The organism is Paenibacillus sp. FSL E2-0178 (assembly GCF_038593005.1).
GTDB classification, from domain to species: Bacteria; Bacillota; Bacilli; order Paenibacillales; family Paenibacillaceae; genus Paenibacillus_AQ; species Paenibacillus_AQ phytohabitans.
In genome coordinates this window covers 6,393,161-6,450,831 of record NZ_CP151953.1, presented here as the reverse complement: position 1 = coordinate 6,450,831, position 57,671 = coordinate 6,393,161, and the positions used below count along the sequence as shown (strand labels likewise).

Here is a 57,671-nt window from a genome sequence, read left to right as displayed (position 1 = left end):
ATGAGATCAAAAAAATTGTAGATACCCGGCTTTCCTTTTTTTGGAGTGAGAGCTTTGGCCAGATCTATCCGGAACTGAAGCGGCTGGCTGCGGGGGGCCTGATCGCTGTGTGTGAGGAACCTGTTTCTGTGGAAGGCAAGAACAGCAAACAAAGCATCAAGTACCAGATAACCGCATCCGGAAGATACGAATTACAGGAATGGCTTAAGACACCGGTGGAAAAAGAAACCGTACGCTACGAGCTGCTGCTTAAGCTGTATTTTTCCAATTCCTCCTCATCCGCCACCATGCTGGAGTATGTCCGGGAGTTTGAAATCAACCACCGGCGGCAGCAGCAGCTGTTCGGCAAATTCGAGGAACAGCTGAAGCAGAATCTGGATGTCCACAGTAATCACAGCCGCATTCTGATGGTCCTGTCCTTTGGCCAGAAGCTGTGGGAGTCTTATGCGGACTGGTGCGGGCAGACCATAGCTTTGCTGGAGCAGGAAATCGCAGAACAGGAGAACCCGCCGAATGAATAAAACCGTGGATTTGTATTACTTTTCCGGTACGGGCAATACGAAAGCGATTGTAGACTTCGTGTGCAGAACCCTTAAGACCTATAACATCCGCATCTCCCTGAACCTGATCGGCAGCGGATATATGCCAAGCAGTCCGGTTAATGACCTGTGGCTTGCCTTCCCGGTCAATTCGCAGTCCGTATCCCCGTTCATCTGGAGATTCCTCCGGCGGCTCCCGAAGAGCCAGGGCACCAAAGTATATGTGATCGCTACGCTCAATAACTCAGCCCATATTCTGGAGCCGCTCTATACCCTGCTGAAGAATAAGGGCTACATCCCTGTCTCCGCCTGCGAGATCAGTATGCCTAATAATATGCTGAATGCTGAAGCAAGACCGGAGGAGGATCAGGCCCGGCTGAGCGCAGCCTATCAGAAAGCTGAGACTTTTATCCATCAGGCACTTGCCGGTGAATCCGCCTGGAAGTCAGAGTATCCCGGGTCGAAGGCCGTCTCCGTTCTCTCCAGAAGAACCGTGCTGCCCTGGATGTCGATGCGGCTGATGCTCAGATTGCGGACAGTCCCCTCCAAGTGCATCAGTTGTGAATTATGCGTTCTGCAATGTCCCACCGGTAATATAGTAGTGGTCGATGATCTGCCATACCATGGGTACAAATGTGATTTCTGTATGAAGTGTGCGGCAAACTGTCCGCGGAACGCAATCGTAGTATCAGGCAAAGACAAACTTCATTTCCGCAATGCCAGAATGCATAAATCTACTTTGGAACTATAGGATGGAGAGTTCACATGGGTCTGCACATTAAAGGATTCATCATACCCTTATTAGTATTGCTGCCGAATCTGATCTTCATTTTCTTCCCGCCCCGGAATGCTCCTGATTCTTTGGCCTCTACACCCCTGATCTTCACGATCTTGGAGCGGGCAGGCCAGATCACTTGCTTCATGATGCCTATTCTCCTGGGCCGTAAGCTTGCAGAGCAGTCCCTTGGCCTGTCTGCCGTGCTGATGGCTGTCTGCCTGCTGATTTATTATGTATGCTGGGCCCGCTTTTACTGGAATGCGAGAGAATTTGCCGTGTTATTCACGCCTTGGCTTGGAATTCCTATTCCTATGGCCGTCTTTCCGGCAATCTACTTCATGCTGCTTGGGTTCTGGCTTGAGTCCTGGCTGCTCCTGATCCCTGCATTCCTGTTTGCCGTGGGTCATTTGGTGAACAGCTGGAATGTTTATACTCAGGTCCGCTAGAAGCCCGCTGGTACCCGCCTCATAACATATCGATCCTGTCTTTCTTGAATTCTCCCCCACTTAGCTAACGCTTGAAGTGGCGGATTCTTGCGAACAGAAGAGTACCCTCTTCTTATGGAGCAAGCGATCCCTGCGTTCCCGCAGTTTTACATTTTTGACGCAAGTGAAATGTTGAATTCTATCGTTTGGTTAGGTGGCGGTTAAACCGCTACTTGTTCAATATTGTGAGCGGCGTTTTCGTCACGGTCATGGATCGTCCCGCAGGCCGTACATGTCCATTCCCGAACGGACAGGTTCTTCACCTCGGGGTGGATCGTGCCACACACATGGCAACGCTGACTGGTCGGCTCAACCGTGTCGGCGATCCGAAGATTTCGTCCATACCATTTCGCTTTATACGTCAGCTGTCGCACCCACTCGCCCCAAGACGCATCAGCAATGGATTTTGAAAGCTTGGGGTTCTGAATCATATTCGCCACACGCAGATGTTCGATACTAATCGTTTGGTTTTCACGAATCAGTCTCGTGGTCAGCTTGTGGAGGAAGTCATTTCGTTTATTGGCAATGCGTTCGTGAATACGAGCGATATGCTGCCTTGCTTTCTTCCAGTTGGAGCCGCCCGGAGTACGCCGAGCCATCCGCCGCTGCCAAAGCGCCAGCTTGTTCTCGTATTGACGGTAAAAGCGAGGATTGGCGATATGTTCCCCGTTTGAGCATACTGCATATTCTTTCAAGCCTAAGTCGATGCCAATAGGTGTATCCACTTGGGGCAGAGGGTTCTTTTGAACTTCGCAAACGAGCGAAACGAAAAATTTCCCGCTGGCGTTTTTACGAACGGTAGCGGACAATATCCGGCCTTCCAGCTTCCGGGAGTTTGCAAAACGTATCCAGCCGACTTTTGGGAGCTTCAAGCGACTGCCCTCCATGGCGATATTCCCGTTGGTGAATTTGGTCGTGTAACTTTGAATCGGATGCTTTCGGCTCTTGAAGCGTGGCGCTTGATTTTGCTTTTTGAAAAAACGATCAAAGCTATCCGCCACATGACGAGCAGCCGACTGCAAAGCGATGCTATCGACTTCTTTCAGCCAGTCGTATTGTGCTTTTAAACCGGGGAGTTGTGTTGCACAAGCGTGATAAGACAAGCCTTTTCCCGTTTCCACATACCTTTGATTCCAAGCTTCCAAGAAGTAATTGAACACAAAACGGCAGCAGCCAAACATTCGACGAATGAGTTGCTTTTGCTCTGTATTGGGGTAGATCCGATATTTATAGGCTTGATGAACCAGGGGTTTTGAAGAAACCTCCTGCGCAGACACGAGCATGTGCAACACCTCCTTTTAGTGATCTCATTCATATTATAGCACATATGTTCGTCTTGAAATCGAAAACTGCTGATTCATCCCCACCCTATCGAGGTGGAGTATTCTCAGCTTTTTTAGATAAAAAACCGCCATTCCCATCAGGCTGAAGTTTTTGCAAACTTGCCCGGAGGATGGCGGTTTCTTTGTAGATCTATTAAGCTTCTGATACAGAAGCTGCAAGCCAGTCCGTTAACCGTGTCGGCGCAATTCGCGGATGGTCTCCGGCCGGAACAAGCGAGTGATCCTGCAATGCTGTTCCGAAATAACGTGCCTCCGAATCGCCGACCACCTGACGCACATCCCCCTTAGCCTTCAGCGCTTGCCGGACGAATTCATCCAGAGGCAGCTTATCCGGTCCGGCCAGGTCGGCTATCCCGTTCACTGGGGCTTCAAGGGTATAATCAACCAGCGCAGCTGCTACATCCTCAGAGGCTATGGGCTGTACCCAGGCTGAAGGCAGGCGGACGACATCCCCTTCTGTAGCGGTATAGGCAATGCCCTCGGCGAAGTCGAAGAACTGAGTCGCACGCACGATGGTGTAGGGAACCGGGGAAGCCTGGATCAGCTCCTCCTGAGCCATTTTTCCGCGGAAATAACCGCTCTGCAGCAAGCCGTCAGTCCCCACTACAGATAATGCCACATGATGCTTCACTCCTGCTTCAGCTTCAGCAGCCAGCAGATTTCGGGTCGTTGTCGCAAAGAATTCCAGCACAGCATCGTCTGCGAACGAAGGTGAATTTGCTACATCAACAACGGCATCAGCCCCTTTAAGCGCTTCTGCCAGCCCCTCACCAGTCATAGCATTGATGCCCAGAGAAGGTGATGCAGCCACAGTCTCATGACCCAGCCCCTGAAGCCGGCTCACCAATTGCTTTCCAATAAGTCCGCTGCCGCCAACCACTACAATTTTCATGTCTATTTCCTCCTGGTTTATAGCCTATATCCATAGGCCGGTATTTAGTAAACGCTTTGCAACAGACACAAACCGCCCTGCCACGGGCGCTCTGCCTCCATCCTATTTTCTTTGCTGTACATCCTGTAGACAAACTAGACCGGAGTTCTGTGACAAACAACTCTCTCCCCGCGTAACAGGTTCCGGCACCGTTCCTACTAAACCGCAATTCACCTAAGAATTCGCGCAACAAACCAACATAGCAGCAGGCTTATAATAACCATAAGAACAATATAGCGATATTATGGAGGTTATTATGAACTGGAAAAATGCGATTGAGCACACGCTCTCTACCACCCGCCTTAACATCAAGCGCTTTGGTGACAAATCTCCAATTGTAAGCATGGGCGACGGCAAATATCATCTGACAGACCATACCAGCTGGACGGAAGGCTTCTGGTCCGGTATCCTGTGGCTGAGCTATGAATACAGCCAAGATCCGGAGATTCACGCCGCCGCCATCCGGACGGTTGAGTCCTTCAACAATCGCATGATTGCCGGAAAGGAGCTCGATCATCATGATATCGGCTTCCTATATTCACTGTCCGCCAAGGCACGCTGGATCACCGAGAAGGATGAGGCTTCGCGTCTGCTGGCCTTGCAGGCAGCTGATGTACTGATGAAGCGCTGGCGCTCTGCCCCGCAGCTCTTTCAGGCCTGGGGACCGGAGGGTGATGCAGACAACGGGGGCCGGATTATTATCGACTGCCTGATGAATCTTCCGCTGCTCTGCTGGGCCACTGAACAGACCGGAGATCCCAGCTATGCCGAGTATGCCCGGATTCACGCCGAGAAAAGCCGCCGCTTCCTGGTGAGGGGAGATGACTCCTCCTACCATACTTTTTATTTTGACCAGCAGACGGGGAATGCCCTGCGCGGAGGAACCGCACAAGGTTATCAGGACGGCTCCACCTGGACGCGGGGACAAGCCTGGGGGGTCTACGGCTTTGCTTTAGCTTACCGCTATTTTAAAGAGCCTCATTATCTGGAAACCTCCAGAAGAATGGCCCGCTATTTCCTGGAGCATCTTCCCGCCGACCATGTCGCGTATTGGGATTTCGATGCCCTGCAGGAGGAGTCCACTCCACGCGACAGTTCAGCTTCCGCCATCGTTGTATGCGGTCTCCTTGAGCTGCTGGAGCACCTGCCGGAGGAGGACCCGGAACGGGCATGGTATGAGGAAGCCGTCAACAAATCGATGGATTCTCTGCTGAACCGCTACTTTACCGCCGGCAGCCCATCGGAAGAAGGCTTTCTGCGTCATGGCTCCTATTCAGTCAGAGGGAACTCATCTCCGGATGATTTCATGATCTGGGGGGATTACTTCTTCCTGGAGGCGCTGCTGCGTCTGCAGCAGGGTGTTCCGGGGTATTGGTACGAACGAGGATAGCATGTACTGCATCTTCATTGACTAGAATCTGATCTGCTGGTGCGCAACATCAACTGTGGCATCCGGTTGATACCCTTTATACCGGCAGCCCCCCTTCCGTGAGGCCTGCCGGTTTTTGCTGCACGAAATACAACATTCCCCTCATCAAATCGTCCCAAATCCGGAATTGTTGCAGAAAATGCAGCAATTCTCCTCCTCCAAGCGGCTTAGCGGGATGATTCCTGTATTTCATACAACAATTCTCCCGAACGCCCTGGTATCCGGGAACCAAAGCTGTATTACTTACAACATTTTAGGAGTGGAGGATGGGATTTTCACAGTTACCCTGCCACAGAGCCATGGATTGGCTGGTTATTTGGTTGCTTGGTTCGTTCGTTGCTTGGTTGGCGATTGTAGTCTTATAAGAGTGGCCGAAATCGCAGTTTTATTTTTGCCAGCCGCCTATTTATACTGAAGTTAGCAGTAATGGAATTAATAGCAGTAAACTATGGTTGATAAGGGAGCGTCGCATAAGCATGGACAGGAATAGTAACAATCATCTGCCCGAGGGAATGGACCCCGGTTTGTTTATGTACAAATATAAATATATTGACGGCGAATCCCTCTATTTTCATGCGCATAGGGGAATTGAAATCCTGTACATTTACAGCGGCTGCGGTGAGATCATGGTGGAGAATCAGACCTACCCTATTGAGGATCATACACTGGTTTTGTTTCAGCCCTATCAGCTGCACCGTGTAATGGTTCCTCCGGCAGAAGGCCGTTCCTATATCCGGACCAATCTGACCTTTGATCCTGGTTTCATGGACCATTATCTTTCCGCGTTCCCTATCCTGGGGCAATTCTTCCGGAACCTGTGGAGGGGCAGCCTGCGGCAGCCGGTATTCTACGGAATGAATGACACCCGGATTCCCGAGGTGCTGAAAGAGCTGCACCAGTGCACCGAGCACGCTGCTGCCGGACAGGAAGAGAACACAGGAATTCTCATCCTCCAGCTTATCCGGCTGTTTCAGACCCGGCTGCCTGGTGTCCTGTCCGAAGACAATCTCCTTCATTCACGCGGCAGCTCACATGTCCAGCGGATTACCGAATGGCTGGATGAACATTACAAGGAGCCATTCAGCCTTGAGGCGCTGGCTGCCAGCCTGCATCTGTCTCCCTACCATATTTCGCATGTATTCAAACAATATGCCGGCATCACACCTTCCGAATATCTGATGCAGCGGCGTGTCAGAGAAGCCTGTATCCTGCTCGCCAACACCAGCCAATCCATCGGGGAAATCGCGGTAGAAGTAGGTAATCTGTCCCCGTCTTATTTCAGCCAGATGTTCAAGAAGAATAAAGGAATCTCCCCCGAGAAATACAGGAACAGCATCCATTGAATCTATAACGCGGTGAACCGCTTTTAAGGTTTTAAGTTAACAGGCAGGTTAATGAAACCACACAGTTCTTCGAATCGTATAACCATTATTCAAATTTTCCCAATACAGCTCATACGGAGGTGAACTTGACTGGAGCATTTTTATGACTTGGTTCAATTGGCATTCTCAATTGCGCTCATCTCTTCCTTAGTGTTAATTCCATTCACCCATTTTTCTTTACAAGAGATACACTGGGGTCATGAAACAATTGCTGCAGCCGGTTCAACCTGGTATGTGGCTGTCAGACTGTCTCAACCGGGCAGCATTCAGAAGTGGATAGTACGTACCGTCAGACGAAGAGAAGCACCTGATGATGAAGACCATAGTCCTTCCCCACATTGATATCCATACTTTCAATTAGGGAGGACAACGATGAAAAAGATTATGTTGCTACAAAAATGGGCCAAGCCCATTCTCGTCATCTTGATTGGAGTTATTCCGGTCATTATGCTCAGCGGGTGTTCGGCAGCATCCCAATCCAATCCGATTAATGCCGGTTCACCAGGGATATTTAACCATTTTTTCATTTATCCATTTTCGCTCTTAATCAAATTCTTTGCGGATACCTTTCACGGAGACTACGGATTAGCGATCGTGGTGATGACATTCATCATCAGACTTGCGATCCTGCCGCTCATGATGAATCAAACCAAGAAACAAATGGTTATGAAAGAAAAGATGGCCGTCCTCCAGCCGGAATTAACTGCACTTAAGGAGAAGTATAAGAACGATGTCAGTACGGATGCCAAAAAACAAGAGCAAACCGAGATGATGCAGCTCTACCAGAAGCATCAATTCAATCCCTTAAACATGGGGTGTTTACCGATGCTTCTCCAATGGCCGATCACTCTCGCATTTTATTATGCCATTCGCCGTACCCCGGAGATTGCCGCTCACGATTTTCTGTGGTTTAACTTGGGGACAACAGATATGATTTTGCCGCTGATTGCGGCTGCGGTGTATTACGTTCAGTTCCGTGTGTCTCAATCTCTTTCAGTACAGCCTCAGCAGAATCAAAATAGCCAAATGGCTTTTATCGGATTGTTATCACCGGTTATGATGGGTTTATCTTCTTTTGCTATGCCCGCCGCGTTGCCGTTATATTGGGCGGTAGGCGGTATATTCATTATCATGCAAACGGTGATACTCAATAAAATGTACACGAAGACAAATGCAGCGGGTAAAAATCTGCCTGCCAGTGTAGAAGATTTATAAGATTTTAACCAGTCGTAGAACAATATTAAATACAAGGCATCTGAGGCGCAGCCTCGGATGCTCTTTTTTTACCTTGGTGGCTCGTTAACGTGGGAACATAAATGCTCCTCTTAGATTCCCAGCCTGCTCAACTGTAAAAGCGCCCTTCCCGCAGGAAGAGCGCCCTCGAAGCTTAGATTGGATTTACGGCAATACCGAGAAGATAATATCGTCGAACAGCATATAGGCGAAGCCGCTGGTATAGAAGCCGACCTTGCCGGACGGGCGGTGCCCCGGATCGCTGCCGGAGAGCCTTGGCGAGCCGTCCACAGATACGGCAATATCTCCGTCCCGGGCCGTCACCTTCACCTCATACTCCGTATCCGGCAGCAGGTCATGTCCAGGCAGGACCGTCTCGGTCAGCTTCTGCCAGGCTGTGTCATACAGGATCCAGGCGGAGGTTCCGTCTGCCCGGGTACGGTAGCCGATCCGGGTGGATCCGGAGCTGTCCTGGCGGTCGAAGATGTACAGGATGCCGTTATCCGGCATCACTGGCGGCGTCTTCAGCTTGAACTCCAGCTGATAAGAAGTGAAGCTGCGGTCGAGCAGGCCGGTAGCACCGTTCAGCAGTTTATAGCGGCGGTTCCCGTCCGGATCAGCGGCGATGCTGCGGTTGGGATCTACCGGCCAGCCGTTGCCCCCGTTCTCGAAATCCGTCTCATGCATGATGCTCGAGACGGTTACTGTAATATCCGTCTTAATGAGCGGATTTACCGTTGACACAGCCGAGATAAGGGTTTCCCCTTCGTATACGGCGTGAACCACTCCCGTGCTATCCACCGTGGCAACCGCCGGATTGGCCGACTGCCAGGTTACGCTTGTGTCCGGCGTATCCGCAGGATCAAAGGCCAGCTGCAATTGCCGCTGTTCCCCTGCGGCAATACGCACCTTGCTCTCCGCCGGAATGATTCCGGCCAGCGTAGTCGTAAGTGCCTTGAACTGAATGTCATCGAAATGCATCTGGCTGACATTGCTGACATAGAAGCCGACTTTTCCTGCCGCGTTATGCCCCGGATCATTGCCCTTCAGGCGGAAGGCTCCATCCAGATAGACGCTGATGTCGCCCCCCTTCACCAGCATCTTAACCGCATACTCCGTATTCGGCTGCAGATCATGTCCCGGCAGCTTAACCTCCTTCAGCACCGTCCAGGCCGAATTGTACAGCAGCCAGGCGGAGCTTCCGTCCGCCCGCGTCTTGTACCCGATCCGGCTGGAGCCGCTGCCAACTTGACGGTCGAAGATATACAGGGTCGCATTATCCCCTATAACCTCAGGTGTCTTCAGCTTGAAGCTCAGTTCGTAATCGGAGAAGGACTTGGCACTGAGCGACGAGGCTCCGTTCAGAATCTTGTACCAGCGGTTCGTGCCAATCTTCTCAATGCTGCGGTTGGCATCCTGGAGCCAGCCGTTCGCACCGGATTCGAAATCCGTGAAGTCCATCACGCCGTCCCCTGCCTCCACGTTCACCGTAACCGTGGCCGTCAGCAGCGGATTCTCCGCCGAGGCTACCGTAATGACCGTGCTGCCGACCGCCTGGCCGGTTACAATACCTGCCGTATCCACAGCTGCGATACCGGGATCGGCCGAAGTGAAGGTCAGGATGGGATGATCCGCGTTCCAAGGAAGCACCGCCGTGCGCAGCTTCAGCGTTTTCCAGCGGTCCACGGTAACTTCGCTGTCATAGACGGCTACTCCCTGAACAGGATAACTGTCCGTGCCTGCTGTCGTGCCAGCTTTGCCAGTAACGCCGATGTCGTTAAACGGAATGTCTGGAAACCCGGGAATGACATCGAAGACATCTGCATCCGGCCGCAGCGACAGATCGCCTCCCGCCAGGTCGGTGAAGCCGGGATCTGCGGCAGTCACCCAGTTATTGGCGTACTGGACCAGCCCGAACTTGTCGTATGCCCCGTACACATTGGTCGTTACACTGCGCGGAACCGACGGGTTGTAGACGACATTCCCCTGGAACGTATTGGTGTCGGGATAATACCGGTTCTCCGTGAAGAAATCCGCCAGCTCGGGGTACTTCGTCAGATACGGGGTTCCGGTGAAATTATTGTTTGCCGCGAACAGCGCCTGCCACTTCGGCATGTAGTTCAGCGGTACCTGATCATCCGGCTCATCGCCCAGGAACATATCCGCATAATCATAAGGAATTTTGCTGTCGATAAAAATATTGTTGCGGGTCAGGATATGCGCGCCGCCGTTGTTTTTAATAGCCGAATTGCCCATCTTGTAAAAAATATTCTCGTCGATAGTCAATCCCATCGTGAAGTTGTCGGGATATACGCCCTCCACTCCGGCCTTGCTCTCGCCGATGTTATGAAAGTAATTGCGCCTGATGACCGTGCCCCGCTCATGGGGCTGCTCGCCGGCGTTCATGTAGATCGCGCCGAGATCCGAGAAGGTGGTGCATACATCATAGATCTCGTTATACTCCACGGTATGATCATTGCCGAAGATCAGCACACCCGGATGGGGCGCATCATGCAGCTCGTTGTGCGACATGCGGTTGCCGACGCCGGACAACAGCACCCCGGGATTGTAGGCTTTGTGATAGTAGGCAAAATCGTGAATATGCGAATTCTCCACCACATTATTCCCTGGCGCAAGCGTCGTTTTGTTGCCGCCCGCCAGCGTGACGGCGGTGCCGCCGATATGGTGAATATGGGTGCTGATGATGGCGTGGTCCGTTCCCGGTGCTCCTTCAAAGTTGTTGTAATAGAACCGGCTCTGTGTGTTAACCAGTACCCCGCTGTTGGTGAAATTGCGGATCTCGCTGTTCAGAATACGCATATGGCTTCCGCCCATGAACACTGCAGCAGAATCGCGGCCATTCTCAAGCACAAGCTCGGAGAAATCAATGTACGAAGCATTGAGCGCGTTAATCATCGGACTCTTCAGCATCGTCACTTCAATATCCGGGTTATCCGCTGCAAACTCGGCGTTCGGCAGGAAATACAGCTTGCCCGCCTGGCGGTCGATGTAATATTCGCCCGGCATATCAATTTCCTCCAGCAGATTTTGCGCGAAATGGAAGTCCGGATACCAGTTCTTGAAGATGCCGCTCATTTCCCCGTAACGGAGGGTGATGCTTCGGGCAGCCGTGTCAATGGAAGCAATCTTGTTATACGACCATTCCCAGCTGTAGCCAAAGATCCCGTCCAGCCAGATATCATCTGCCTGGGTCCAGTACTGGGGCCGGTCATACGTATAGGTGAAGGTGCCGCCACGCGTATGCACCTCCCCGTTCGGGTCCTTCCTTGTCGGGCCGGGATCAAGGATTTCATCCATCTGGACGGTGCTCTCATTGGGCCAGCGGGCCAGCGTCATGCCCTGCCCGGCCACATACAGCTCCATCGGCGGCACCTCGCTCAGATCATTGGCCAGATAATAGCCATGACGGCTGAGCTGACCGTAATCGGTGATCCCGAGCGCTGCAAGATCCACCTCCAGCACTTTGGTTCTAGCCTCTGTACTTATAATACGGCTGAGCACCGACGTGTCCGTAACCGGAACGAACGCTGACTTGGCCAGCTGCTCCGAACCTGACAAAGTCACGGACTCACCCGGATAAGCCGTGTAAGTCACCGGCTTGCCGGCTTCGCCTGAATCCTGCTGCCGCAGCTCAAAGCTGGACGTCCGTTCATACCTTCCTTCGCGTAAATACACAGTGACGCCGCCCTCCGGCAAGCCTTCCTCCGCTTTCAGCGTCCGGATGGTATCCCGGGCTTTCTCCAAAGTCAGAAACGGGGCATTCTGCGTCCCATTATTGGAATCGCTTCCATTTGTGGCGACATAAATGACCGCCCCTGGAGTCGTGCCCTCCGCTGATACAGTACCCGCAATCGGCGGGGCAGGATTGATCGTGAACAACATACTGGCGGCAAGGGCTGCAAGCAAACGTTTTCTAACCAAGGCTCCTCTTCCTTTCCGGTTGGAATGATAACGGCTCCGCCGGTATTCTATCTTGGCGAAGCCATCCATGAGCAGCAGGTTCCTGTGATCTCCTCCAAAGGTGCAGGTATATTCTCTATGAGGCTTATTTCTTCAGACCTTTATCCTTAAGGAATTGCTCGAATTGTTTGGTTACCTCTGCTACATATTTCTCTTCGCCCGCTTCCTTCAGCTTGCCGTATAATGCAGGCCAGGTCTCTTCGAAGTCGAGTGTTCCGGTAACCAGTCCCCGTTTATATTCACCCCAGACCGCATTCAGGTTGGCGATCTCCGTATTCACCGGTTCGGAATTGAACTTGAAGGCACCTACAGGATTGACCTCTGAAGTGGAATTGATCTTTTTGGTCTCTTCCCAGACATTCTCCGGCTGTCCTTCTTTCAGATAAGAGTTGAATACGCTACCAAAAACCCAGTCCACATTCGGCAGATATCGGGAATCAGCCTTTGCCTTGATGTAGTCCCCATTGGTTCTGTCATAGTGCTCACCAACAACACCATTGCAGAGCAGATTGTACAGCTCCTTATCGGTATTCACCAGATTCAGGAACATCATCGCACGCTCCGGATTAGGAGCCGTACGGCTGATCGACTGGTTGGTCGTAGCCGAATAGCCGTTGGAGAACCAGTCACTAAGCGGAACCGTGATAACCTCGTTGCCGCCGTTTTTGGCCTTCACCTCAGCTTCCACACCCGGCTTCAGAGTAACGTTGAAATCGACCGCAATTTGGCCTTTCACCAGATAATCATTCATTTTTTCTGTAGCTGCATCCTTGTAAATATAGCCTTCCTTATACCACTTGCTGGCCAGCCGGAAATTGTCCAGCTCTTCCTCAGGATAGCGCTGCAATGTATACGTAGGATCATCTGTTTTGATATAGAAATGGTCATCGAGCCCCGGAACTACCCAGTATTTGTCGTCATGGGACTGCGGATTAATGAAGGAAGTGCCGAATAGGCCAAACGGAATGATGTCCGGTTCATTTTGCTTGATTTGGGCCAGGAACGGTTCAATATCGGCAATTTTTTTAATGGAAGCGGTATCAAGATTGTACTTGTCAGCGAAACGTTTCTGGATAATAAATCCGTAGCGGGAGCCGTTGATCTGCTGGTTCGGGATACCGTAAATCTCCCCATCGACCGACAGACCGTCCCACATCACCTGCGGCACATCCGCCTTCAGCTCCGGCGCGTATTCATCAAGCAGGGCATCCATCGGCTGGATGGCTCCTTTGCGCACCAGCTCTTCGGGCTTCAGCATGTAGCCGGTCCAGAGAATATCGAACTTCTCGCCCGCCGCAAGCACCGTGTTCATCTTCTGCACATAGTCCCCGATGGCAACAGGCATCAGCTTCACTGTGGCATTAATCTTCGCCTTCACCAGCTTGTTGACTTCCTCCTGCACCTTCTCCTGATCAGCCTGCAGCTGCGACAGCGGATAATACCAGGTCAGTTCGACCGGCTTCAGCTCGCCTGCATTTCCTGATTCCGGGGCCGCACTTTGCGCGGTTTCCGCTCCGCCGCTTCCATCGGTACCTTTCCCGGCATTACTGTTACCGCCGTTATTATTGCCTCCGCAGCCGGATAGCACCGATGAGGCGAGCAATACGGATGCCAGAACTCCAAACAGCTTCCTTTTCATGTAAGTGACCTCCTGTACTTTGTACATGTAATTGTATGTTAACCCTTTAGGGAGCCAACCGTAAGCCCTTTGACGAAAAACCGCTGGAAAAACGGGAAGATCACCAGCATCGGTCCGCCGGCCAGTACGGCAATCGCCATCCGCGCCGAGCTGTTGGGGAAACTCGATAGATCGATGCCCAGCTGTCCGGTAAATTCAGAGTTCGTAGTGAGAAATTCGATGCTGTTGAGCGTCCGCACCAGCAGCAGCTGCAGCGGCACCTTGTTCGGATCGTCGATGTAGAGCATCGCGTTGAACCATTCGTTCCAATACGTGAAGGAAATCAGAAGACCCAGAGTAGCCAGCGCAGGCGTCGACAGCGGCAGGATAATTTTGAAGAAAATACGGAATTCCCGCGCCCCGTCGATTTTGGCCGATTCAATGATCTCCAGCGGAATTTTGGACATGAAACCTTTCATGACCATGATGTTGAACGGTGACAGCAGAATGGGCAGAATCAGCGCCAGCAGGCTGTCTTTCAGATGCAGATATTGCGTAATAAGAATGTAGGAAGGAACGAGTCCCCCGCTGAACAGCATGGTGAAAAATACATAGAAGGTCGTCGCCCGGTTATACCGGTAATCCTGCCGTGAGATCACGTATGCAGTCATCGCAGTCAGGAGCAGGCCGGCCAGCGCACCAATAATGGTCACCGTGAAGGTTACCCCGTAGGCCCGGAGCAGAATGTCAGGAGCGTCCAGCAGATAGCGGTAGGCATCCAGACTGAAGGTTGTAGGGATAAACTGATACCCGTTTTCGGTCAGCGACTTCTCATCCGTCAGCGATACGGCGATGACCAGCAGAAACGGCAGGACGACCACAATCGACAGCACCGTAAACAGCAGATTAATGAACAGCTTGGAAAATTCGAATTTTTTGCCCACGCTAAGGGCACCTCCTTACCACAGGGAATGTTCAGAATCAATTTTGCGCACGATTCCGTTTGCCGTCAGCACCAGCACCAGACCCACAACCGACTGGTAAAAGCCTGTAGCCGCAGACATGCTTACATTGCCGACTTCACGCAGCGCACGGTACACATAGGTATCGATGATATCCGTAGAGCCGTAGAGAAAACCTGAGTTGTTCGGGATAAAATAATGCAGGCCGAAGTCGCCGCGGAACATGTTGCCGATGGACAAGATCAGCATAATGATGATGATAGGGGCCATCAGGGGGATTGTGATTTTGAACGCCATCTGCCGTTTGGTCGCCCCGTCGATCCGCGCTGCCTCGTAATATTCGCTGTTAATGCCAATAATGCCGGCAAAATAAATCAGCGTGTTGAACCCCACCACTTTCCATAATTGAACCAGAATGAGAATCACCGGCCATGGCCCCGCATTCTGGTACCAGCTCACCGGATTCAGCCCGAAGGATTCCAAGGTGCGGTTGATGAAACCATCCGAATGGTTCAAGAAGGCATAGGCCACATAACCCACAAGTACCCAGGAAAGGAAGTGTGGCAGAAACAAGGCTGTCTGGTAGAACTTGCTCCACTTGGCCTTGATTTCGTTCATCAGAATCGCCAGCAGCAGTGCTGCCGAGGTACCTACCACAATGTAGGCGGTATTATATAGAACCGTATTACGGGTTATCCGCCACGCCGTATCCGTAGTGAATAAATAACGGAAATTATCCAGTCCCACCCACTTGCTGCCGAAGATGCCGAGATCATACCGGTAATTCTTGAAGGCGATAATCAGGCCGATCATTGGAATATACGCAAAAATCAATTTGTACAGGAGTCCCGGCAGTGAGAGCAGAAACAGCTCCCGGTTGTTCCGGAAATGGTGAAGCTCTCTTCCAATCCACGTTCTTCTGCGCGTTCCCGGCGGCGTACCTGAACTTGCTCTTTGTTCCGCTAGTGGAACCTTATTCAACATAACCAAAGCCCCTTCCTTTCCTTCCTTAGCTGCAGCTGGTTGCCTGTGTACCAGGCTTTGCATGACTAACAATAGCGTGAATTAAGCTTCGGCGTTACTGTACAATTGCAAGATTGCTGTAAAGAGGGGCTGTATTGTTGCCAGTTTCCTGTTCCGGCCGGGCGAAGCCATACGTGGCGCAGCAAAAAGCCCGCTACATGAACATCGCTCATTTAGCGGGCCTGGCTTAAGGCTGAAAAAAACTTGTTTATTTGCTTTTGTTTACTTGCTGCGGTCAATGGCAGACTTCAGGCGGTATTCCTTCGGTGTCGTTCCGTAGCGGCGTTTGAACAGGCGGTAGAAATAGCTTTCGTTGCCGAACCCGACCTTTTCCATAATTTCTGTAACGGTCAGGTCCTTCTGCTCCAGGTACTCTTTGGCATAGGCCAGGCGGGCTGCATTGATCTGATCCACCACGGTCGTGCCTTCCTGCGCTTTGAACACCTGACCCAGGTAGACGGAGTTCATCTTAAGCATATCAGCAATCCGCTGCACATTCAGATCCGGATCGGCGTAATGCTTATCAATAATTTCCTTCACCGTTTCGGCCAGCAGCCGGTTCTTATCCTCCCGCCCGCTGCGCCGCTGCTCAGCCACCTCGCGCACAACCTCCAGAAGTACGGCCTCAATCTCATGCAGCGTCTCTTTTTCCAGAATACGCCGGTTAACGGCCTGCAGGTTGACCGATACCGGGTTGACGTTGCGGTTATTCATCTCGCCAAGCGTATTGCTTAAGGTGACCGCAAGATGAAGAACCGCCGAGAACATATTCTCGTAGCTGAAGCTGCCGAGCAATTCTCTCCATTTGCGGATCGTCTGCTCTGTCTCCGCCAGATCCCCGCCCTTCAGTCCTTCTGTCAGCTGCCGTTCCAGCTCCTGCGGGATACGCAGCGATTCATTCCGCTCATTCTCCCGCAGCATTTCAGGCTCAATCACTGCTCCCTTGCCGAAGACCATCCGGTAGTTCGAGTGACGCATGGCCAAATTGTAATGCCGGGTGATGCAGCGGTAATCCGTGAACACTTCGCTCAGCGTAACCGTAAAGGTAATATGGTAGTAGTCAAAAATCGTCTGCTGAAGCTCCCGGAAGCGCTCCTCCAGCTTCGCAAGTGTCCCGGCTCCGCTGCCGGTGATGAAGACCAGATGGCCGCTTTTCATATCGGCCGCTTCACAAGTCCCTTCCAGCCGTAGCTGCTCCTGGCCGATATTGGCAATGGCAAAGTACAGCAGGGATTCCATCGGCAGCCCCGGCTCTGCCGCCAGCCCCTGCAGATTGTCAATCTGCACCAGCGCCAGCCGCAGCGGCGACGGATAGGCGATGTCTATTCCGTGCTGCTCCCTGATCTGGAGGAATGCCTGTTCATCGAGGCTATGGCTTGACCCGATCAGGCTGCGCAGCTGGTAGAGCTTCGCAATATTGGACTGCGAGGCCCGTTCCAGCTCCAGACCCTTCAGCTTGCTGATCATCTCGGTTACATTCGCCGCAATCAGCGACAACTCATCCTTCGCCTGCGGAGCACTGCGTACATCCTGCGGCACCAGCGTCAGCAGCTGGCCCACCGGCTTATACAGCCGCAAGGCAAAGAACACGGATAGCAGGATAGCGAGCAAAGCAACAGACAGTGTGACCGCGATCTCCGTCCATTTCATCTGCCGTACGCTGCCCAGCACAACATCGTAATCCTGCATACTGACGATCTGCCAGTTATTCAGCGCTTTGCTCAGATAAGTGACCTTGTACTTCCTGTCTCCATACGTTTCGTTAAAAGAATTAAGCGGCGCAGACGAAGAAGCAATCCGCGGCAGCAGGTCCGCCTTGATGTCAAGACCGACCGGAAGCAGCCCGTCGGTTGAAATAAGCACCTCGCCGTCACTGTCCGTAATGAAGAGGACATCATCTTCCCGCTCCGCCACATGATTAAGCGCTTTCATGTTATCCAACATCCAGCCCGGCTTCACCGTCAGAATCAGCACATTGTCATTAATGGAACCGAGAGTGTCCCCGTCATATATAAAGATCGCAAATACGTCTATCCCCTCATCCTTTCCGTCAAGGTCCAGCGGAATCAGCTGCAGCTTCGGCAGATCCGCCCGCGAGGCCATATAGTTCTTAAGGGAATCGTACAGGAGACTATTGTTAATTTCATGGTTAAGCGACGAGAAGAACCGGTGCTGGGCCCCATTGTAAAAGACGGCAGCATGCAAATACGGGGAAGCTGCCACAGTATGGTTGAGGCGTTCAATCTTGAGAATGCTCTGCCTGTAATCCGCGCCGGACTTCAGGGCGAGCAGTTCTTCGTCATTGTACAGCGAAACCGCCAAATCCTTCACGATACCATTCATATTCTCAATATTGTAATTGATTTGGGTCAGCAGCTTCCGGTCGGCTTCGTTCTGCAGGCTGAGCACCTTGCCGCGGGCATTCGAGTTCACAAATAGCGAAGCCACAGCCAGTGTGGCAACAACAAGCATAAAGCTGAGTATAATCCGCTGTAAATATTTCCGCGAGCGGATCGTCTGCAGTACATTCATAGGTGATCTCTCCCGGTTCATAGGGTGACCTTAATATAATCCCGCGCCATTTTGCTTGTCAATCCGCTTTTCCGCGGGCCGCCTCCCCCGATTCCTCCGCACCCGGCAGCGTATCCGGCTCTGCATCGAACAAATTCCGCAGAAGTGTCCGTGCGATTACCCCGTGTCCCGCTGCGTCCGGATGGATTCCGTCGCCATATCTATACGAGGCATTCAGTGACCGCTCCTGCCGGATATGCTCCAGCAGCGGTGTGCGCAAATCGATGATGCCATCCGCAGGACATTCACCGGACAGAAGCCAGCCCGCATAACGCTCCAGCACCTCATCGTAATTCTGGTAAGGAGCCAGATAGCTGAAATCAGCCGCATCCGCCGGCTGCAGCCGGCCGTTCATTGACGGGGCATCGAATGGCGGCGGTGTCATCAGCACGACAGCGGCCCCGGCTTCACGGATTTGTGTGCTCAGCTGCTGCATTCCCGCCTGATAGGCTGCGAAACGCTCTTCCGACAAGGGATGATAAATCCCGTCGTTCATTCCATAGCAAGCTACGGCCACACCCGGAGACGCTGCCGCAAGCTCTCTTGCCAGCCGTTCATGGATGCAGGGACGCGGAAACGGATGCGCCGCTTCGCTGAGGCCCGAGGCCGTCTCGCTGGGTACACCGCACGGGATGAGCTCCACCGCCAGATCCGGGCGGTGCTGCTTCAACCATTCCCGGATTAAGCGGATATACAGGCCATCCGCCGTAATGCTGTCCCCGAGGAACATAATCTTGAGATTCGCGGTTTTTTTTGTCACGCTATCAATAATCGTATTAATATTTAAAGGCAGCATATCTTCCCTCCTGATCATTGCGCCATTTCCCCGGCTTGGCCTATGCCAAGCGTTTCTCCTGCAATCTAATGGTAGCGCCACCTGCCCTTTTCCGCCTTAACGATCCCGACTTTCTTTAGCATGATATCGACATGACAGCGCTCTTGGCAGCACCCGCAGCGGCTCTTAGATTTCCTCCGTGCCGGTAGAGGCAGCTGTATCTTCCCTCTGACGCAGCCGCCGGCGGTACGCTCCGGGAGTCAGTCCAAATCTCGAACTGAACAGGCGCGTCATATAGTTGGGATCTTGAATGCCTACCCGTTCGGCAATTTCTGAAATACCCAGCACCGTACCGCCCAGCAGCTTTTTGGCTTCCTCCAGACGCAGATGGAGTACATATTGCAGCGGCGTGGTGCCGATATGCTGTTTCATGCACCTTGTAATATAATCCGCCTGGAAATGCAGCTCCTCTTCAAGTCCTGCAAGATTGAACGGCTGTCTCCAGTGGACATCCAGGTAGCCTGCCGCTGCCCGGGCCAGCCGGACCGCCGGCTCTGGCTGTGCAGTCCGTATGCATTCCGTCTGAAGCGCCTCCAGCAGCCCGGCCAGCAGCAGGTGGAGACGCAGCGCATTACCTGCACTCAGCCTGCTGTGGATCTCGTTCATCTCATGCAGAATCGGCTCCAGCGTCTCTACGTCGACTGTGGCGTATTTCGGCATGTACAGACGCTGCTGTGCAGAGGGCTCCTCATCCTCCACCGTTCCCTTGGCCAGCAGGGATGACCAGGGAATATCCTCCCGCCGAATATATGCCGGCTTAGATTCATGGATGAAGTGCACCCAGTATATTTCTGTATCCTCCTCACATGCCCGGTAACCTTCATGCGGCAGTCCCGCCTCCAGCACCAGCAGCTTTCCCGGACCCACCGCATACTGCTTGTCCTCTTCTCTCATATAGAGCGTTCCGCGCTTCACCAGCAGCAGATCATACACACCGAAGGTACGGGCGAAATGCCGGTCTCCCGGCGGCCAGACGGCATGTCCCACCGTGACGAATTGCGGCAGCGGCGGAATCGCTAATTCCAGACACAGCACTGGCTATCTCTCCTGTCCAAGTCGATTTTGTGCTATTCAAAGTCTATAATATCACTGGCTGCCCCGCCATAAAAGAGTTACATTGACTGGGAATCCGCTTTTCATCCAAATCGTATAAGGGGCTGTGTATCCATGCGTTTTCGTCAGGTTCACCTGGACTTCCATACTTCTGAATTCATTCCCGGCATCGGCAAAGATTTCACCAAATCCCAGTTTCAATCCATGCTGCGTGCCGGTCATGTTGACTCTGTTACGGTATTCTCCAAATGCCATCACGGCTGGGCCTATCACTTCAGTGAAGCCAATGAAATCCATCCGCATCTCTCCTTCGACCTTCTGGGGGATATGATCAGTGCGGCTCACGAAATCGGAGTCAAGACACCGGTATATCTGTCCGCTGGCCTTGATGAGAAGCTGGCCCGCCGCCATCCCGAGTGGCTGATCCGTGATGCAGAGGACCGCACACGCTGGGTGAAGGACTTCATGACGCCGGGTTATCATGAGTTTTGCATGAATACACCTTATCTGGACGTTTTGCTGGCGCAAATCCATGAAGTAGTTTCCCGTTATGATGCTGACGGTATCTTCCTCGATATCGTCGGCGGCCGTAAATGCCGCTGCCAGTACTGCGTCTCGGCACTGCAGGCAGCCGGCCAGGATCCCCGCGATGAAGCAGCCGTTACTGCCCTCGGTGAACAGACTTATCTGAATTATGCACGCCGTGTCCGGGAGACGATTGACGCGGTAAAGCCAGGCCTTCCGGTCTATCATAACAATGGTCATCAGCAGCGGGGCCGCCGTGATCTTGTCCAGGTTAACAGCCACCTCGAGCTGGAGTCGCTCCCAACCGGAGGCTGGGGCTACGATCACTTCCCGCTGTCAGCACGGTACGCCCAGACCCTGGGCATGGAATTTCTAGGCATGACCGGCAAATTCCATACCTCCTGGGGCGAATTCGGCGGCTACAAGCATCCGAACGCGCTGCGGTATGAGGCCGCGCTCAGCCTTGCCCACGGTGCAAAATGCTCCATCGGTGACCAGCTTCACCCTTCGGGGTTTATGGATGAAGCGACCTATGCCCTAATCGGCGCTGCCTATGCCGAGGTGGAGCCGAAGGAGCAATGGTGCAACGGAGTGGAGTCCGTTGCGGACATCGCTGTCCTGTCCCTGGAGGCGGCCCGTGAAGCCTGCCCAGACGGACAGGCGCTGAAGGGACAGCGGAATCTGGCTGATGCAGGAGCAGTGCGTATACTGAGTGAAGGACACTACCTGTATGATATCGTAGATACATTCAGCGATTTTGCCGCTTACAAAGTCCTGATCCTGCCGGATGAAGTGCCGGTATGGCCGGAACTGGCTTCCGCTATTGAAGCCTTTACAGCAGGGGGCGGCAAGGTGCTGGCCACCGGACGTTCGGGCCTGAATCCGGCAGGTGATACCTTTGCGCTGAATCTGGGTATCCGCTGGCAGGGAACAAACCCGTACCGTCCGGCGTATTTCCATCCGTATTTCACGCCCGGCGCCCTCCTGCCTGCCTCTTATGTTATGTACGGTGAAGGTCAGCTGGTAGAATTACGGGAAGGACAATCGCTGGGTCACCTGGAGAATCCGTATTTCAACCGCGATGTCTTTACTTTCTGTTCGCATCAGCATACACCAGGTACCAGAGAAGATAATGGACCAGCCATGGTTGAGACCAGCAGCGGTATCTACATCGCCTGGGATGTGTTCAGCGACTATGCGGAAGGCGGCCACCTTATCCTCAAAGAAATGGTGCTGCATGCCCTGTCCCGGCTGCTTCCGCGTCCCACCCTGCGCACTTGTCTGCCGGCCCGGGGAATAACGACCCTGCAGTACCAGCCTGCGGAGAAGCGCTATGTGCACCATCTGCTCTATGCCGCCCCTGCACTGAAGGGCCGTATCGAAGTCATCGAGGACATCGTGCCGCTGCGGGACATTTCTGTCAGCCTGAACCTTCCGTCTCCTGCCCAAGTCCAGCGGGTCTATCTGGCTCCTTCGATGACTGAACTGCCTTTCACAGCAGGCCGAAACGGTGAGCTCACATATATGGTTCCTTATCTCGAGAATCACCAGATGGCAGTGCTAGAGCTTGCCCCTTAAAAACAAAATTCACCCTACGGGTGAATCCAGATCATACTTATTGATTGCGTTTCACATCAGCTGAAGTTTACCGGGCTCTACATGAACTATCCGCTCAGCAGGCGGACTGAGATTCCCTTATTTGAGCAGATCTGGCGAAATCACGGAGTATCCGGACTGAGATTCCGCTAATTGTCCTGAACTGCTGCATTTTAAGCCCAAATGAACAACATAGCGGATTCTCAGTCCTCTTTCACCTTAGGAGGCATGTTTTCGGCAAAATAACGACTTACCAGTCCGCTTCAGCAAGGAATTCCGTTTGTTGCATAGTAGTCACAGTCACCGGCCTCTTATTAATTACTGCGGATAGTCATAACAATGAAGAAAACCGGCGGGGGATGCCGGAAGAGTCAGAGGAATTATACCGCTTGGAATGACTGGCTTATTTGGAGCCAAGTTAAAGGTAATCGACAATTGCTCAACCTGTATAATATCCTTAAAAAAAACAGGCTTACAAATTTGCCCGAAAGCAAATCTGTAAGCCTGTTTATGATGATACCGGCGAGAGGACTCGAACCTCCACGGTTTCCCTCTCGATTTTGAGTCGAGCGCGTCTGCCATTCCGCCACGCCGGCAAATTATAAGTACATATCCCTTAAGGACACTTTGATTATTCAAGAAGTAAATATGGCGCGCCCTGAGAGATTCGAACTCCCGACCTTTTGATTCGTAGTCAAACGCTCTATCCAGCTGAGCTAAGGGCGCAAAATATGGAGCGGACGACGGGAATCGAACCCGCGACCCTCGCCTTGGCAAGGCGATGCTCTACCGCTGAGCCACGTCCGCACACGGTATGTATTCATTATGTTACTTAAATAAAAATGGCGGAACCGACGGGATTCGAACCCGCGATCTCCTGCGTGACAGGCAGGCATGTTAGGCCAACTACACCACGGTTCCAAAACAATTGCGGGGGCAGGATTTGAACCTGCGGCCTTCGGGTTATGAGCCCGACGAGCTACCGGGCTGCTCCACCCCGCGTCAGTAATAAATGTATTCACTTCTATCTTGCAAGTCTCCATGGTGGAGGCTGAGGGGTTCGAACCCCCGACCCTCTGCTTGTAAGGCAGATGCTCTCCCAGCTGAGCTAAGCCTCCATCGAAGAAGCAACTTAATGATCATAACACATTCTCATGAGATATACAATCATTATTTATTTCAACTTTAGAGATTGAAGAAGATTATGGTGACTCGTATGGGATTCGAACCCATGTTACCTCCGTGAAAGGGAGGTGTCTTAACCCCTTGACCAACGAGCCATATCAACAAACAATCTTTCGACAACAAAAAGTATTATATCAAATATATGATTATAGTGCAATAGAAAACACAATAATTATTAAAATCTATTATCCTTCCACTTCAACACTAATCTGGATCGCCATTGCAGATCTCCCTTTTCTATTCCCCGGTCTCCAGCAGAGACATAATAATTCCAGCTACCTCTGGAATAGATATCTGCTCAGTGTCCACATAACACTCAAAGACCTTGTTCTCCAGCCCTGTAAGACATCTCTCCATCTGTACAGCAGCCCAGGATCTCCTGCCTTCACCACGGCCCTTCAGTCTGCTATACAGGGTCTCAGGGGAAGCAGTCAACGTGAAATGACGAACCACTATCCCTTCGCTTCTTAGTCTGCCCACAATCTGCATAAAGTAGTCTGGATCTACTAGGGTCATAGGTACAATAATCGTTCCATTATACTCTGAATCTATGTATCTAAGCATTGAATACGTAAGCTCACGCCAGAGCGGATGGCTCTGAAAATCGTTTTTTGACATGCCTCCTGGAAGGTTATCACGGATATAATAGCCGGCATTCTCCGGATCGAATACATAAGAATGTGGAATACTCCGGTGGAGCTCAATCGCCGTTTGCGTTTTTCCTGAACCAAAGGTTCCATTCAGCCAAATAATCACATACGTACCTCCCCGATACATACACCAATTATAATCCATATACAAATAGACTATATAAACCATACTTTAGATTACAACTAAATTAGTAACCGATTACTGCTTATGTGATACGTAATTTATTAAATTACCCACACCTGATTCGTCGCTTTCAGATTTGATATTCTTAAGTTACCACTGTACAGGCTTAAATGTTGTACGTATTTTGCATGAAATACAAGAATTGCCCGCTAATGTCACCTGTAGGAAGAGAAATGCTGCTTTTCATACAACATTTTTGGATTATAGCTGAGATTATAAGGAGAATGTTGTATTATACGCAGGAATTTTAAATGCATTCCGTTTCTTCACCTCAGGCAGCGGGCTAAAATCATGAAATTCATGTGTTAACTGTACAAGTAGGGTAAGACGAGGGATTACTCCCTCGGACTCCCCGTCAAACCGTGCATGCAGATTTCCCGCACACGGCTTTCCTTCGTCAGTTCCCCATCTTCAGGAGTGAGTTTCCTTCATCCATCGCCGGATTGCCTATTTCACTCCTGAATTAGGAACGCGTGGTGAGTAAGCTTGTTAGAAATACCATTCCCGCTGCTTCCAGTTCCTTATTTGGAATCAACCGGTTTGACACCGTAGATTTCTTTTTGCGCCTGAAGGCTCGCACCCTCATCCGCGTCCATTTATCCAGACGTTCAAACTTTTTCTTTACATCTCCTATCCCAAAATAGTTTCCAAATCCTCGGATGATTTCGTTTAGCTTCTTGAGCATTCCCTCCAGGTTGGTTCCTTGCTGCCTTCGGGTCGCGTTTCGGATTTGTTCCTTATATTTCTTCATTTTCGCTTCCGGCAAGCTCACATAGTTCCTCCTGAAGTCAAATCCCAGAAAACGAAATCCTTCTTTAAAATCCACCACTTTGGTTTTCTCCGGGTGCATCCGCAGCCCTAGGTCCTCTTCCAGGATCTTCTTTGCTGCCAGATATGCCTCTTTTGCCTTCTCCTTACTCTTGCATAGGATCACAGCATCGTCTGCATATCTGACAACGGCAAATCCCTGCTCCTTCATTCCCCAGTCAAACGTATTCAGATAGATATTTGCCAGCAGCGGCGAGATAACCCCGCCCTGTGGAGAGCCGATTTCCGTTTCATGGAACTGATCATCTTCCATGATTCCCGCCGTTAGCCATCCGCGAATGAGCGTCAGCACTTTTCCGTCGGTGATCCGCTCTCGTACCTTCTCCATGAGTCCCTCGTGGGGAATTTCATCGAAGAAAGATACAATATCCAGGTCCACTACATATTCATATCCGTTACGTTTGGCCCGCCGGATCGTGTGTATGGCTTGATGCGCCGAGTATCCTGCCCGAAATCCAAAACTATAGTAGTAAAAGTCCTCTTCAAAGATAGGCTCAATGATTTGGCGTACCGCTTGCTGACATACCCGATCCCGGATCGTGGGAATGCCTAACGGCCTTAACTTCCCATTCTCCTTCTCGATGTAATGCCGCCTCACGGGATCTGGAACGTAACGCCCCTGCTGCAATAACCTTTGGAGTTCTCTTAGGTTCATGCTCACATTCTTCTCGTACATTAGGGTGCTGACGCCATCCACACCGCCACTTCCTTGATTCTTCTTTACCGATAGCCAGGCTTCGTGCAGATTGTTCATTTGGTAAACCTTATCGATTAAGGAATAATAACGTCTTTTCGGTTTCATTGGTGTTTCACCACCTTTACCGCTACTCACCAAGCTGGTCTTGTTTCCGCTACATAGATCGATTCCTTGCTTATTCCATCCCGGCAACTGCGTGTTAGAAAAAAAAACTTTCAATCGCTCCTGCTGCCCTGGATGTACTCAGGTCGCCAGTTTGCCTCATCCCCAAGCGCTCTTTCGCTCTCGGCGGGACGTACCCCCTCGGTCAAACCCTCGCTGGTTAAAGACGTTTACGATCTCCACTCACGAACACTCACAGGCTTTGACGAAGCACGTTCCCTTCGCCTCTGTCTCTCCTCTTTTGGAGTGAGAGCAGGGTATGCGACACCACTTTTTTTTTCTGGCTAATTGCCTTTCAAAAAAAATCCAGGCGCATACTCATCCGGGTTTTCTCCTCCAGTCTGTTACCAGCTTTCATTGGCCCGGATTTACTCACTACTACGAAACGATCCGCCATCTCGCAATCCTTCGGCTTGGCTTTCCCTTTCGGTTATACCTCCCCTACCTTGTCCGCGTTTGCGTCAAGGAGACTACGAGACTTCCCTCAGTTATCTGCACCTTCTATTCCATCCATCCTGACCCTAATCACGTCGATGAGTTCTACAGGTCATTTCCCTTTGGTTGTTTTCCTGTAAAATATACGTTCTCGTATAAGCTTCCCCGTTTTTCGGGCGGGTCGCCCGACATCGCCGCCACCTCTGGTTCACTGCATTCCGGGCTGGACTTTGCCTGCAGGCCCTTCGGATTCTTCCTCACGGAAGACACCCTGCCTATCCGTGCAACCTTCGGTTGCCGGATATCTACTTCGGCTACGGCACTTTAAAGGGTAAAGTTACCGGGTGGATTTGAACCACCTAGATGGTGCGACTGTGAGGCGCACCAAAAAACCACCGTTGAATGTCAACAGTGGTCTTAAGTGCTTGGCGGCGTCCTACTCTCCCAGGACCCTTCGGTCCAAGTACCATCGGCGCTGGAGGGCTTAACGGTCGTGTTCGGGATGGGTACGTGTGGAACCCCTCCGCTATCGCCACCAAACGGGCATTTGATATACAAATGCTATGATTCAGGTCTCAGCATCGCTAAATGCTGAAAACAAATTTTCTCTATAGAACTACTTGAGCTCTATAAATTACAATTTGATTCCTGAAAACTGAATCCGAAACGAATCTGCGCTCTAAGAAATTTGGATAAGCCCTCGACCGATTAGTATTGGTCAGCTCCATGCATTGCTGCACTTCCACCTCCAACCTATCTACCTCGTCGTCTTCAAGGGGTCTTACTAATTGGGAAATCTCATCTTGAGGGGGGCTTCACGCTTAGATGCTTTCAGCGCTTATCCCGTCCGTACGTAGCTACTCAGCCATGCTCCTGGCGGAACAACTGATGCACCAGCGGTACGTCCATCCCGGTCCTCTCGTACTAAGGACAGCTCCTCTCAAATTTCCTGCGCCCACGACAGATAGGGACCGAACTGTCTCACGACGTTCTGAACCCAGCTCGCGTACCGCTTTAATGGGCGAACAGCCCAACCCTTGGGACCTACTTCAGCCCCAGGATGCGATGAGCCGACATCGAGGTGCCAAACCTCCCCGTCGATGTGGACTCTTGGGGGAGATAAGCCTGTTATCCCCAGGGTAGCTTTTATCCGTTGAGCGATGGCCCTTCCATGCGGTACCACCGGATCACTAAGTCCGACTTTCGTCCCTGCTCGACTTGTTGGTCTCGCAGTCAAGCTCCCTTATGCCTTTGCACTCTTCGAATGATTTCCAACCATTCTGAGGGAACCTTTGAACGCCTCCGTTACTCTTTAGGAGGCGACCGCCCCAGTCAAACTGCCCGCCTGACACGGTCCCCGTACCCGATTAGGGCACTAGGTTAGAACCTAGATACGATCAGGGTGGTATCCCAACGGCGCCTCCGCAGAAGCTTGCGCTCCTGCCTCAACGGCTCCCACCTATCCTGTACAGATCGTACCCAAATTCAATATCAAGCTGCAGTAAAGCTCCATGGGGTCTTTCCGTCTTGTCGCGGGTAACCTGCATCTTCACAGGTATTAAAATTTCACCGGATCTCTCGTTGAGACAGCGCCCAAGTCGTTACGCCATTCGTGCGGGTCAGAATTTACCTGACAAGGAATTTCGCTACCTTAGGACCGTTATAGTTACGGCCGCCGTTTACTGGGGCTTCGGTTCACAGCTTCGGATTGCTCCTAACCACTCCCCTTAACCTTCCAGCACCGGGCAGGCGTCAGCCCGTATACTTCGCCTTGCGGCTTCGCACAGACCTGTGTTTTTGCTAAACAGTCGCTTGGGCCTTTTCACTGCGGCCCCCTCGGGCTATTCACCCTACCGAGGCACCTCTTCTCCCGAAGTTACGAGGTCATTTTGCCGAGTTCCTTAACGAGAGTTCTTCCGCGCGCCTTAGAATTCTCTTCTCGCCTACCTGTGTCGGTTTGCGGTACGGGCACCTTCTCCTGGCTAGAGGCTTTTCTTGGCAGTGTGAGATCATGACCTTCGCTACTACAATTTTCGCTCCCCATCACAGCCCAGCCTTATCGATGTGCGGATTTGCCTACACATCAGCCTCACTGCTTAGACGGACACTTCCATCAGTCCGCGTCACTACCCTCCTGCGTCACCCCATCGCTCATAGCGGATTACGGTGGTACAGTAATTTCAAACTGTTGTCCTTCGACTACGCCTTTCGGCCTCGCCTTAGGTCCCGACTTACCCTGAGCGGACGAGCCTTCCTCAGGAAACCTTGGGCTTTCGGCGGATCAGATTCTCACTGATCTTTTCGTTACTCATACCGGCATTCTCACTTGTATGCTGTCCAGCGCTCCTTACGGTACACCTTCAACCTACATACAACGCTCCCCTACCCCAGATGCAAAGCATCTAGCCATAGCTTCGGTGGTGTGTTTAGCCCCGTTACATTTTCGGCGCAGAGTCACTCGACCAGTGAGCTATTACGCACTCTTTCAATGGTGGCTGCTTCTAAGCCAACATCCTGGTTGTCTGTGCAACTCCACATCCTTTCCCACTTAACACACACTTGGGGACCTTAGCTGATGGTCTGGGCTGTTTCCCTTTTGACAATGGATCTTAGCACTCACTGTCTGACTCCCGGCAAGAAGTTAATGGCATTCGGAGTTTGACTGAGCTTGGTAACCCTTGCGGGCCCCGCACCCAATCAGTGCTCTACCTCCACCACTCCATTCACCGAGGCTAGCCCTAAAGCTATTTCGGGGAGAACCAGCTATCTCCGAGTTCGATTGGAATTTCTCCGCTACCCCCACCTCATCCCCGCATTTTTCAACATGCGTGGGTTCGGGCCTCCAGTGCGTGTTACCGCACCTTCACCCTGGACAGGGGTAGATCACACGGTTTCGGGTCTACGTCCACATACTAAATCGCCCTATTCAGACTCGCTTTCGCTGCGGCTCCGGCTTCTCACCTTAACCTTGCATGTTAAACGTAACTCGCCGGTTCATTCTACAAAAGGCACGCCATCACCCATAGATCGGGCTCTGACTTTTTGTAAGCACACGGTTTCAGGTTCTATTTCACTCCCCTTCCGGGGTGCTTTTCACCTTTCCCTCACGGTACTGTTTCACTATCGGTCGCCAGGTAGTATTTAGCCTTAGCAGATGGTCCTGCTGGATTCATACGGGGTTTCACGTGCCCCGCACTACTCGGGATCCGTCTCGGAGAGAACACAGTTTAGGCTACAGGGCTTTTACCTCTATCGCGGGCCTTTCCAGACCTCTTCGCCTACCATATTCCTTTGTAACTCCATGTGAGACGTCCCACAACCCCAAGGGGCAAGCCCCTTGGTTTAGGCTGTTCCGCGTTCGCTCGCCGCTACTGACGGAATCACTATTGTTTTCTCTTCCTCAGGGTACTTAGATGTTTCAGTTCCCCTGGTCTGCCTCTACATTTCCTATGTATTCAGAAATGAGTAACTGCGAATTACCACAGCTGGGTTTCCCCATTCGGACACCCCCGGATCAAAGCTTGCTTACAGCTCCCCGAGGCAGTTTCGTTGTTCGCCACGTCCTTCGTCGGCTCCTGGCGCCTAGGCATCCTCCGTGTGCTCTTATTAGCTTAACCGTCACTCCGGTGTTTCGCTTGCTTGCTCCTCTTGTTTTGAATGCCGCTCATGGATTGCTCCATTCACTAACACATTCAAAGCCAAAGGTCGCTGCACAATCGAAAACCTTCGTTCTGCACTAATAACTATTTCAACTTGCTTACACAAGTTTCAGCTAAAAGATGTTCTAAAACGCAAATTCGTTTCGGTATCCAGTTTTCAAGGATCAAGGTGCTGAAATTTCGGTACAATCACGACTGTGATGTTCGAAAATTCAGACAGTTTAAAGATGAGAGCTTAAACTCTCAAAACTGACCAACGAGTGAGTAACAGGCCTAAACCTGAGTTTTGGAAGTAATACTTCCGATTTGAATGTCACCGTTGCAGGTGACGATTCTCCATAGAAAGGAGGTGATCCAGCCGCACCTTCCGATACGGCTACCTTGTTACGACTTCACCCCAATCATCTACCCCACCTTCGGCGGCTGGCTCCCTTGCGGGTTACCCCACCGACTTCGGGTGTTGTAAACTCTCGTGGTGTGACGGGCGGTGTGTACAAGACCCGGGAACGTATTCACCGCGGCATGCTGATCCGCGATTACTAGCAATTCCGACTTCATGCAGGCGAGTTGCAGCCTGCAATCCGAACTGAGACCGGCTTTGCTGGGATTGGCTCCACCTCGCGGTTTCGCTTCCCGTTGTACCGGCCATTGTAGTACGTGTGTAGCCCAGGTCATAAGGGGCATGATGATTTGACGTCATCCCCACCTTCCTCCGGTTTGTCACCGGCAGTCACTCTAGAGTGCCCAGCTTAACCTGCTGGCAACTAAAGTCAAGGGTTGCGCTCGTTGCGGGACTTAACCCAACATCTCACGACACGAGCTGACGACAACCATGCACCACCTGTCTCCGATGCTCCGAAGAGGGGCACTATCTCTAATGCTTTCATCGGGATGTCAAGACCTGGTAAGGTTCTTCGCGTTGCTTCGAATTAAACCACATACTCCACTGCTTGTGCGGGTCCCCGTCAATTCCTTTGAGTTTCAGTCTTGCGACCGTACTCCCCAGGCGGAGTGCTTACTGTGTTAACTTCGGCACCAAGGGTATCGAAACCCCTAACACCTAGCACTCATCGTTTACGGCGTGGACTACCAGGGTATCTAATCCTGTTTGCTCCCCACGCTTTCGCGCCTCAGCGTCAGTTACAGCCCAGAAAGTCGCCTTCGCCACTGGTGTTCCTCCACATATCTACGCATTTCACCGCTACACGTGGAATTCCACTTTCCTCTTCTGTACTCAAGTCACCCAGTTTCCAGTGCGACCCCAGGTTGAGCCCAAGGTTTAAACACCAGACTTAAATGACCGCCTGCGCGCGCTTTACGCCCAATAATTCCGGACAACGCTTGCCCCCTACGTATTACCGCGGCTGCTGGCACGTAGTTAGCCGGGGCTTTCTTCTCAGGTACCGTCACTCCGGTAGCAGTTACTCTACCGGACGTTCTTCCCTGGCAACAGAGCTTTACGATCCGAAAACCTTCATCACTCACGCGGCATTGCTCCGTCAGGCTTTCGCCCATTGCGGAAGATTCCCTACTGCTGCCTCCCGTAGGAGTCTGGGCCGTGTCTCAGTCCCAGTGTGGCCGTTCACCCTCTCAGGTCGGCTACGCATCGTCGCCTTGGTGGGCCGTTACCCCACCAACTAGCTAATGCGCCGCAGGCCCATCCCCAAGTGGCAGATTGCTCCGCCTTTCATTCTCTCTTCAGGAGAGGAAAGAAATTATCCGGTATTAGCTACCGTTTCCGGTAGTTATCCCAGTCTTGAGGGCAGGTTGCCTACGTGTTACTCACCCGTCCGCCGCTAAGCAAGAACAGAAGCAAGCTTCCATTCAAACTCCGCTCGACTTGCATGTATTAGGCATGCCGCCAGCGTTCGTCCTGAGCCAGGATCAAACTCTCCAAATTGGTTTTAGAAAGAGCGATTGCTCATTTTGAAACATCTGACGAGAATTTTCATTCTCTATTTTGGAAGTCACTTTCGTGATTTCCCACTCACTCGTTGTTCAGTTTTCAAAGATCAAGCTCATTGTCAGCGCCGCTTACCGCGTCACCAGCAACTTTTATAATATATCATGTTTCTCATCTGAATGCAACACTTATTTTCCAGAAGTTGTTTACATACTCGTCAGAGTAACATGTCCAATCTTGTGAAAAGGCTTCCGCCTCGCGACTGGATTTATAATATACCATGCATTTATAACTAAAAACAACCCTCAATATTTACCATTTTAAAAATGGTTCTATAGAACTCCATAGTTATACTATACAAGTCTCTGTACCTGCAAAATTCCAAAAAAGTGCAGCAAGCCCGCATCCTATGCGTGACCTGCATGCACTCCATAAACTATAGTTTCAGACTTAGTTAGAAATCCATGGATTCTTATTCTTTTTGGCTGTACTTGAACGTCCGTTTGAGCTTGAACCTGTTTTGGAAGAAGTCTTAGCTTTGGCGGTGGTTGTCTGGCTGGAAGTTTTCACTTTTGCCGCCGCTTTGGAAGCCCCGCCCTTTGCATTCTTCACTGACGGCGTTTCAGCGCGTACTGCTTCAGGAGTCTCCGCTGCTTCCTGCACTGCAGGCTCTGGAACCTGGATTTCAGGTACACGGTTATGGGCAAAGTTCTCCATACCGGGGTAGGACGGATAAGCCGGGATATTCGATACCATTGGCTGATCGTACACCGGTGACAGCGCACTAGGCATTGAATTCATTTCTGCTGAATAAGGGGATACCATTCCCGGCTGCGGCATACCATACACCGGATACGTATTGTACATAGGCTGCATTGCTTGCTCATACGGATAAGGCTGAATAGACATTCCGCCGCATCCGCAGGAAGGCCAAGGGAGATTGACCGGCTGGCCGCTATACTGCGGAGATACAAAAGATGCGTTATCGCTCATCGGGCTCACTGCGGACATTGCCGCATTGTTATAGTCTGGCGCAGCGTTCGGGTACCAGGCTCCGGGATAATCTCCTGCAGGATAAGCATAGTACGGCGGGCAATCCGGCATGAAAGCTGCAGGCTGAATGTAGTTAGGAGCAGCGTTTATATCCATCATTCCCATGGGCTCATACACAGGATACACCGGCGGACAATTCATGAAATACGGGTTCTCATTCAGACCAGGATAACCTTCGCTCTTGTCGCATGGAGAGACTTTACCATCGTTCCATGCCGATGGCTGAACCTCAGTTTTATGTGCTTCTTTGGGCATCTCATATGTGATGGCTTCTTGTGCCGGAACTGAGATTTGTACAAATAAGCTTTGTTTCTCATGAACGATTTCCTGAATCGGCATCACTTCGGGTGCTTTATTGGGTGCAGGATTAGGCGCCGGTACAGGAGCAGCAATGGGAACCGGGACAGCTTCTGCGGCAGGGGACACGACAGGAGCCGGCTTTTCTATGGGCCCGGTATAGGTTTTTCCGCCAATAGCTGTTTTGTCTACGACTGCAGGTGCTGTGGATTGTGCCTGAATGGGAGTAGTATTAGCTTTTGCCGGAGAGACAGACTGAGCCTGAATAGGAGAAGCAGTATTAGCTTTCTTAGGGATATTCACAACTTCCCCTGTCATCAGAACATTGGGATTCTTAAGCTGCGGATTGGCATCAATCATGTCCTTCAGCGTAATGCCCCATGCTTTGGAGAGCTTCCACAAGGTATCGCCTTGCTTGACGGTATGCTTGTAATAGACCTCACTGTTATCTGGTACAGGTATCGGGGCTGCCGGTATTTTGACCTTATCTCCGACAGCGAGTACATCTGGATTCGTGATTTGCGGATTGGCCTCAATTATTTTTTGCAGCGGCACTCCATACTTCTGCGATAACGCAAACAGCGAATCGCCTTGCTTAACAATGTGTATTTTCACGCAGCATTTACCTCCTAATAAATATCTGTTGATCGACGTTGCCCCCCGGTTCAGGGATTACTGCACTTCAGCATGGTATATGCGGTACAGCCGCCTCCTTCGTTACTACATCTTATGCAGCCCATGGGCGAATGACATCCCTAATACAAAAAAAATCCTCCCATAGCTCTATGGGAGGATTGCTGCTATATTCATTCATTGGTTTGCGGAATAACTATTAAGGAACTATTCCCACACCTTGTAACCGTCTTTATCCACAACATTGCGGAATTCTTCAAGCAGCTGCAGGGTAATCGGACCGGCGTGACCGGAACCGATAATCCGGCCATCGATTTCACGGGCCGCAATAACTTCGGCTGCGGTACCGGTGAAGAAAACTTCATCGGCAATATATACATCATGCATGGTGAACGGCTCTTCCTTCAGCGGCAAGCCCAGTTTCTCACATAGCTCGATAATCGCCAGACGGGTAATTCCTTCAAGCGCGCCCAAATAGCAGGGAGGCGTGTAGACTACTCCTCTTTTGATAATGAAGATGTTGTCGCCCGATCCCTCGGTTACATATCCTTGCGCATTCATCATGATCGCTTCATCGGCTTCCGCCAGATTAGACTGGATTTTCACCAGAATGTTGTTGAGATAGTTCAGCGATTTGATCTTCGGATTCAGCGCATCCGGGATATTGCGGCGCTGGGATACCGACACGGCGCGGAGTCCGTTCAGATAAGCCTGTTCCGGGTAGATCGCCAGCTGCTCTACAATAATAATGACACTTGCTTTGGGACAGCGGCGCGGATCAAGTCCCAGGTTACCAGGACCGCGCGAAACGATCAGACGGATATACCCGTTACGCATCTCATTAAGACGGATAGTCTCAGCCATAGCCTCCAGCATCTCATCATACGTCAGCGGAATCTCCAGCATAATCGATTTGGCCGAATCATACAGCCTGTCCAGATGCTCTTTGCATTTGAAGATGTTGCCGTTATAAATACGGATTCCTTCGAAAATACCGTCTCCATATAAAAAGCCGTGATCAAATACCGATACCTTAGCATTGTCCTTCGTTACATGTTGTCCATCCAGATAGATCCATTGTTCAGCCATGAACTTACTGCACCTCCGCTTTCTCTTCCTCATAGGTGTATGTGGGATAGGACCCCAGAATCCGTACCTGACAGCCCAAGGCCTTGATCTCTTCGATCGCCCCCGGAAGCAGCACAGACTCTATCGGTTCCAGCACATCAATATAGAAATAATAAGTACCCAGTTTCTTCTTGGTCGGCCGTGATTCAATCCGCGACAGATTCAGCTTCCGCCAGGAAAATGCAGCCAGCACCTGATGCAGCGCACCCGGAAAATCCTCAGGCAGCGTCACAAGAATACTCGTCTTGTCCCCGCTGCTCTCTAGCGGCAGCTCCAGCTTCTCCTGGCCAACAAGTACAAAACGCGTGTAATTGTTGTTATGGTCTGTAACCTGCCGCTCCACGATCTCCAGCCCGTGCGTAGCTGCCCCCAGTGACGTACCGATAGCGGCCCAGCCCTTGCCGGGATTATCCTTTACAATCTCAACGGCTTCGGAAGTGCTGCCCACAGATTCCAGCTCCGCCCAAGGTGCGGCTTTGCGGATGAACTGCAGACATTGTGCCATAGCAACCGGATGGGACAGGATTTTGACAATCTTCGTATAATCCTTATGCCCGCTCCCATCCGTGAATTCCTGCGGATTACCGATCAGATTCTGCACCGACGGAAAAATCCACTCCGCCTGCATCGGCAGATTCACCTCGTTAATGAGCCAGTCAATATGCAGACTGACCGAGCCTTCGATCGTATTCTCAATCGGAATCACACTGTAATCCGTAACTCCGTTCGCCGTAGACAGAAAGACATCGGATATCAGCTTATGATGCTCAATATTTACCGGGTTACCCCCAAATAAATGCAGCAGCGCTTCATGCGACACCGAGCCCTGAGGCAATACCGCTATTGATTTCATGACTGTAATTCTCCTTTTATCATATCCAAAAATGATCCGTTTTGCATCCCGTTTCTTTCAAGCAGCTCCGTGGTAACACCTGAAGTACATGGCGACAGCCATACAGTCCGGGAAGGAATCCCATTCTCCTGCATTGTCTCTGTCAGGAAATGCTCCAGTTCCTGCTTCTTATCGCTGCTACGGTCCACCATACATAACAATGTAGGGCCTGCGCCGCTTAGCGCAATCCCCAGAGCACCGCGCCCGGGCGCCTCAGCAAGCAGCTTCTCCATACCCGGCACCATGGGAGCACGGTACGGCTGATGCAAGCGGTCCTGCATCGCTCTGCCAATCATATCGAGCCGGCCGGCGGAGAGTGCTGCAGTTAGCAGTGAGGTACGGCTGATATTATGGACAGCATCGCCCATTGTAACTTCGGCAGGCAGCAGCCCTCTTGCTTTGACTGTCTCCAGCTCAAATTCAGGAATAACCACAAGCACTTCCAGTGCCTGTGGAGGCTCTATCCGGATATAATCGGCATGCTGCCCATCCCATGCTGCTGTGATAATACCCCCGAAGATGGAGGCTCCAACATTATCAGGATGCTTCTCAAGCGCTGTGGCCATATCAAACAGCTTCGCAGACCCAAGCGGTGAACCAATCATAGCATTAGCTGCGGCCAATGCGCCAACAATTGCGGAAGCACTGCTGCCGAGACCCCGGGTGAGCGGAATTTCTGAATACATCGAGATGGATAGCTCGGGGACCGAAACCCCGGCTTCTGCAAACACCATCTGGGCTACCTTGTAGAGCAGATTGCTTTTGTCACGGGCGATACCCTTCATCTCATCACCATACAGGTGAAATACCGTTTCTGCCGCCTCTTCCATCTCAATCCAGGCATACAGTGACAGTGCCATGCCCAGTGTATCGAATCCCGGACCGAGATTGGCGGTGCTGGCAGGGACTTTTACTCTAGACCTTCCGTAAATACTCATGGCGTGGGAAATCTCCTTCGTTATATTTGCACGCAGCCGATGAATCTCGGAATGCGGTACTCAGCCTTCTACACGATAATGGCTTTTGATGCGGTGAATGACGTTCAATTGCTCTAAATGCCGCATTACTTTATTCATACTCGCCTTGCTGGCATTGTGCGTTACAATAATGATTTCTGCATCCGGATTATTAGTATTGGCCTGCTGCACTACGGAATCCAGACTGACATCATATTCGGCAAACACTTGAGTAATCTTCGCCAGCACACCCGCTTTGTCATCTACGTGCAGGAGGAGGAAGTTCTTGTAGAAGATATCTTCATCGCTCTTCAGCTTCTTCTGCTTATAGGGGACAATCTGCTTAAGCCCATTCACACCCAGCTTCAGATTCTTAATTACAGCCACAAGATCTGCCACAATTGAGGTTGCGGTAGGCATTGCTCCTGCTCCGGCACCATAAAACATCGTTTCCCCTACAGCTTGCCCATACACATATACGGCATTATATACTCCGTTCACGGATGCAATCGGATGGCTCGCACGGATCATCGTAGGCTGCACACTGATGCTGAATTCTTCATCCTGGCGTTCGGCAATGCCGAGCAGCTTCATCTCATAACCCAGCCGTTTGGCAAAAGCAATATCCTCTTTGCTCACGCCGGAAATCCCGCTCACACTGACATCGCTGAGTTCAACGTTGGTCCGGAAGCCAAGAGTGCCCAAGATCGCCATTTTGCGGGCAGCATCCAGACCCTCCACATCGGAGGTTGGATCAGATTCAGCATACCCGAGTTCCTGCGCTTCCTTCAGCACATCCAGATAAGACGCGCCTTCCTGGCTCATTTTGCTAAGTATGTAGTTGGTTGTCCCGTTAACGATACCCATAATCTTCATAATCTTGTCGGAGGAGAATCCTTCAATCAGTGTACGGATAATCGGAATGCCTCCAGCCACGCTGGCCTCGTAGAACACATCACACTGCTTCTCCTGAGCTTTGGCCAGAATTTCCGAGCCATGCAGGGCCATCAGGTCCTTGTTGGCTGTAACGATATGTTTGCCGCGCTCCAGCGCCTCTAGAATGTACTCTTTCGTTCCCGCAATACCGCCCATGACCTCGACAATGACATCAATTTCCGGGTCCCGGATAACCTCCCACGGGTCATCGGTGATCTTGGATGGATCGACTTCAATTTCCCGCGGCTTCTCCGTATTCTTCACGGCAATACGTTCAATCAGGATCGGCGAGCCTACCTGGCTGCTCAAATCCTCCTGATTCCCTTCAACGATACGGACTACGCCCGTACCTACTGTACCCAAACCCAGCAATCCCACTTTAACCGGCTTCATTTGTATCCTCCTAAAAGTTTTGCGAGCGTCTGCTCCTTGTATTCACTTCAAGCAAAACTCACTTCGTAAGCATAGGCTTAAGTTTTGTTAAGCAATACTAGCCCTGGCCGATAATTAACGCCCGCTTCACACCCGAGATTGCCTTTAGACTATCCAGTAAATCGCCTAATTCTTCATTTAAATGAGAAATTTCCACAGAGATCACCACGTTGGCCCGCCCCTGCAGCGGGATACTCTGGTGAATCGTCAGCACGTTGGCCCCGTGAACAGCTACAGAACCCAGCACTTTAGAGAGCATACCTGATTCGTGCTCCAGATCTATCGAGATGGTTACTATACGCTCACGTTCCAGCTGATGAATCAAATGAATTCCGTCTTTGTATTTATAAAAAGCACTGCGGCTAAGCCCAACCTGCTCCACGCCCTCGTGTACCGTTTTGGCATCTCCTGCTTCCAGCAGCTGCTTGACCTGCATGGTCTTCAGTACAGCATCGGGCAATATGTCCTCCCGGACCAAATAATAGCGTTCTTTCACGAACGTCCTCACCCCAAAGACTTTTGTATGTACATAGTGGACATTATACGGGATTGAAGACTTAAATTGCAACACTTTTTCCTCTGACAGCATGTGACCTTGAATTTTCAAAAAAGGCTATTCCGCCCGTTAATCAGGAGGAACAGCCTTCACTTAACTGTAAGAGACGGTCGTACCGCAGTAGTCACAGCTCTTGGACTGCAGAGGGGAGACGGTATTCTGCGCACCACAGCCAGGGCAGCGTATAGACTTCGGCTGCTGCTGCGGTCTTGGCGCCTGATATACCGTTTGTCCGCCCGGGGAAGAAAATGGCGATGAATCCGCCTGATTAACCGGAGCATCAGGCTCAGTATCCGCTCCCTCACTGAAGAGCAGGCCTGAGTCCAGCACCCCATACTTCTTGAGGTAGATCAGATCCCGATTCACATCCGCCTCACTTTGCCCGGTACCGTCAGCCAGATTCCCAATATAACGTACTCTGCCGGCAGTGATTAGCTGCACATATTGATTGGCGAGCTGTGAGAAACGGAATCTGGCTTTGGCCGCCCTTTTGGCAAAAGCTGACGCAGGCAGGAGCAGAACAAGCGCAAAGAGGATTAACATTATAATTAGCGTCATGACATCGATCCCGTCGTCACTATATATAGAATAAAGGATAAAGCCCATCATCTGCACAAATCCCCCTACAAAAACATGATACAGCAGGCTGTAGTTGACGGGTTTGCGGTAATTTTTGTAATGTGTTCCAAAGAAGCGGATCAAAGCAAGCACAAGCCCGAGCGGCATCACAAGGTAGCCCACTCCAATAGTTACATAGTCAAATGTTGTCCGCTCATATTTGGGCAGACCGTCAGACGGCTGGCCTTCCCGGCCCGGCAGCAGTCCCTCTAGCTCATTCACGATACCCATTCCGTAATCTTCCTCCTATTTAAGTGCCGCCAGCTCCCGGTTACGCCGCTGGAGCGTGCCGGCAATACTCTCCGTCAATTCCTGCGTTTCCGCTTCCCAGCCGGCTGGCGGCTCCTTCAGTACAAGCAATAAGGCAACGTGGTCATGAAGCAGAGAAATCTGCTGGCTTATCATATCCTCGGTTGCGGCCAATTCCGGATTCGAAACCGGATCACTGTACTGGAACTTTTCCCCCAAGGAACCCACCAGTTCAGTCAAACGAATGGATTCCGGATGCTTCCAGCTCCCCGCAAGCTCTCTAATCTCACGCAGCTCCTGCCGGTAACGCCGCAGATTCCTTGAGGCATCGGCATCCCTCTGTTCCTGAGACGCTGCATTCCGGCCATATAACCCTATCGCTTCCAGAACAGCCACAGCAGTAACAAACACAACTAGCTGCACTCCCGCATACCAGAGCGGGCTCAGTTCCAGAATCCAGTCAAGCAGCACAGCTAACGCAATTACCACGAATACATATAGGGCAATAATCCAAGCCCCGCTCAGGAGTAGCGGTGAAGTCCTGCTGACATCAGGAGCGGAACGCAGCCAAAATACGCAATAACCATATACGGCAGTCTCAGCAATGCATACGGCAAGCAGGGTCACTATGAAACGTACCAGCGACTCAGAAAATCCAAGCTTGAAGAAGGAGAAAACAGTGACCGCCAGAACAGCAGCATAAATGACAGTGATAAGCCCCGTGTAAGACCTCTGTTTATTCATCCGGCTCACCCATTAGCCGCCCTTGTTCCGCATTCCGCGCAGAATTTCTGGCCGGGCTGCAGTTCATGCCCGCAACCCGTGCATTTAATGATCAGGCTCTCCCCGCAGTGCGGGCAGAATTTGGCGCCGGGAATTACCGGCTTGCCGCAGCTGCGGCAAGTACTGCTAGCTGCAGCAGGCACCGGCTGCAGGCTCTGACCGCAGCCGGTACAGAACCGAGCCTCTGCCGGGTTAAGTGTTCCACAGCCTGCACAGGATTTGGAATTGGTTCCCGGTGCTGCCGCCGTACCGCCATCTAGTGACATGCCGCGTGTCATCCGGTTCATCATATCAGTCGCGGGTCCGGCAAGGCCAAAGCCCATACCAAGCCCCAGGCCGGTATTCATCATCCCGGCGCCTAAATTACCCGGATTCCCTGCGGCTTCCTCCATGGTATCGAAGCTGCGTTCCTGCTGATAGGTGAAGCCGATGATGTCCATCTCTGCTTTTTTGGCTAAAGCCTCTTTCAAACGGAGTATGGCCGGATCATTATCAGGAATGTTAATGGAATCAATAAAGAAATTATTCAGCTCGATCCCGCTATCCAGGAAGGACGACGCCAGACGGCCTTGTATATGCTTCGAAATTTCTACGACATAGGCATTGATCTCCAGAATGCTGATTTTTTTGTGCACCAGATAAGAAGAGATCAATTCATTAATATTGGACATCAGCAGCCCGCGGAAATAACTCACCATAGTGTCCTGATCAAATAAAGGCAGCGTCCCCACCAGCTTCAGCAGGAATTTGCGGGGGTCCTCAATCTTGACTCCGAATTGGCCGAAGGCACGGACAGAGATCATGATTTGGTATTTGGGATCCTGCAGCTGCAGCGGCGAACTTGTCCCCCACTTGACGTTCATAGAGTTCATCTTGTTCACGAACCACACTTCCGCTGTAAACGGTGATTTGCCGCCGAACGGCAGATTCACTACATTCGACAGAATCGGGATGTTCGCCGTGCTGAGCGTGTGACGTCCCGCTGTGAAGGAATCGAGTGCCTCACCGCCTTTGAACAGAATCGCCTCCTGGGATTCATTCACAATCAGCTGTGTCCATGTGCCCAGCTCCTGATTAGGATATTTCCAGGCGAAGACGCCTGCAGGCCCGTCATATTTGACTACTTCAATAATTGCCATCTGCCTATTCCCTCTTTCATGACAGGTTTGTATTTATATTATCGGTTGTTTCAGCTGGAAATTAGTGCTTATTGCCCTTAATTATATACGGGGATTTCCTTATTTGGATTCGGTTACAGATAAATCCGTCCGCCCATAACCTATCCCTATTCTTTGGCCCACATATGATTGTAGTAAATTTAGCCAAATATTTAAAGCAGACTTTATACAAAGCCGTTCTTTTATTCCCTGTCTATTAAAAAAGCCGGCTGTGTCCCCTCACGGGAAACACAGCCGGCATATTCAAAGCCGCTTGACAGCATTCAGCAACAAGCGCAGATATTAATAGTAGCTGCTGTTCTCAACAAACTCGAATTCGAAATCAGCAATGCGCACAATAGTGCCTTCTACAGCACCGCGCTTGCGCAGTTCGGCATCCACACCCATGTGACGCAAGGTACGGGCCAGCTTGAGGATAGCATCATGTGTACTCAGCTGCATCCGCTTCAGCATCCGCTCAATACGCGGACTGGTGACTACAAATGCTTCATTGTCGCGGGTAATGGTGAAGGAATTATCTTCTTCCGCTTCCAGCTTGTACACCTTGCGCTCAGTAGTTTCAGCCACTTCTTCAACGACCGGTGCGACAGGAATACTATCCAGTACGTCCGTTGCCCGGTAGAGCAGTTCCTGCACTCCCTGACGGGTAAGCGAGGAGATCGGCATGATTTCAAGATCCGGACGAAGCTCCGCCACACGCTCGCGGAAGGCGGCAAGATTCTCTTCGGAATCAGGCATATCCATCTTGTTCGCCGCAACGATCTGCGGACGGTCAATCAGGGCAGTGTTGTATTGCCTCAGCTCGTCATTAATCATCACCCAATCCTCGAAGGGATCACGGCCTTCAGAGCCGGACATATCCACGACATGAATGATGATACGTGTACGTTCAACGTGGCGCAGGAACTCATGTCCAAGCCCCACACCTTCACTCGCACCTTCAATCAGGCCCGGCAGATCCGCCATAACAAAGCTGCGGCCATCCCCAACGTCAACTACACCAAGGTTTGGTGTAATTGTTGTGAAGTGATAGGCACCAATCTTCGGCTGGGCAGCAGATACTACCGACAGCAATGTAGATTTACCCACACTCGGGAATCCTACCAGACCTACGTCTGCCATTACCTTCAGTTCCATTACGATATAACGCTCCTGGCCTTCTTCGCCGTTCTCGGCAAGCTCCGGCGCAGTGTTGTTTGCAGTCGCAAACCGGGTATTCCCCCGGCCGCCACGGCCGCCGCGGGCCACAACGACCTGTTGTCCATGACGGGTCATATCGGCAATGATCTCCTGGGAATCATCATCGATCAGCACAGTTCCCGGAGGAATGCGCACGATCATGTGATCAGCGTTTGCCCCGTGCTGGCTCTTATTGCGTCCCTTAATTCCCTTATCGGCCTTGAAATGGCGCTGATAACGGAAATCCATCAGTGTGCGCAAGCCTTCATCTACACGGAAAATCACATCTCCGCCGCGGCCGCCATCGCCGCCGGCAGGACCGCCCTCCGGTACATACTTCTCACGGCGAAACGCCACGAGACCATCTCCGCCGTCGCCGCCCTTAACATAAATCTTAGCTTTATCTACGAACATTAATGTTCACCTTCCTTACATCTCCAGCGGTAAACGCAGTTCTACATAGCTTGTGCTCGGCTGAAACTGCTCCGCCTTCATGATTTTTCCTTGTACTATATTATAAATTTGCCCCTGCAGCAGTTCGGGATTGCCATGATCTCCCTCACCTTCGAAAGAGATAAGAATGTCTCTTCCCTCCTGTGAAAATCCGAGCCGAAGCTTCCGCGCTTCTCCTTGCGGTGCAAGTCCGCTGTACTGGTACGCCCTAACGGTCTGCATAATCACAGATGTCAGCTCATCGCCTGTTTCGGGACTGAGCTTGTCCTCCAGCTGTAGCCCTTCTTCCACCTCTATTTCCAGCTCCAGGCTGCTTCTGTAGGTACGGAAGGATTGCAGGTAGAACACCAGTGAAGGAACCCCCAGTTTGGCGATACGGCTGTCCAGCGCGATACGCTCCTTTATTCTTTCCACACATAACACGGATTTATCAGGCTTGCCCAGCTGGATATATCCGTAAAGCACCTGCAAATCGTTCATCCAATCATGACGATGGTGATTCAGTGTCCGGTTTGCCGCCTGCTGCAGAGTGTTCTCCTGTATACGCAGTTCCTCTTCATAATGACGCCGGTTGTAAAGAAAGCTGAATGCAAGCACTGCCGCTACCCATACACCGAGCAGCAGGCATGTGAAAAGGGAGGGTTGCCAATACACGAGACCTAAAGGAAGCACTGCGGATAACATGACTGCCCAGACAATAATTTTCCAGGATTTCATTCTTTCTCCCCGTCCCTCGGTTCGCAAAATTCATTCCAATGTAGCGGTTGCTTATCTTGCTCGATATTTTCCATTTCCCAGTATAACACAGGCTTTCCCTGCAATCACCAGCATTCCTGCCGGGTGTTTGACTTGAATTCTATAGGTGCGAATATTTTCAAAAAAAGCCCCCGGCACTCATGCCGGAGGCTTCTCATCTAAATAGGTTCCGAAAGCTTACGCTTCCAGTGCCGCTGCTACCGGAGCGACATCAACCGGATACACGCTCACTTTTTTGCGATCGCGACCCCAACGTTCGAACTTCACTACGCCGTCCACAAGTGCGAACAGTGTATCATCCTTACCGATGCCCACGTTAGTGCCCGGGTGGATTTTTGTTCCGCGTTGACGAACCAAGATGTTGCCGCCGGTTACTGCTTGACCGTCAGCACGTTTCACGCCAAGACGTTTAGAGTGGGAATCACGTCCGTTCTTTGTGGAACCTACACCTTTTTTCGATGCGAATAATTGAAGATCCAATTTCAACATGTTGTCAACCTCCTTCTTCAAATAATGACTTCCTGTATCTGAACAAATTTTCTGTAAGATTTAGCGATATCTTTGAGCATCAGCACCATGGATTCCAGCAAAAGCTGCACCTTGGCGGAGACTTCAGGATCATTCACGGGAACCAGGGTTCCACTCAGAAAACCATCCTTCATCGAAGTATCCAGGACTACACCGGTCAGGCTTTCAATCGCATTCACAGTTCCAACCGTAACGGTCGAAACGCCCGCGCAGACGATGTCTTTACCATTCCTTGCGTATTCCGCATGCCCTTTGACGGCAAAACCGACAATGACACCTTGAGCAGAAGCCCGTGTAATCCGCACGTTAATCATTAACGCACCTTCTTACGCCTGAATCTTCTCGATAGTTACTTTGGTGTACGGTTGACGATGGCCTTGTTTCTTGTGGTAGTTCTTCTTAGGTTTGTATTTGTAAACTACAACCTTATGACCTTTACCATGTTTCTCGACTTTGGCTGTTACAGACGCGCCGCTTACCAGCGGAGTTCCTGCAGTCAAACCACCTTCGTTAGAAACAGCCAAGACACGGTCAAACGTTACGCTTGCGCCGTCTTCAGCTTCCAGCTTCTCAATGAACAACACGTCGCCCTCTTGGACTTTGTATTGTTTACCGCCAGTTTCGATAATTGCATACATTGTACTTGCACCTCCTCATGTCTCAGACTCGCCTAGTCTAGGTGGCAACCCCCGGAGGAATTGCACTTGATATACCCGATCGGAGCGGTTACAGCATGTGCAGGAATTTAACAACCAAACACATACTTGAAGATATTATCATACTAATTAGCCCAAGTCAAGTAGAAAGCGGCTTTATCATCCTTTTAACAGACGGTACCCTCTTAGCGTGAAAAACCTGCCCTACTCCAGCCATGTCCCTACTTTGCCGGTCCCGCCGCAGCATTGACAGATCACCGGAGCAAATCCGGCCGAATCATGCCTCGCCTTCTTGCGGGTCATTTCCAGCAGGCCCAGATGGGTCCAGCCGAGAATATGCGTCTTGGTGCGGTCACGGCTGATGATGCTCTCCAGCTTCGCGATGACCTGCTTCCGGTGCTCCTCCCGCTCCATGTCAATGAAATCAACGATAATAATGCCGCCCGTATCCCGCAGACGGACAAGCCGCCCGATCTCTTCCGCCGCCAGCAGATTGGTCCGTGTTACAGTATCCTCGAGGTTCGTCCCGCCGGTGTACTGAGCCGTATTCACATCAATAACAGTGAGCGCCTCTGTCTCATCCCAAATGAGCGTAGCCCCGCCTTCAAGGATGATTTTGCGGCTGAAGCTCTTATGGAGCTGCTCCCCCACACCATATGCCGAGAAGATGGACTCTTGTCCACGATAGAATCCTACAGGCTTGTACCCTTCGGGAGCCATATCCGTAAGGAATGCTTCCGCCTCTTTAACCGCCTTGGCCGAATCAATCATCAGCTCATCACGCTGCGGGTTGAAGGCATCCCGGATAAACCGCTGAACGATGCTCAGATCACAGTGCAGCAACGCCGGCGCGTCCGCTTCCTTAGCCCGCCGGGTAATTACTTCCCACTGGGCCCGCAAAAAGGCCAGATCCCCTTCAACAGCCTCCACAGGCTCGTCTTCGGAGACTGTACGCATAATGATTCCTTCTTCACCCTGGCGCAACCGTTCGCCGATTCCTTTAAGCCGGCTGCGCTCGGATTCGCGGCTGATTTTTTTGGAAACCCCGACATACTCGGCAAAAGGCATATACACCATCCAGCGTCCGGGCAAGGTATAATGGGTAGTCACCCGCGCCCCCTTGCCGCCACGCGGCTCTTTTCTCACCTGGACGACGATCTCCTGACCGGGCTGCAGCAGCGTCTCAATAGAGGGCTTCACCTCCGGCTGCTTCTCCAAATGGGGATGCAGTACATCGTCTACATATAGAAAGGCATTCTTTTTCTGTCCGATATCTACAAAAGCCGCCTGCATACCCGGCAGCACATTCATAACCCGACCTTTATAATAACTCCCGACCAGGCCTTGCTGCTGATCGCGTTCAGCCGCATATTCCACCAGCCTCCCGTTCTCCAGAAGTGCCATACGAGTAATATGCTGTGTGCAGTGAACGATCATTTGTTTCATGGCTTCACCTCTGGTTTGAATCATTCTAGCTTTATATTCCGAAATAAGAAGAAATCAGACGCTGCTCAGGGAGAACAGCCACTATATCCCTGTCGTCGTTCATTACATAGATAAAATGATAATGGTTACGTTTAAATAGACGCAATATATCATCCAAAGGTTTCGCAGAGAACGCAACTATTGGCCGGGCAGCGCTATCCGACTGCAGATACCGCTCATAAATCTGTTCCCTGTTCATCAAAAAGGCAACAAACCGGTAAGGCAGGTTACGCTGGTCCGTTACGTTGGAATATAGCAGAAAGGCACCAATCATCAGCAGGTTAAGACGGAGTCCGCCGCCGGTTCCCAGCGGAAGCAGGGCGAACACCACAACAAGCAGACTGGCCGCAATACTGACTCTGCCGATCCACAGCAGGGTGTAATAATACGGAAGCAGCAGGCTTAGAGCTGCCTGCAGGATTTTGCCTCCATCGAGCGGAAGCACCGGCAGCAGATTGAACAGCGCGATCATGGCATTGGCCCCGATGAAATAATCCAGATAAGCGCTGCTGCCATACTCCGCTTGCTTGAGGGCCAGCGCCATCAGGATCATAATCCCGTTCTGAAGCGGTCCGGCAAGGGCAATCCCCATTTCACGTCCGGCTGTCAGCCGTCCATGATCCTCAATGACCGCAACTCCCCCGAACGGCAGCAGTTGCACGGACTTGACGGTAACCCCGGTCAATAGTGCCGCACATACATGTCCGAGTTCATGGATAAATACAATCGAAAACAGAGTAATAATTTCAAGGAACTGTCCGGTAAGCACGGAGAAAAACAGAATCAGCACGAAGAGCGGATGCAGTGACAGCTCAATACCGAAGATCCTAATCAAACGATACCACTTCAGCAGGATCAATATAAGACTTGTCTTTCATAATCGCAAAAAAAAGCATCGGAATCTGTGCATCCTCTGTCCCCTGAATCCAGCCCACCGCATCTCCGCTCTGTACCCAGTCATCCACCGCGAGCCGCGTCCCGCTCAAATGGCCGTATTCCGCCGTTATATTTCCGGTATGGCGGACTGTGATCCGGATGCCTCCCTGTGCTTCTTTGGACACGGACAATACGCGGCCCGTATCTACACTTTCCACTGTGACACTCGAGCCTGAATCATCTGCCGGTATCACTTCGACCCCCTTAAGGGACGCGGCAAAGGGACGCGCAATGCTTCCCTCCAAGGGGGCGCTCAGTTCATGAACGGCTGTCACTTTCTCTGCCGGCACCTCTTTATCTCCGAAGATCGGAATGAACGAAGGGGCTCCATTGAAATGCTCCTCATACCACACCTGCACTGCGGCGAAATCCATATCATTACTGAGTGCGCCAGTAATGAAATACTGCGACTTCACGGCCCACGGCTCACTCACTGCGAAGATTCCCCACACCGCTCCGAAGACCAGCAGGCTGGCTATCGTCCTCCGCATGAAACCTGCGCCAAAGCGCGGCCCATCCCCGCCTTCGTCCTCCCAGCTGCTGCGCTGCTTCTTCCACATTACCTCAGGATCAGGTTCCGTTGAAGCAGTGAATTCATTTCGGGGACCCGCCCCCCATTCCCTGAATGGGATAGTGTTGTCAGGCAGCGTGAAAAGCGCAGGCGCTGATCCGGCTTCGGTCTGATCCTCTAATAAGCTCTGTATACGTTTCTTACGGCGATTTTTGATATCTCTCTCGTATTCCATATTGATCCCTCCGGACGGGCTTGTTTTACTTCCATTTTATGAGTAGCGGAAGCTGCTTTAGAACAAGCCCTGCGGGAGATAACTACCAAGCGGAAGTGGAGGTACCGGCCTTACTCCGTATATTCGCACAAAAAAACCCGCCAAGGATTTCTCAGCAGGCGGGTCAAGACGAAAGATCGCTATAAACAAGTGCCTGGCCAGGGTTCAGCCCATTCCAAAAAATTTCTTAAACTTCTTAAAAGCACCCGGTTTCTGGTCCAGCTGCATCAACGGTACCGCATCGCCAAGAATACGCCGGGCAATATTGCGGTAAGCAATTGCTGCTGAAGAATTCGGATTCATCACGGTAGGTTCACCGCTGTTCGCTGCCTTGATGACCAGCTCATCATCAGGCACAATCCCGATCAGATCAATATTAAGCACCTGCAGAATATCCTCGATATCCAGCATATCGCCGGATCTCACCATTCCCGGACGGATACGGTTGACCACCAGCTTCGGCGATTCAACGTGTGACTGCTCCAGCAGACCGATGATCCGGTCCGCATCCCGCACCGCAGCATGCTCCGGAGTAGTGACCACAATAGCTTTGTCGGCCCCTGCAATGGCATTGCGGAAGCCGTGTTCAATTCCGGCCGGACAATCGATCAGAATATATTCGTATTCCTTCTTGAGTTCAAGAATAATATCCTTGACCTGCTCCGGTGTGACTGAGGTTTTGTCTTTGGTCTGGGCTGCAGGCAGCATATACAGCTCTTCAAAACGCTTGTCTTTGACCAGCGCCTGATTCAGACGGCAGCGGCCTTCCGCCACATCCACAAGATCGTAAATGATCCGGTTCTCCAGCCCCATGACTACATCCAGATTCCGCAGTCCAATGTCAGTATCGACCAGACATACTTTTTTGCCCTGCAATGCAAGCGCGGTCCCAATGTTGGCTGTTGTGGTTGTTTTGCCAACTCCGCCTTTGCCCGAGGTTACGACAATCGCTTCTCCCATGGAGGCTACACCCCTTTAAAAACATTTAAATCCTGACGTAATTTGACTATATTATGAATTTTGTCGATTTGCATAGCACCGCCTGATAAATAGGCAAATTCCATGCTGCTCTCCCGGGTTCCCCATTCATCCGGCGGCCTGCTGATAATATCAGCAATCCGGAGCTGGGTAGGAGCCAGCAGCGAAGCCGCAATAATTGCTTCCTGATTGCCGTTGATTCCGGCGTGTGCCATCCCTTTAAGCGCTCCAAGAATATAGATATCCCCCGAGCAGGTGATGGTTCCTCCCGGATTCACATCGCCGAGAAACAGCAGGTTGCCCTCATGATGCAGCACCTGGCCGGAACGGAGCATTCCGCTCATCATAAATAATGCTTCCGTATCCTTCTCTTCAGGGTCCTCCAAGGCTTCAACGGAACGGATTAATAAGTTCCCCTGGCTTTTGAGGATATCCAGAACTGCCTCTTTATCTTCTTCGGTAACAGAACGGTTGCCCAGCTTGATGTCCACATGCACAATCGGTCCGGTCAGAATATTTTGATGGCTGTGCTCCAGCTTGTAGCGAAGCTCGCTTAAGAGATCTTCAAAGGGACACTTGTCGTCTAGCAGGAATACCAGGCCATCCTTGATGCCCTTAATCCTTACATGCTTGGATTTAACTGTCATATGCCTGTCCCCCCATCCTCATTCATTCGTGCCGGGCCGGGCAAATTCCTTCTTTATAGGATAAGAAAATGCAGCAGCGGCTTAAGCAGCTTCTTCTTTGCGGGTCTCTTTCTTCAGTAGCTCCAGCTGGCGCCGGAGCGGGATGTAGAGAAGCAAGCCGATGGCAAAATGAAACAGCATAGTAGGCAGCATATGGTGCAGGAGCGCCCAGTTATAGGGCTCTTTACTCAGATTAAAGACACTGTAAATGGCAAAAAGCATGCTGTCCTCCAGCAGGCTGCCCAGCAGCACCACCGTCATCATCAGCGGCAGCGGTGCACGCGGAATCTGGAATATCAGACCAATCAGATATGCGGATAAGCCCATTGCAAAAGAATGCGCCCCAAGAATGCGGCCATAGAACACCACATCATGCAGCATTCCGAAGGATAAGCCAAGAATAAGTGCCGTATGACGGTGATGGTATACCGTCACAAACAGGATTACAATGAACACGAGATCAGGGATAATCCGCATCTCCCAGGCATTCGGAATCAGCCAGGGGAGAATAGTGTCTTCAAGGATAAATAAGAGGAACAACAATAGAATTAGAACGGATCTGCGCATCCTCACTATTCCGCACGCTCCTCCGTAAAGACAACGAAGAGTTCCTTCCAGTCCTGGAATCCTGCCGCCGGCTTGATGATTGCAGTGGAGGTTAAACCAAACTCCCCAGTCTTCACCTCTTGAACCGTACCGATGGTCATCCCGAGCGGATACAGTCCGCCGATGCCGGAAGAGATGATCAGGTCATCCTTGGCAACCGGATTTCCTGCCGGAATTTTGTTCATCATCAGCATACCGGTCTGCTGGTCGTATTTCTCAATCATCCCAAAGGTTTCGCCTTCCTTGTTGAACACCGTTGCCGCAATCGCCGGCTGGGAGTTGGGATCATTGATGTCCATCATCGTCATCAGCTTGACGGTGGAGGTGAAATTGCTCACATTGCTTATCACCCCAACGAGCCCTTCGACGGAAGTTACGGACATATTCAGCTTAATACCGTCCTTAGCCCCGAGATCAATGACCAGCATGTTGTTGCTTGGCTCTGTCGTCAGGCTGACTACGTTAGCGATATGATACTCATAGTTATACAGATTCTTTTGAGCTTCAGTGAATTGAAGATCTATTTTATATTGCTCATTCCGGGCTTTAATGAAGTTATACTGCGCCTTATCCCGGGCGTATTGCGCTGCCAGGATTTTGAGCTGCTTATTCTCTTCAGCCAGATCATGCAGGTTCCCGATATCTTGGAACAAGCCCGCTACGTATCCAGCGGGCTTGTAGAACAAATTCTGCACGAAACCGGTCGTATCTCTGAGGAAGTTCTCCGGCCAGGACAAGGCTTTCCTTTGTCCCAGGCTGAAGCCCATCACCACGATAAACATGACCAGTGTAATCAGCAATATAAATAAACGTTTATTATTAAAAAGCTTAAACAGTTTCAACACCCTCTAACAACCGAATTTCTCCCACATCAGGGGTTGACGTTCTCAGGTCAGAATTGTCCTAGCGTTTGGAACGAAGACTCGAACTGCTGCGGCTCTTGAACAAATGAATATTCTCGAGTGCCTTGCCTGTACCAATAGCTACACAGTCCAACGGATTCTCGGCAACGATAACCGGCATTCCGGTCTCACGCGCCAGCAGCTTGTCCAGGTTACGCAAAAGCGCACCGCCGCCTGTAAGCACAATACCGCGGTCCATAATGTCGGCAGCAAGCTCAGGCGGACATTTCTCCAGCGTTACTTTTACAGCTTCAACAATAGCATTCACTGTATCCGACAAAGCTTCACAGATCTCATCAGAGGTAATAGTCAGCGTCTTAGGAAGTCCCGTTACCAGATCGCGGCCGCGGATTTCCATAGTTTCGGCTTTCTCGAGCGGCAGAGCAGAACCCACATCCATCTTCAGCTGCTCCGAAGTGCGTTCCCCGATCATGAGATTATACTGGCGTTTGATATATTGGATGATGGATTCATCCGCTTCATCGCCGGCTACGCGGACAGAACGGCTTGTTACGATACCACCGAGTGAGATGACAGCCACTTCGGTAGTTCCGCCGCCGATATCCACAACCATGCTTCCTGTAGGTTCCCATACCGGGAGATCTGCTCCGATGGCAGCGGCAAAAGGCTCTTCAATGATATAGGCCTCACGCGCTCCCGCCTGCTTCGTTGCATCTTCAACGGCGCGTTGTTCAACAGCCGTAATTCCGGATGGTACACAGACCATGACATTCGGGTGGCGCTGGAACATCGAGCGCTGCTTCTGTGCCTGGCGGATAAAATATTTGATCATTGTTGCCGTAGTATCAAAATCGGCAATGACCCCGTCCTTCATCGGACGAATGGCACGAATGTTGCCCGGTGTGCGTCCGATCATTTTTTTGGCGGACTCCCCTACAGCTTCAATCGTCTTAGTATCAGTGTTAATGGCTACCACGGAAGGCTCTCTTACAACAATCCCTTTACCGCGCACGTAGACAAGCGTATTCGCTGTCCCCAAGTCAATTCCTAAATCTTTCGTAAAACCACCTAACATCTTGTATGCTCCTTTTCCTTGTGGATCTAGACAATTGTATTACATATAACCTTTTTCTTTCAAACTTACAAAGCTGCTGTCACCAATGACCAGGTGATCCAGCACGTCGATGCCGACGATTTCACCTGCCTGCATCAGCCTTGAGGTCAAGGAGATGTCTTCAGGACTCGGCGTCGGATCACCGCTCGGATGATTATGTGCGCATATAATAGCTGCGCTGCTGCATTTCATGGCTGCCCGGAACACCTCGCGGGGATGCACAATGGAGGCGTTAAGGCTGCCCATGGACAATGTTTCCTGCGCAATAACATGATTCTTCGTATTCAGAAACAAGCAGATAAAATGCTCCTTCTGCAAATAACGCAGCTGCTCGGTCAGAATCTCCGCCGCGTCCTGGGGACTGCGGATGATAACCGGTTCTGTAAGCCGGGAGTTCGCCATGCGTCTTCCCAGCTCTATGCCTGCTTTCAGTTGCACGGCCTTGGCAGGGCCAATGCCTTTGATTGTTGTCAGTTCTTCAATGCTCAGGTCCGCCAGCCCGCGGAGGCCGCCTGTAATCCCCAGCAACCGCTGGGCGATATGAATAGCCGATTCACTCTGCGCACCTGTGCGCAGCAGAATAGCCAGCAGCTCCGCCTGACTTAATGATTCCGCCCCATAATGCATCATGCGCTCTCGTGGTCGTTCTTCATGGGGGAGGTCACGCAGCATAAATGTTTGCGACTCCATCCCTAACCCTCTTTCTTCCTGCTATCCTTGCCGGTTCAGTACAGAAATGCCGAACCCGGACAACATGCCGCTTAGCAGCGACAACGGCAGACCGACCACGTTAAAATAACAGCCTTCAATTTCGTCCACCAGGGTGGCACCAAGCCCTTGTATTGCATAAGAGCCGGCTTTGTCGGCAGGCTCCCCGGTCGCTATGTAGGCGCAGATTTCATCTTCGCTCATTGCTCTCATAGTTACAGAGGTTACCCTGTGATCTACCAGGGTCCGACCCTCTGCGAGACCGATACAGGCCACCCCGGTATATACCTGATGTGTCCTTCCCTGCAGCATGGCCAGCATCTTAGCGCTGTCCTGCTCGTCCACCGGCTTGCCGAGCACCTTGTCGTCAAGCACGACAATCGTGTCGCTGCCGACAATAACAGCATCCCGGTCTCCGGCTGCAGGGAGTACTGCCTCCGCTTTGCGCACAGCCAGATTACGCACGATGGTCTCAGGCGTCCATTCCGGCGGCGTACTCTCATCAGCATCACTGACCAGAACCTCGAAAGGCAGGCCAAGCGAGGCTAACAGTTCACGCCGCCGCGGCGAACCCGAAGCAAGAATAATGTGTCGCGTGTTGTCATGCTCCACTGTAATAAACGTCCCTTCTAGATGCCGGCAGCGAACGCTACAGTCTGCGGTACAGCCATACAGCTGTTATCATTCCGGCAAGACTGAGCAGGCACAATTTCAAATGGATAGTGATGTCATAGGTTATGATGTCCAAATCAGCTTGCGGCGACCACTTGAGTACAGTCGAGGTTGTAAGAAAAGACAGAGCTTTTACAGGTTCCAGCAGCTTGGCAATCCATGCTCCGGCCAGCCAGCCCAGAATTAGAAATAACAGCAGTGTTCCTACATTTTTCTTCTTCATTTTGGTCTTCCCTCGCCATTTTTTGACACCCTAATTATTATACGGTGAAACGGAGTTCAATACAAACGCAAAATCCGTTCAGGGAATGTTTACCACAGCCGTGCCGCATAAAGCCCGGTTTCACCAGTCTCCGCCGGGTGTGGTCCACTAACATTATCCGACTCCGGCACAATAGGCAACTGATTTATCATGCAGCAGCTATACTGGCGAGAAACACAGCAATCCCCCGTCCGGCAAACAGCCGGTACGGGGGATTGGCAACACCTTATACAATGGGGTGAACGTTCAGCTTATCGCAGACAGCAGACTTTTCTGGCCGGTCAAAAAGCTCATCATAGCCTCCTGCACTTCCCAGAGCAGGCCCTCTGCCTTATTCTTGCCGTACTCGTTCAGTGCGGATATTCCCCGGCTCATGGATTTCTCCAGCCCGGTGGCAATACTCTTCCCTTCCGGAGACAGCCCGGACTCGAGCTGCTTGACGGTTTCGGTCCACTGCATATGAAGATCACTTACCGCTGAGCTGTCTGTACCGCTGGCCGTACCGCTCAGCAGCGAAGCGGACAGGCCGCTCAGCTCACTCAACAACTGGCTGCTGACTGCAAAATAGCTGTCCACCGCTTCCGCCGTTCCGTTATAGCTGACCTGATCCACAGCGGGCAAGGCCACTTCCCTTACGTACAGCTCGATGCCCTGATTCTTCAGACCGCTGCTGAGCAGCTTGGCCTGCTCGCGCTCAGGCGACATCCCTGCATACACCCGGTTGCCGTCCGCTGGGTCCAGACCTGCAGCAAGCCCTGCGGCAAGCAGCTCCTGCTGAGCCTGCGCAGCACCAGCCGGTGTGCTGAATACGCCGTATTGGAGCAGATAATAGCTCTGCGCCGCAATCTGTACCGGAATATGCGCTGCCACCGCTTCACCGGTTCCTTCAACCGGCACGCCTGTGATATCTGCCTCCGCTCCCCCGCCAGTGTCATTCTGGCTCTGAACGATCCCCGTCTGAACAGCGGAACTGCCGCTTCCATTCCCGGTGCCCGTCCCTCCGCCACTGATGAAGGACAGCGCTGCATAGCCGAGCAGGATTCCTGTGCCTAATGCCCCTGCTACTGACAAAGCGAACTTCCACCAATAAGAAGGGCGGCGGGTATGGTAGGAGCCTCCATACAGATTCCCGTGTGTGCTGAACTGCCCGAACCGTTCCTGCTCAGCGCCCCGCTCATCCTCAAACAGCGGGTAGTGCTCACCTGGTGGTGCATTATCATCGTCCCTGTAAACCTCCGCATAAACTGGAATTGTGCGCGTACTTGAGTCTGGGAGATATGAATACTGTCCAGTATCATACTCTCCATCTGAATCATCCCAGTTCCGGCGGCGCGGACCAGCGGATTTCATATAAGATACTTCAGCTGCACGGGGGATTTCCACCCGCTCCAGATCAACTATATATTCATCTGCACGGAGATGAGGGGCCGTTCTGATCTCCTCACGCTGTTCCCTGTCCTCAACCTCCAGGGTTATAACAGGTTCTCTTCCTATACGGCGATCTGCCATTTCCGCCTTACGTTCTGCCGTCTCCCCATCAAACCGGAATGTCATTCTTCCGCTATTCAATGCTCCCACCTCGCTATCTTCAGTTCTATACTGAAATATATGATAGATGTGAGATGGATATGCTATTTTAATATATTTACACCAAACTAAGTACTTTCTCCCTGACCCCTTCTGCCGCGTAATGCTTGAGCAGTGTCCGGTAAGCCTGATCCGCAATAATGGAGCCGAGCTCAGGCGTTGTCAGCAGCTTCACCAGCTGGCCGGCAAAGACTGCGCTCGTGCCTGCGAGCAGAATATCCCGTCCCGTCTCACAGATTAATTCCTCCGAACCGCTCAAGCTGCAGACGACCGGCGTCCGCAGCGCCCAGGCTTCCAGGATCTTAATCTGCCCCCCGCAGCCTTCGCGCAAAGAAGCTACCACGGCGCTGGCCCGCCGGATGTAATCGGCTGTATGTTCAAATTCCCTGACAATTTCAATAGAAGCATCATTGCGGGCCAAAGCGGCAACCTCCGGATGTACTTTATCGCTGATCATATAGCAACGGAAATCCGGCACCTCCGCTTTGACCAGCGGGTATATCTTCTTTAAGAACAATAAAGCCACATTCTTGCCCTGGCCGGTATTCATATTCCAATGAAGGACTATGGATTTCTCCTTGATTACGGTCTCACCGGAGGCATAAGCAGGCTCCTTCAGGTCAATGTAAGGCGGAACTACATGCACCTTGCCTGCATCCGCAAAGGATAACGCCTTAAAAGAAAGGGCATCCCATTCTGTAGCGGTCAGCAGCAGACTGGTCTTGTTCATTAATCGGCGCTCTTCCCGGCGGATCAGTGCGGCATTCAGCTTATGATAGCTTTTGCTAATTCCGCGTTTGCCGGCTGCCCTATTCTCCAGCATTCTGCTCCCGAAACGGTGGGCATCTGTAATGATGACGGCCTCCGGAAGCATTGAGGCTACAATATCCAGGCAATTACTCAGCATATAATACGAAATAAACACATGACTGTATGTATTCAAGCGGCACATCTCTGTGACTTCCGCCCGCAAAGACTTGTCAGTACCGATCAGCGGAGAATGTGAGCGCAGCTTGTTCAGCGGGTGCAGCAGGGATCTCTGTGAAGCAGAAGACCTCTTCACCTGGTGCACTGTAAGCGCAGGTCCATACTCTACCGCAGGCTCCCGGCGGCAATGACAATACTCGAGCAGATCAATATCAAACCGCTCCAGCAGAATATCAAGAAAATTCTCTGTTCTTATTTCTCCTTCTAAATCTTCGGGATAACGACTCTGGGCTGATAGGAACAGCATTTTCTCTCTCATGGCTATAGCTCCTTGGTTCTATGTAAATGGTTATTATTGTATACAAAGAAAAATAGGCCGGATTACATCCAGCCTTCATTTATGAATCTTTAGATGTAGATCAATAGTAACGCAGTTCCCGGAAAAAGATTGTCGATTTATGGGATGAAATAATTTTTTTTTTGTATTCCCCTTACAATTAGACAAGACTTAGCAGCTTTTCCCGGACACTTTCCGCCTCATAGTTAGCCAGCAGGGTCTGGTAGGCACGGTCCGCAAGCACTACTCCCTTTTCGTGATCCTGAAGTAATTGAGTCACGCTTTCGGCAAACGTAACCGGATCATCGGCAATCATAATATTCGCGGAATGCTCATACAGCAGCCCTTCTGCTCCTTTGGTGCTTGAAACGACAGGAGTCTTGAGCGCCCAGGCCTCCAGTATCTTCAGGCGTGTTCCGCTGCCCTCCTGCAGAGGAGCGATCACAACCTGCGCC

General features: G+C 51.5%; 47 protein-coding genes, 7 tRNA genes, 3 rRNA genes and 1 other annotated feature (2 of these 58 running past the window's edge). Of the genes, 7 read left to right on the top strand and 50 right to left on the bottom strand.

The window, feature by feature from the left end:
- The 3 genes in view from MHI42_RS28060 to MHI42_RS28050 are tightly spaced (at most 14 nt apart) and all read left to right on the top strand, a layout consistent with a single transcriptional unit that may run on beyond the window.
- Positions 1 to 521, top strand: the 3' portion of a protein-coding gene (locus tag MHI42_RS28060) for a PadR family transcriptional regulator (RefSeq protein WP_342421306.1). It extends 70 nt beyond the left edge of the window; 521 of the gene's 591 nt are visible here — the last part of the coding sequence; the start codon falls outside the window, past its left edge; its stop codon occupies positions 519 to 521.
- A complete protein-coding gene (locus tag MHI42_RS28055; RefSeq protein ID WP_342421305.1) occupies positions 514 to 1,290 on the top strand; it encodes an EFR1 family ferrodoxin in 777 nt (258 codons plus the stop codon). The genes MHI42_RS28060 and MHI42_RS28055 overlap by 8 nt, the downstream gene beginning before the upstream one ends.
- Before the next feature lie 14 nt (positions 1,291 to 1,304).
- Positions 1,305 to 1,763: a hypothetical protein gene (locus MHI42_RS28050; protein ID WP_171720857.1), complete on the top strand. Its 459-nt coding sequence runs from the start codon at positions 1,305 to 1,307 to the stop codon at positions 1,761 to 1,763.
- Positions 1,764 to 1,963: 200 nt separating this feature from the next.
- Here the strand turns inward: MHI42_RS28050 and tnpB are convergent, their stop codons facing one another.
- Positions 1,964 to 3,085: an IS200/IS605 family element RNA-guided endonuclease TnpB gene (gene tnpB / locus MHI42_RS28045; RefSeq protein WP_342421304.1), complete on the bottom strand. Its 1,122-nt coding sequence runs from the start codon at positions 3,083 to 3,085 to the stop codon at positions 1,964 to 1,966.
- Between the two features lie 193 nt (positions 3,086 to 3,278).
- Entirely contained in the window at positions 3,279 to 4,037 is a 759-nt protein-coding gene (locus tag MHI42_RS28040; RefSeq protein WP_342421303.1) for an SDR family oxidoreductase, read from the bottom strand.
- A gap of 295 nt (positions 4,038 to 4,332) precedes the next feature.
- Here MHI42_RS28040 and MHI42_RS28035 point away from each other — a divergent pair, with 295 nt between their 5' ends.
- Positions 4,333 to 5,466 carry a glycoside hydrolase family 88 protein gene (locus MHI42_RS28035; protein WP_342421302.1) on the top strand — a complete coding sequence of 378 codons (1,134 nt, stop codon included), beginning with the start codon at positions 4,333 to 4,335 and terminating at the stop codon, positions 5,464 to 5,466.
- 76 nt (positions 5,467 to 5,542) lie between these two features.
- On the opposite strand, the gene MHI42_RS28030 is transcribed toward MHI42_RS28035, so the two are convergent.
- Positions 5,543 to 5,698 carry a hypothetical protein gene (locus tag MHI42_RS28030; RefSeq protein ID WP_171720854.1) on the bottom strand — a complete coding sequence of 52 codons (156 nt, stop codon included), beginning with the start codon at positions 5,696 to 5,698 and terminating at the stop codon, positions 5,543 to 5,545.
- Positions 5,699 to 5,981: 283 nt separating this feature from the next.
- On the opposite strand from MHI42_RS28030, the gene MHI42_RS28025 reads away from it, so the two are divergent.
- Together MHI42_RS28025 and yidC are read left to right on the top strand one after the other, a co-directional pair.
- On the top strand, positions 5,982 to 6,848 hold the full coding sequence (locus MHI42_RS28025) for an AraC family transcriptional regulator (protein ID WP_342421301.1): 867 nt from the start codon (positions 5,982 to 5,984) through the stop codon (positions 6,846 to 6,848).
- 411 nt (positions 6,849 to 7,259) lie between these two features.
- Complete coding sequence (yidC, locus tag MHI42_RS28020) at positions 7,260 to 8,102, top strand: membrane protein insertase YidC (RefSeq protein WP_342421300.1); 843 nt, start codon at positions 7,260 to 7,262, stop codon at positions 8,100 to 8,102.
- A 183-nt stretch (positions 8,103 to 8,285) separates the two neighbouring features.
- Here yidC and MHI42_RS28015 read toward each other — a convergent pair whose 3' ends face one another.
- The 7 genes from MHI42_RS28015 to MHI42_RS27985 form a co-directional block, all read right to left on the bottom strand.
- Complete coding sequence (locus tag MHI42_RS28015) at positions 8,286 to 12,062, bottom strand: Ig-like domain-containing protein (protein ID WP_342421299.1); 3,777 nt, start codon at positions 12,060 to 12,062, stop codon at positions 8,286 to 8,288.
- A 124-nt stretch (positions 12,063 to 12,186) separates the two neighbouring features.
- Positions 12,187 to 13,740 (bottom strand): ABC transporter substrate-binding protein, encoded by a 1,554-nt coding sequence (locus MHI42_RS28010; RefSeq protein WP_342421298.1) that lies wholly within the window; start codon positions 13,738 to 13,740, stop codon positions 12,187 to 12,189.
- A gap of 38 nt (positions 13,741 to 13,778) precedes the next feature.
- Positions 13,779 to 14,663 (bottom strand): ABC transporter permease subunit, encoded by an 885-nt coding sequence (locus MHI42_RS28005; protein WP_171720849.1) that lies wholly within the window; start codon positions 14,661 to 14,663, stop codon positions 13,779 to 13,781.
- A 15-nt stretch (positions 14,664 to 14,678) separates the two neighbouring features.
- Positions 14,679 to 15,665, bottom strand: coding sequence for an ABC transporter permease subunit (locus tag MHI42_RS28000; RefSeq protein WP_342421297.1), 987 nt, complete (start codon positions 15,663 to 15,665; stop codon positions 14,679 to 14,681).
- 261 nt (positions 15,666 to 15,926) lie between these two features.
- A complete protein-coding gene (locus tag MHI42_RS27995) occupies positions 15,927 to 18,236 on the bottom strand; it encodes a helix-turn-helix domain-containing protein (protein ID WP_342421296.1) in 2,310 nt (769 codons plus the stop codon).
- Between the two features lie 58 nt (positions 18,237 to 18,294).
- Positions 18,295 to 19,071 (bottom strand): GDSL-type esterase/lipase family protein, encoded by a 777-nt coding sequence (locus MHI42_RS27990; RefSeq protein WP_342421295.1) that lies wholly within the window; start codon positions 19,069 to 19,071, stop codon positions 18,295 to 18,297.
- Between the two features lie 165 nt (positions 19,072 to 19,236).
- Entirely contained in the window at positions 19,237 to 20,145 is a 909-nt protein-coding gene (locus tag MHI42_RS27985; RefSeq protein ID WP_342421294.1) for an AraC family transcriptional regulator, read from the bottom strand.
- 132 nt (positions 20,146 to 20,277) lie between these two features.
- Here MHI42_RS27985 and MHI42_RS27980 point away from each other — a divergent pair, with 132 nt between their 5' ends.
- Positions 20,278 to 22,266 carry an alpha-amylase family protein gene (locus tag MHI42_RS27980; RefSeq protein ID WP_342421293.1) on the top strand — a complete coding sequence of 663 codons (1,989 nt, stop codon included), beginning with the start codon at positions 20,278 to 20,280 and terminating at the stop codon, positions 22,264 to 22,266.
- A gap of 535 nt (positions 22,267 to 22,801) precedes the next feature.
- On the opposite strand, the gene MHI42_RS27975 is transcribed toward MHI42_RS27980, so the two are convergent.
- The 40 genes from MHI42_RS27975 to MHI42_RS27780 form a co-directional block, all read right to left on the bottom strand.
- Positions 22,802 to 22,880, bottom strand: a tRNA-Leu gene (locus MHI42_RS27975).
- A gap of 53 nt (positions 22,881 to 22,933) precedes the next feature.
- Positions 22,934 to 23,010, bottom strand: a tRNA-Arg gene (locus MHI42_RS27970).
- Between the two features lie 6 nt (positions 23,011 to 23,016).
- Positions 23,017 to 23,091 (bottom strand) — tRNA-Gly (locus tag MHI42_RS27965).
- A 36-nt stretch (positions 23,092 to 23,127) separates the two neighbouring features.
- Positions 23,128 to 23,205: transfer RNA gene (locus tag MHI42_RS27960), tRNA-Asp, on the bottom strand.
- Positions 23,206 to 23,212: 7 nt separating this feature from the next.
- Positions 23,213 to 23,286, bottom strand: a tRNA-Met gene (locus MHI42_RS27955).
- Between the two features lie 40 nt (positions 23,287 to 23,326).
- Positions 23,327 to 23,402 (bottom strand) — tRNA-Val (locus MHI42_RS27950).
- An 87-nt stretch (positions 23,403 to 23,489) separates the two neighbouring features.
- Positions 23,490 to 23,564 (bottom strand) — tRNA-Glu (locus MHI42_RS27945).
- 142 nt (positions 23,565 to 23,706) lie between these two features.
- Positions 23,707 to 24,225 (bottom strand): AAA family ATPase, encoded by a 519-nt coding sequence (locus MHI42_RS27940; protein WP_342421292.1) that lies wholly within the window; start codon positions 24,223 to 24,225, stop codon positions 23,707 to 23,709.
- 541 nt (positions 24,226 to 24,766) lie between these two features.
- Positions 24,767 to 25,933, bottom strand: coding sequence for a group II intron reverse transcriptase/maturase (gene ltrA, locus MHI42_RS27935; protein WP_342421192.1), 1,167 nt, complete (start codon positions 25,931 to 25,933; stop codon positions 24,767 to 24,769).
- Positions 25,934 to 26,848: 915 nt separating this feature from the next.
- Positions 26,849 to 26,965 (bottom strand): 5S ribosomal RNA (rrf, locus tag MHI42_RS27930).
- 148 nt (positions 26,966 to 27,113) lie between these two features.
- Positions 27,114 to 30,042 (bottom strand): 23S ribosomal RNA (locus tag MHI42_RS27925).
- A gap of 384 nt (positions 30,043 to 30,426) precedes the next feature.
- A 16S ribosomal RNA gene (locus MHI42_RS27920) occupies positions 30,427 to 31,984 on the bottom strand.
- The 16S, 23S and 5S rRNA genes sit together here, the layout of an rRNA operon.
- Positions 31,985 to 32,437: 453 nt before the next feature.
- The gene (locus MHI42_RS27915) at positions 32,438 to 33,952 is read right to left on the bottom strand and encodes a LysM peptidoglycan-binding domain-containing protein (RefSeq protein WP_342421291.1); all 1,515 of its coding nucleotides are present in this window, start codon (positions 33,950 to 33,952) and stop codon (positions 32,438 to 32,440) included.
- Between the two features lie 225 nt (positions 33,953 to 34,177).
- A complete protein-coding gene (gene ilvE / locus MHI42_RS27910; RefSeq protein ID WP_039300474.1) occupies positions 34,178 to 35,059 on the bottom strand; it encodes a branched-chain-amino-acid transaminase in 882 nt (293 codons plus the stop codon).
- A gap of 4 nt (positions 35,060 to 35,063) precedes the next feature.
- Positions 35,064 to 35,951 carry a prephenate dehydratase gene (gene pheA, locus MHI42_RS27905; protein ID WP_042217035.1) on the bottom strand — a complete coding sequence of 296 codons (888 nt, stop codon included), beginning with the start codon at positions 35,949 to 35,951 and terminating at the stop codon, positions 35,064 to 35,066.
- Positions 35,948 to 36,928: a homoserine kinase gene (gene thrB, locus MHI42_RS27900; RefSeq protein ID WP_342421290.1), complete on the bottom strand. Its 981-nt coding sequence runs from the start codon at positions 36,926 to 36,928 to the stop codon at positions 35,948 to 35,950. Before thrB ends, pheA begins: the two co-directional genes overlap by 4 nt.
- Before the next feature lie 60 nt (positions 36,929 to 36,988).
- Positions 36,989 to 38,275 carry a homoserine dehydrogenase gene (locus tag MHI42_RS27895; protein ID WP_171718256.1) on the bottom strand — a complete coding sequence of 429 codons (1,287 nt, stop codon included), beginning with the start codon at positions 38,273 to 38,275 and terminating at the stop codon, positions 36,989 to 36,991.
- Between the two features lie 97 nt (positions 38,276 to 38,372).
- A complete protein-coding gene (locus MHI42_RS27890) occupies positions 38,373 to 38,810 on the bottom strand; it encodes an ACT domain-containing protein (protein WP_039300484.1) in 438 nt (145 codons plus the stop codon).
- Positions 38,811 to 38,963: 153 nt separating this feature from the next.
- Entirely contained in the window at positions 38,964 to 39,719 is a 756-nt protein-coding gene (locus MHI42_RS27885; RefSeq protein ID WP_342421289.1) for a hypothetical protein, read from the bottom strand.
- A 15-nt stretch (positions 39,720 to 39,734) separates the two neighbouring features.
- Complete coding sequence (locus tag MHI42_RS27880; protein ID WP_342421288.1) at positions 39,735 to 40,481, bottom strand: hypothetical protein; 747 nt, start codon at positions 40,479 to 40,481, stop codon at positions 39,735 to 39,737.
- 5 nt (positions 40,482 to 40,486) lie between these two features.
- On the bottom strand, positions 40,487 to 41,659 hold the full coding sequence (locus MHI42_RS27875) for an SPFH domain-containing protein (RefSeq protein WP_342421287.1): 1,173 nt from the start codon (positions 41,657 to 41,659) through the stop codon (positions 40,487 to 40,489).
- Between the two features lie 321 nt (positions 41,660 to 41,980).
- The gene (gene obgE / locus MHI42_RS27870; RefSeq protein WP_342421286.1) at positions 41,981 to 43,291 is read right to left on the bottom strand and encodes a GTPase ObgE; all 1,311 of its coding nucleotides are present in this window, start codon (positions 43,289 to 43,291) and stop codon (positions 41,981 to 41,983) included.
- A gap of 15 nt (positions 43,292 to 43,306) precedes the next feature.
- Positions 43,307 to 44,047 (bottom strand): Spo0B domain-containing protein, encoded by a 741-nt coding sequence (locus tag MHI42_RS27865; RefSeq protein WP_342421285.1) that lies wholly within the window; start codon positions 44,045 to 44,047, stop codon positions 43,307 to 43,309.
- A 216-nt stretch (positions 44,048 to 44,263) separates the two neighbouring features.
- On the bottom strand, positions 44,264 to 44,575 hold the full coding sequence (gene rpmA, locus MHI42_RS27860; RefSeq protein WP_020429282.1) for a 50S ribosomal protein L27: 312 nt from the start codon (positions 44,573 to 44,575) through the stop codon (positions 44,264 to 44,266).
- A 17-nt stretch (positions 44,576 to 44,592) separates the two neighbouring features.
- On the bottom strand, positions 44,593 to 44,928 hold the full coding sequence (locus tag MHI42_RS27855; protein WP_042139581.1) for a ribosomal-processing cysteine protease Prp: 336 nt from the start codon (positions 44,926 to 44,928) through the stop codon (positions 44,593 to 44,595).
- A 12-nt stretch (positions 44,929 to 44,940) separates the two neighbouring features.
- Positions 44,941 to 45,252 carry a 50S ribosomal protein L21 gene (gene rplU, locus MHI42_RS27850; RefSeq protein ID WP_036698983.1) on the bottom strand — a complete coding sequence of 104 codons (312 nt, stop codon included), beginning with the start codon at positions 45,250 to 45,252 and terminating at the stop codon, positions 44,941 to 44,943.
- A gap of 14 nt (positions 45,253 to 45,266) precedes the next feature.
- Positions 45,267 to 45,352 (bottom strand) — a sequence feature (ribosomal protein L21 leader region).
- Between the two features lie 122 nt (positions 45,353 to 45,474).
- Complete coding sequence (locus tag MHI42_RS27845) at positions 45,475 to 46,716, bottom strand: Rne/Rng family ribonuclease (protein ID WP_171718262.1); 1,242 nt, start codon at positions 46,714 to 46,716, stop codon at positions 45,475 to 45,477.
- A 31-nt stretch (positions 46,717 to 46,747) separates the two neighbouring features.
- Positions 46,748 to 47,590 (bottom strand): M50 family metallopeptidase, encoded by an 843-nt coding sequence (locus tag MHI42_RS27840; RefSeq protein ID WP_342421284.1) that lies wholly within the window; start codon positions 47,588 to 47,590, stop codon positions 46,748 to 46,750.
- Positions 47,583 to 48,437: a M23 family metallopeptidase gene (locus MHI42_RS27835; protein ID WP_171718264.1), complete on the bottom strand. Its 855-nt coding sequence runs from the start codon at positions 48,435 to 48,437 to the stop codon at positions 47,583 to 47,585. The genes MHI42_RS27840 and MHI42_RS27835 overlap by 8 nt, the downstream gene beginning before the upstream one ends.
- Before the next feature lie 204 nt (positions 48,438 to 48,641).
- Positions 48,642 to 49,436, bottom strand: a complete 795-nt coding sequence (gene minD / locus MHI42_RS27830; RefSeq protein ID WP_042139584.1) for a septum site-determining protein MinD — start codon at positions 49,434 to 49,436, stop codon at positions 48,642 to 48,644.
- 5 nt (positions 49,437 to 49,441) lie between these two features.
- Positions 49,442 to 50,101, bottom strand: a complete 660-nt coding sequence (gene minC / locus MHI42_RS27825; protein WP_171718265.1) for a septum site-determining protein MinC — start codon at positions 50,099 to 50,101, stop codon at positions 49,442 to 49,444.
- A gap of 81 nt (positions 50,102 to 50,182) precedes the next feature.
- The gene (gene mreD, locus MHI42_RS27820; protein WP_171718266.1) at positions 50,183 to 50,713 is read right to left on the bottom strand and encodes a rod shape-determining protein MreD; all 531 of its coding nucleotides are present in this window, start codon (positions 50,711 to 50,713) and stop codon (positions 50,183 to 50,185) included.
- Positions 50,713 to 51,591 carry a rod shape-determining protein MreC gene (mreC, locus tag MHI42_RS27815; RefSeq protein ID WP_171718267.1) on the bottom strand — a complete coding sequence of 293 codons (879 nt, stop codon included), beginning with the start codon at positions 51,589 to 51,591 and terminating at the stop codon, positions 50,713 to 50,715. The genes mreD and mreC overlap by 1 nt, the downstream gene beginning before the upstream one ends.
- Positions 51,592 to 51,649: 58 nt before the next feature.
- The gene (locus tag MHI42_RS27810; RefSeq protein ID WP_039300524.1) at positions 51,650 to 52,684 is read right to left on the bottom strand and encodes a rod shape-determining protein; all 1,035 of its coding nucleotides are present in this window, start codon (positions 52,682 to 52,684) and stop codon (positions 51,650 to 51,652) included.
- 39 nt (positions 52,685 to 52,723) lie between these two features.
- A complete protein-coding gene (gene radC / locus MHI42_RS27805) occupies positions 52,724 to 53,413 on the bottom strand; it encodes a DNA repair protein RadC (protein ID WP_039300526.1) in 690 nt (229 codons plus the stop codon).
- A gap of 21 nt (positions 53,414 to 53,434) precedes the next feature.
- Positions 53,435 to 54,043 (bottom strand): Maf family nucleotide pyrophosphatase, encoded by a 609-nt coding sequence (locus tag MHI42_RS27800; protein ID WP_171718268.1) that lies wholly within the window; start codon positions 54,041 to 54,043, stop codon positions 53,435 to 53,437.
- 37 nt (positions 54,044 to 54,080) lie between these two features.
- Entirely contained in the window at positions 54,081 to 54,326 is a 246-nt protein-coding gene (locus MHI42_RS27795; protein WP_039300531.1) for a DUF4321 domain-containing protein, read from the bottom strand.
- 285 nt (positions 54,327 to 54,611) lie between these two features.
- A complete protein-coding gene (locus tag MHI42_RS27790; RefSeq protein WP_342421283.1) occupies positions 54,612 to 55,919 on the bottom strand; it encodes an SPOR domain-containing protein in 1,308 nt (435 codons plus the stop codon).
- Positions 55,920 to 56,010: 91 nt separating this feature from the next.
- Positions 56,011 to 57,198 carry a glycosyltransferase gene (locus tag MHI42_RS27785; protein ID WP_342421282.1) on the bottom strand — a complete coding sequence of 396 codons (1,188 nt, stop codon included), beginning with the start codon at positions 57,196 to 57,198 and terminating at the stop codon, positions 56,011 to 56,013.
- Positions 57,199 to 57,376: 178 nt separating this feature from the next.
- Positions 57,377 to 57,671 carry the 3' end of a glycosyltransferase family 4 protein gene (locus tag MHI42_RS27780; protein WP_342421281.1) on the bottom strand. The gene runs 878 nt beyond the window's last position, so only the last 295 of its 1,173 coding nucleotides appear in the window; its start codon lies beyond the right edge, outside the window; it ends in the stop codon at positions 57,377 to 57,379.

Coding starts and splice junctions, on each gene's coding strand:
- MHI42_RS28055 (WP_342421305.1), top strand. CDS start 514: ATGAATAAAACCGTGGATTTGTATTACTTTTCCGGTACGGGCAATACG.
- MHI42_RS28050 (WP_171720857.1), top strand. CDS start 1,305: ATGGGTCTGCACATTAAAGGATTCATCATACCCTTATTAGTATTGCTG.
- tnpB (WP_342421304.1), bottom strand. CDS start 3,085: ATGCTCGTGTCTGCGCAGGAGGTTTCTTCAAAACCCCTGGTTCATCAA.
- MHI42_RS28040 (WP_342421303.1), bottom strand. CDS start 4,037: ATGAAAATTGTAGTGGTTGGCGGCAGCGGACTTATTGGAAAGCAATTG.
- MHI42_RS28035 (WP_342421302.1), top strand. CDS start 4,333: ATGAACTGGAAAAATGCGATTGAGCACACGCTCTCTACCACCCGCCTT.
- MHI42_RS28030 (WP_171720854.1), bottom strand. CDS start 5,698: ATGAAATACAGGAATCATCCCGCTAAGCCGCTTGGAGGAGGAGAATTG.
- MHI42_RS28025 (WP_342421301.1), top strand. CDS start 5,982: ATGGACAGGAATAGTAACAATCATCTGCCCGAGGGAATGGACCCCGGT.
- yidC (WP_342421300.1), top strand. CDS start 7,260: ATGAAAAAGATTATGTTGCTACAAAAATGGGCCAAGCCCATTCTCGTC.
- MHI42_RS28010 (WP_342421298.1), bottom strand. CDS start 13,740: ATGAAAAGGAAGCTGTTTGGAGTTCTGGCATCCGTATTGCTCGCCTCA.
- MHI42_RS28000 (WP_342421297.1), bottom strand. CDS start 15,665: ATGTTGAATAAGGTTCCACTAGCGGAACAAAGAGCAAGTTCAGGTACG.
- MHI42_RS27995 (WP_342421296.1), bottom strand. CDS start 18,236: ATGAATGTACTGCAGACGATCCGCTCGCGGAAATATTTACAGCGGATT.
- MHI42_RS27990 (WP_342421295.1), bottom strand. CDS start 19,071: ATGCTGCCTTTAAATATTAATACGATTATTGATAGCGTGACAAAAAAA.
- MHI42_RS27980 (WP_342421293.1), top strand. CDS start 20,278: ATGCGTTTTCGTCAGGTTCACCTGGACTTCCATACTTCTGAATTCATT.
- ltrA (WP_342421192.1), bottom strand. CDS start 25,933: ATGAAACCGAAAAGACGTTATTATTCCTTAATCGATAAGGTTTACCAA.
- ilvE (WP_039300474.1), bottom strand. CDS start 35,059: ATGGCTGAACAATGGATCTATCTGGATGGACAACATGTAACGAAGGAC.
- pheA (WP_042217035.1), bottom strand. CDS start 35,951: ATGAAATCAATAGCGGTATTGCCTCAGGGCTCGGTGTCGCATGAAGCG.
- thrB (WP_342421290.1), bottom strand. CDS start 36,928: ATGAGTATTTACGGAAGGTCTAGAGTAAAAGTCCCTGCCAGCACCGCC.
- MHI42_RS27895 (WP_171718256.1), bottom strand. CDS start 38,275: ATGAAGCCGGTTAAAGTGGGATTGCTGGGTTTGGGTACAGTAGGTACG.
- MHI42_RS27885 (WP_342421289.1), bottom strand. CDS start 39,719: ATGGGTATCGTGAATGAGCTAGAGGGACTGCTGCCGGGCCGGGAAGGC.
- MHI42_RS27880 (WP_342421288.1), bottom strand. CDS start 40,481: ATGAATAAACAGAGGTCTTACACGGGGCTTATCACTGTCATTTATGCT.
- MHI42_RS27875 (WP_342421287.1), bottom strand. CDS start 41,659: ATGGCAATTATTGAAGTAGTCAAATATGACGGGCCTGCAGGCGTCTTC.
- obgE (WP_342421286.1), bottom strand. CDS start 43,291: ATGTTCGTAGATAAAGCTAAGATTTATGTTAAGGGCGGCGACGGCGGA.
- MHI42_RS27865 (WP_342421285.1), bottom strand. CDS start 44,047: ATGAAATCCTGGAAAATTATTGTCTGGGCAGTCATGTTATCCGCAGTG.
- rpmA (WP_020429282.1), bottom strand. CDS start 44,575: ATGTTGAAATTGGATCTTCAATTATTCGCATCGAAAAAAGGTGTAGGT.
- MHI42_RS27855 (WP_042139581.1), bottom strand. CDS start 44,928: ATGATTAACGTGCGGATTACACGGGCTTCTGCTCAAGGTGTCATTGTC.
- rplU (WP_036698983.1), bottom strand. CDS start 45,252: ATGTATGCAATTATCGAAACTGGCGGTAAACAATACAAAGTCCAAGAG.
- MHI42_RS27845 (WP_171718262.1), bottom strand. CDS start 46,716: ATGAAACAAATGATCGTTCACTGCACACAGCATATTACTCGTATGGCA.
- MHI42_RS27835 (WP_171718264.1), bottom strand. CDS start 48,437: ATGGAATACGAGAGAGATATCAAAAATCGCCGTAAGAAACGTATACAG.
- minD (WP_042139584.1), bottom strand. CDS start 49,436: ATGGGAGAAGCGATTGTCGTAACCTCGGGCAAAGGCGGAGTTGGCAAA.
- minC (WP_171718265.1), bottom strand. CDS start 50,101: ATGACAGTTAAATCCAAGCATGTAAGGATTAAGGGCATCAAGGATGGC.
- MHI42_RS27810 (WP_039300524.1), bottom strand. CDS start 52,684: ATGTTAGGTGGTTTTACGAAAGATTTAGGAATTGACTTGGGGACAGCG.
- radC (WP_039300526.1), bottom strand. CDS start 53,413: ATGGAGTCGCAAACATTTATGCTGCGTGACCTCCCCCATGAAGAACGA.
- MHI42_RS27795 (WP_039300531.1), bottom strand. CDS start 54,326: ATGAAGAAGAAAAATGTAGGAACACTGCTGTTATTTCTAATTCTGGGC.
- MHI42_RS27790 (WP_342421283.1), bottom strand. CDS start 55,919: ATGACATTCCGGTTTGATGGGGAGACGGCAGAACGTAAGGCGGAAATG.
- MHI42_RS27785 (WP_342421282.1), bottom strand. CDS start 57,198: ATGAGAGAGAAAATGCTGTTCCTATCAGCCCAGAGTCGTTATCCCGAA.